The following is a 40,447-nucleotide window of genomic DNA, read 5'->3' as shown; positions in this document are numbered from 1 at the left end:
TTAGGGGTTGGGGGAAAAAATAGGTTTTCTTGGGTGGTGATCCGGGCTGGGTGGAGAGTTTTCGTCACGTCAATCGCTCCACATCCACGAGTAAAATCGTTATGCCTAGGAACCTGGCGGTATCTTACAATATTATAGAAGAAACGCGAGACATAAGAACCACCAAGTGAAATACATATAAGACTTGGTACACTTCAATGTGATGACAAAGGTGTTGGTGTAGAGCTAGGTAAAAAATATCATATCATTGCTTATCCAACCTTAATGTTTTTAAATGGAGATGGGGAAATGGTGCATGTTCTTGTTGGTGGACCAGAGGCTAATGGATTGATTGAGGCAGGTAAGCTGGCTTTGAATCCTGATAAGAACTTGCTTTCTGTCATTAAAGAATGGAATACTGGGAAAAGAGATCACGACTTTGTGGTCAAGTATTTTAAGACTCTGAAAGAAGCCTATCTTAACGATCAAGCCAGCGCTGATTTTTTAAGTTTCTTCAACAAAGAAAATGATAAAGATAAAACGAGCAAAAGTACTTTTGAGCTGATTAAAATAGTAGGTGCTGCGCCTTTTTCCCCATTGTTAGATTATGTGGAGGCAAGTCGTAGCAAATATTACAAATCTGTAGGGAAGCAAGAGATCGATAGTTTTATTTCAAAAATATACCTGACTTATCTTGAGTCTTTAAGTATTTATGGCGCTCGGAAGGAATTTGATGCCGCAATGAAGAAATTCAAATTGAAGAAATATCCTTATACGGATGAGTATGAAATGTATTGTAACGTGTATTTCGCGTATACAGCTAAAAATGATATTAAAGCTTACATGGAGCGTGGAACAGAATTCCTGGCTAAATATGGTCGAAATAACGATGCTTATACACTTGGATTGACTTCACTTTTAGGTAATTATACCGGTCGGCCTAATGAAGGTGCTGCGGGTATTGTGTGGATGGAGAATTTGTTAAAGCGGAATCCAGACCCGAGCTACCTGGATTTTTATTTTTATATTCTTTGGAGAAACTATCAAGTGGATAAAGCGCTTGCAGTAGGAAATCAAATCAGGGAAAATGACATTAAAAATGACCGCCCAACCAAATCTATTGACGAACAGATTGAAATGGTTAAAGGTATAAAAGCCAAAGCAAGTGCTTCACAGAAAAGTAAATCATAAATAAGCATCCAGATACCTACACCGGGCCTTAAACCCGGTGAATCTAAATCCGTGGGTAGTCTACTGATTTAGATTAGACCTGGAGGGTGTATATCTGATCATTGATTGTGAAATAAAGAAATATTTTTATTCTCCTACTAGAGACTGCGGTATAATTGGTAAATTGTTTTCTTAAAAGTTCAGTTATGCCGAGTCTAGATCAAATCGCCTGTTTTTTTAACATACAACCTAATCCTGGCATTATATTAAAATATGAAGCTCCAAAATTCATTATAGTTCACGTTAACCCTGCTTTTGCGAAGGCAATGAATGTAGTACCGGCGGAACTTTTGGGCGGAGATTTTTTTGAAAAAATTCCAATAGGTTCTGGTGATAGTGTGATTAGTGCTAAAGCGGTAAGGGAAGCACTTGGATATGTGTTGAATTTTAAAGGACCGCATCAATTTACCATACCTAAAGATGATAGGGTTTATAAAATAGATACATATCCTTTACTTGATGATCATGAGGAAGTAGAATACATTGTACAAAATTCAGAAGAAATTCTTGTTAAGGGTATTGAAGAGATCCCTACACTTGCCCGGAAATACCATTCTGCAAGTGCTGATTATAGCTCGGTACCTGGAATTTTGATAGGTCAGGAGTTTTTAGAGAGGAAAGTGTTGGCCTTAAATTCAACAGCAGGTGTTTTAATTGATGAGGTATTGTCTAATTATGTGGAAGGAATTGAACGGCTTTTTCCTGATATGCATTGCTCCATTATGAAGGTGAAAAACCAGCATATCTACAACTGGATTTCATCTTCTCTGCCCGAGGCTTATCTGACGCAGATAGACGGGATTGAGATTGGTGATAAGGTCGGATCTTGTGGTACTGCTGCATTTCTTAAACAAAGGATTATAGTTAGTGATATTCGAAGTGATTTAAGATGGGAAGGTTATAAGAACTATGCACTGGCTTCGAACTTACTGGCTTGTTGGTCACATCCCATTCTCAATTCATCTGATGAGGTTATTGCTACTTTTGCTATCTATTATAGCGAGACTAGGGAACCTAATAACGACGAGTTAATGGTTATAGAGCGGGCAAGTTCTATTCTGAATATTATTTTGGAAAGCAGGCAGCGTGAGGAGGATTTAAGTGATGCGGCTATACTAATGGCTCAGGGACAGGAGTTGGCGGGCTTTGGTACCTGGTGCTGGGATATTTCAAGTAATACGGTTACCTGGTCTGATTCTCTGTTTAAAATTTATGGGCTGGAGAAGACTTCTTTTAAAGCTACTTTTGAAGCTTATCTAGATTTGCTTCATCCGGAAGATAAAGATATCGTATACGATAATATTCAAACTGTTCTCAAAGAGCGCTGCAGTATTGCGTTTGAAGAGCGGATCATCAGGCCTAATGGCGAGGTCAGATTTTTGAAATCATGGGGCAGGTTGAAATGTGAAAATGGGGTGCCGGTTAAAATGATCGGTGCGTGTTTAGATATTTCGGAACGTGTCAATTATATCCGTGTCATTGAACACCATCATCATAAGGCCAGGGATATTGCATGGTCGCAAACTCATTTGCTGAGGGCACCCTTAGCCCGCATATTAGGATTGGTTAAATTGCTCGGCAATACGGATAAAGATGTTGTGGATGAAAGGCAAATCATCTCTTACCTTGAAAATTCTGCGAATGAATTGGATAAGGTTATTAAAGATATTATTGATAAAAGTAAGGATTGAATTACATTAAGGTAACATGTTCTTTGCTACAGAAGCATCAAAGGCCTCAATTACTTCTTTTGGCAATTCGGCTTTTTCTCTCCATTTTCTACTTCCAAACACACCAGGTTCACTTAGCTTGAAAGGTTTAAAACCTATTTTCCGAAGCACGGATTTCTCCTTAAATCTAAAATCACCGTTTTTAGGGTCAATTAAACCGGGGTCTTGAAGTATACTATGGGCATCCCTGCCGCTTTTTTGCTGCCACTGAACGAAATTTAATGTATCTATTGGTTTGCCTCCATAGTTCTTGGTTGATAGCATCAAAATACATTTCTCATTATTCATATTCCAATAACAATTACTATCCAAATTCACATTTCCATGCATCCATGCCCCCTGTAATAAAGCTCCTCTGTCTGAAATAATAATATTGTTCTTAAAATCGAAACTATGATGTGCCTCAATGAGAGAAAATTGTGCCTGAAATTTCATATTTAAAGCGAAAATATTGTTTTTAATCAGATTGTTCTTCCCGTAATGCTGATGAAATCCTCCTGTTTTGGTCTTGTATACCAAATTATTCTCAATCTTGATATTACTGGATCCTTCATCTGTATATATTCCCCAGCCACCATAGTCATAAGAATAGACATCATGTATGATGTTGTTGCTCACTTCAGTGCCATCAGAAATACCTAAGGTATAAATAGCTGCCATATCACTTAAAACTCCCCAACCAATATGATGAATATGATTGTACAAAATTTTGTTATTGATGGAGGGGCTAAAAGCGTATCCCCAAATCCATCCTACAGAGATACCTGTATATCGAAAATCGCCAATATCGTTATGTGCTATAGTATTATTGGCTGAATGTGCTATAAATACACCTTCGCCAGAAGGAAAATTCAATCCACCGGTATGAATAATGCAATTTTCAACTTTATTTCCAAAAGTCCACTGCGCTTTATTTTTACGGATAAGGGTTTCTCCAATCTTTATTCCGCCAGCGCCAAGGTCGTGAAGGTAGCAACTTTCAATTTTAACGTTTTTTACGCCCTCCCTTAACCAGATTCCATATTGTCCGGTATGAGCCACTTCGCAATTCGTAAAAACAATCCCATCTGCATTGTCAATCACAATAGCTGCGTCTATGATTTGAGCTGCCTGAGAAAAATCATATCCCTTGAACTTAACATTGCAATATTTGAACGCAATGCCGTCAAATGCAATATTACGAACTGATAAGGTTGAATCGCCCTTAATGACCAGTAACTTTTCCAGAACAGGGACAACTCCTTCCAAACTTCCATTTTCCTGGACTGGAATGTATTTTATGGTGTCCCGATCCAGGTACCATTCGTTTGGGGAATCTAATGCCTTAAGGTAATTTTCAACATAAAATGTACTTGGATTCTGAACTATTGACCTTGCTGTTGTGGAAAAAAAGGAGTTCTTTTCTGGGTTTAAAGAATCTATCGTATGTATTGAATTGTCCCATTTAAAATAAATATTAGACCATACTTTCTGTAAATCCCTTTTAGAGAGTGCTGCCAATTCATTAAACAATGTTGTTGGGATTTCATATTGCTGTATAACCTTTGACTTTTGCTGGGAATCTACTTTGGTTACTATCTTACCTGTGTTGAAGTAATGATCAATATTCGGGGTTCTCGCTCTGATAGCCCTATTGCCATTGACATACAAATCATAAGGCTGATTTATAGTCATATTTGGAACAATAGCTTTTAGGAGCTTATTGCCTGTCATTGTTACTTTTTTTCCTCCACTAATTATAGGATTGGCATTTTTGGTAGCTTTGAAAATTATTTCCAAATCTTTTGTTCCACTATTTTCAGGGGTGATGTAAATGGGTTGACTTAGTTCATATTCGCCATCTTGTAGGATAATGGTAATTTTTCCCTTCGGATGAGTTTTCTTTAAGTCTGGAAGCATTGCCACTGCTTTTTGTAAACTTGTTGGAGTATGACGGCTTCCGCTACCATTCCCATCGGGCGATACATAAATAGTTACATCTGCTGCGTGTACATTGATCAGAATGATGGATAGAATAAGGCTGAAAAATAGTTTCATTTTTATTTATTTCCGGAGTGAATATAATAGTATCAGGTTGATTACATTTTTGGCCGTAAGAAATTGTTTAAGTGATTTAAGTGCCTTTACCATTTGATTATTTACAGTGCCCTCGGTGATTCCAAGATTATCGGCCGTTTGTTTATAGCTTAAGCCATGAATTTTACAGCTTAAAAAGACCTTTTGCATTTGAGTTGGCAAATGATTAATTGCTTCATTAAAGATGGCGCTACTCTCTTTAAAGTCCATTTCCATGTCAGTGCAACTCCCAATAGGGATTGTGTTTCTTTTAATTTCCTCTAAAATTGCTGATTCATGTTGTGCACGTTTTAAAAGGTTAAGCATATGCCGTTTGGCAATAGTATAGAGATAGGCCTTGGTACACTGATTAGGATTTAATACTAGTCGGTTTTCCCATATTTTTATAAATGCCTCATGGACTATATCTTGTGTTAAGGCATGAGATTTAGCGCCGCGTAAAATAAAGTAATGTAATTGCTTTATATGACGATCATATAAAGCTCTTAAAGCTCGTTCATCTCCTTGCTGAAGAAGAATAGCAAGTTCTTGATCAGAAAGTTCATCGTATTTAACCACTTATTTAAAGTTTTTGTATAAAAATGTGTTCTTCTCGATGTGGGTATGGAGGTATAAACCTCTCCATATTATTTGGTTAGTGCTTCTCTAAGGTAATAGCCCTTGCTTGCTTTGTAAATGGATTAATCCTTTATTTTAATGGATTATTCGATTGCCATTCATCAGTGTAATCTATAAAAACCAATCGTTTAATCCATCTTTTTAACTTAATACTCTATTCTTTTTTATGCCTTTGTTTTATCGGAATCTCCCAATTGAACAGGTAGGGATTTCTGTCCTGATAATCCCATACTTGTCTCAGCTGCGGTTACTTTTCCAAAGGGTATAAACTAAAGCCTAATTCAATTTTAAAGGGAGGACTTCAAGGTCTGCACGACGGGAAGCTGGCACCACTTTGTTAATTGTAACTTTACCATTTTTGACCACTCCTTCTACTGTGGTTTGGTATGGTGCATTTAGTTTGAAATTACAGTCCCATTTGGCTGGCCATGCCGCACCAATGAGAATGCGTTTGCCATCGCACTGCATTAACATTTCCTGCAAGCCGATCATACCACTACCACCATGATCTGTGTCTGGCGCATGGCAGAACCCCGGATTAGTCCAGAAGGCCGGAAACCGGAGACTTGGATGGAGGAACTTTTGCATGATATACTTTTGGGCTTCTCCAGTGCGTCCCATGCGTGCAAGATTAATGGCACTTTGATACCAACACTGTGACTGCTTTTGAACCTTAGGGCGAATGGCACCAAAATCCCAGGTGTTTTTGGCAAGTTGGATGCCGTTGTCACCTCTTCCCAAAAAGTAGTAATTAAAGGGAAAACATACATACATATTTGGGAAATCCATGTTGCCGTTGTAAAATACCCATTCATAACTTTTGGCAGGAGCAACTACCTGGTGGCCATCAACTTCAGATATGGTAATTGGCGGAATCCGCTTTTGAAAATTTTCATAAAATAAACGTTTTTGAGGTGTTAGGTATTTAGAAGGCAATTCCAGTAAGCCTTTACTTAGCGCCCAAAGACCAGCTATTACATCGGTATTATTTGTGCAACCGTGGAAAGGCTCGCAAGCATCACTTGGATAGATCACCAATTGCCCATTTTCATCTAAGGGTTTGCCCGATTTCTTGATTTGTTCTTTTTGATAAAACCGGTCATAGTAATTGATTATACCTTCTACAGCAGGTAGATAGGCTTTTATATCTTGTCCTGTAAAACGACCTGTTTCAAGCATCATCAAGGCAAATTCCATACCTGAAGTATAGTGGTATTTTAAATGTTCTGTCGAATTTCTCCCATCTTTATCTGTACCAATAGCATCCAGTCCAAAAATACTATAAGGTTCGGGGTAAGCTACACCATCTATACCCCAGAATTTCCTGGTATGAAGCCTATTGATTTCAGTGCGATCTTTATAGAAATCAAGCCCTACTTTCAGCAAATCAAAATCGCCCGATTTAAGCAGAGGCCAGTAAACCAATCTCTGGTTTTGTCCCATGAATTGGCAACCATCCCACATGCGTTGATCCGGGTTTCCCGTACAAGTAAATACCCCTCCATTGAAGAGTGTCATAGCGCGGCCATCGCGATTAGCAGCCAGCTGATACCGGAAAAGCTGATAATTTCGGCCAACCTGCCAGGCAGAATCTGTTGGTGCTGCATTTGGGTTTATGGAAATATAACTGCGGTTCCAGAAATCTTGCCACCAGATCAATGCTCTTTTACGATCGTTCTTGCTTTGTTTAGCTGAAATTACAGCAGCCTTGCTTAATTGATGCTCCCAAGCATTCAACGTTGAATCCTGCTCCATACGTAGAGTAATACAAAGGTCAAGTTTTTTTAGAGGTTTACGTGTTTTAAGGCTGGAGGTTTTGGTAGGCAAGTTGTTAAACTTGCCTACCTCTGTACCTGCGGGTTCCATGTCTGATCCCACCATAATTCCCCCCATTGTCAATTTTGAGAGCGGATCAGGAACATCTTTAGTGAATTGTTCCATCCCCTGTGTTTTAATATCGCTCAGTCGTCTGGCATTTGCATCTGCCAGGCGATGAACCCATTGTAATCTTTCCTGAACAAATTTAGAATCGTATTTTGACCATGTCTCGTAAGATGCAGTCACTTCGACAGGCTTACCCGATTCCATTTCAACATGAATTACTGGCTTATCAACCGCACACCAGAGTTTTAACTTAACAGGCGCTCCAGAGGTACATTTACCTGAGATAACCATTTCGCTTCTTAATAAATTAAGTTCCTGCCGAAATTCCTTTTCAAAAACCGTTGGAGAAAAATGTAAACGTACCAGGCCTAATTTTACCTGCATACCATTCTCATCCATACAATTTGGACTACCCATAAGAAACAGCAGATCGTTATTTTCTACCCAAACATTCAGCCCAAGCACTCCTCCGGCAAGAGGCATGGATTCACTGGAGTTCTTGCCTGGTGTTGTCCAACTGTAATTATAGGATGCTAATTCGGAAGTCCAGCTCTGATTTTTGGTCTGTGCCTCTACACAAGGAGAGGCCAGACTTAAAAAGAGTGCATATAAAAGCGAATTTAAAAGAGTAATTCTCACGTTTTCTTGAATTTATGGTATTATAGGATTAAATGTACCATTATCCCAGCCAATATTTTGTATAAGGTTTTTGTCCTTCTGTATATAGTTCGTACTAATAGGCCAAAAATAATAGGTGTCAGGTATCATTATGGAGTTGTCGGTAGACCTGGTAATGACCTCTTCTTTATATAGTGTTGCGGCTCTAAGTATGCTATCCTTAGATACACCTTTAGGTGGGTTAAGCACTAATGAAGTCAGGAAGCTGTTTATAGCAGAATAATCATGTAATTTCTTTCCTGTTGTATCAGCGGCAGTTCCCCTGGTATCGGCAAGGTAAGGGCCGTAAGCATGCCAGGTATTTTGTGAATTCAAAACAGAGAACAATCTTCTCCTTCGTAAATCCCAGAAACGTTTCCCTTCAAACGCCAGTTCAATTTGACGCTCCTTCATAAGTGCATTAAGGGTTGCCTGATAATCAGATCCAACGCCTAACGCCAATCCATAGTTTCCACCACCATCATCAACTATCCCAGCTCTTTTTCTAATTAAAATTAGATTATCCTTTGCAATACGTCCATTCCCAGTTTCATTGGCACATTCTGCCAGGTCCAGTAAAACTTCTGCATATCTGATTACAGGCCAGTCAAAAGCCTGTTTAGAAAGATCTGCGGTTGCAAAAGTGGTATCTATCTCTTTTCTGGTATAAAAACCACTTCGTTGATATGGGCCCAAATAGCCATCATCTGGGGCTCCTGGGAACATCCACTGAATACGACTCGTATTTGTTGCAAAACCATAATTTGCCCCATTGTAAACGATGGTTTGAGAGAATCTCGGGTCTCTGTTTTTCCAAAAGTAAGCTTTGCTATATCCAGATCCAGGTTCATCAATGTTTTTTCCGTTGATCATAGGATATGCTTTTACCATTTCCCAGGTTGGCTGGCATGCACCCGCACTTCCCGCAGAAACAGACAGCGGTCTCTGTCCAGCCTGAAATCCATTGTTTTTGGTAGGGTCGGCATATCTTACATAAAGGACCATTTCATTTGTAGCTCCGCTTTTATCATACCACATGTTTTGGTAAGCCTTATTTCCACCCTTTGTATATAAACCAAAACCATTAGAGTTTAGTTCAGTTAGGGCGTCATTATAGGCATTATAAGCCTCTGTCCAAAATTCAGGGTGATTCTGTTTGGGACAAAATAACGGGCTGGCTTTTAACATCAGGGTTTGGCCTTTAACTACCATTGCAGCACCTTTACTCACTCTACCCAGATCACTGGCCCCCCAGGTATGTGGTAAGAGCGTGATTGCCGAATCCAGATTTTTTGCGATGTAATTGAAACAGTCTAGAGTGGTGTTCCTTGCCACCATAGTCGATGTGTTATCAATAGGACTTTGTACATCGGTAATGATAGGAACGCCACCGTAAAGCTTAACCATTGAATAATATTGATAGGCCCTGAAAAAATAAACCTGGCCCATTAATGCATCTTTTCTGGCCTTATCCATACCTGGAACCTTGTTGATGTTTTGAAAAAAAGTATTGATTGCTCTAATCCTTGAATAGGCTGTATTCCAGTCGATATTATCTGGAAAGGCACTCGAACTTTGTTGTTTCGCATTCAAAAAGGAATTGATGGTACCTGCCTCTTCCGAATAAACTTCATTCCGGTTCCAGGCAGGCAAGATGCTGTAAAATTGGTTTACATATAACGCAACATTATCTGGATTATTCCAAACTTCATCTGTTGTTATTGCCCCAATATGAGGTTGATCAAAAACTTTTTTGCAGCCGATAAGTGATACTATAAGTACAATCACAAAGAAAACGCTCTTTGTTAATTCGAATATTGACTTAAATTTCATAATTAAATATTTTATAATTAAAATTTCACATTCAGGCCCAGCGAGACCGATTTCATTAGTGGATAAGCCAATTGAGTTCCGAGTTCAGGATCATATACGCCAACATGGTCCCAAAGAAATAAGTTCTCGCAACTTACATAGGCATTTACTCCTTTTAATAAAAATTTTTGGAGGTATTTTTTGGGAACTGTATAGCTCAAGGTTACATTTTTTAAACGCAGAAAAGCACCATTGCGCATCCAAAATGTGGAAGCGGGAAACAAACCTAAAGTTGAATAATAGGGGCTCGGGTAAGCCGCATTGGTATTGGTCGGGGTCCAGCTATCGTTCCAAACGGTTAAATTAGTTTGGTAAATAGCAGCTGACCTAGCTCCATTGTAGCCGTCTGCTAACATGACATCATATTTTGCGAAACCTGAGAAAATAGTCGAAAGTCCAAATCCTTTCCAGGATACATTTGCATTAAAACCATAGGATATTCTTGGCGAGCCATTTGTACTCAGTAAGGTCGCATCATCTCCATCAATTTTGCCATCCGGAGTATCTTTTCCAAGTGGCCCGCGTATGTCTTCATACATAATCATTCCGGGCGCTGGCTTGTATCCGAAAATGGTAAAAGCTGATCCTTTTTCTGCAATAATTTTATCGGCATCTGCCTGTGTTCTTATGATACCGGTTGCTTTATACCCAGTTATCCATCCATCAATCGGCTTTCCTATCTGGTTATAAAAATCACGCACAGTTGCTGCCTGATCTTTTTGTAGATACTTATTGGTTGAAAATGCCCAGTTGGCTCCAACTTGATAATGGAATTCTCCAATGGAATTTTCATGGCCTAAGGTAATTTCAATACCATGAGCAACAGCCTTTCCATAATTAACTGCAGGTAAAACAGCACCAACTGTAATAGGGGTAGAGGCAATTTTAGTATCCAATATGTCCACTGTTTTCTTTTGCCACCAATCCACTGTAAGGTTTACCAATCTATTTGGAAAGGAATAATCTAAGCCAAGATTGATATTGTAGTTCTTTTCCCAGGTAACATCTGGATTTGGATAGGTGCCTAGAGTAATTGAAGATGGAATGGAGGAGCCTAAAAGAGAGCCTGAGCTGGTATTAAAGTTATAGGTTTGTTGCCATAACCAATAAGCAATATTACCATTTGAGCCTGTTATTCCGTAAGAGGCTCTGAGTTTCAGACTTTCAGCATACGATTTAAGACCCTTAAAAAAATCTTCATTAGCTATATTCCAACCTGCAGAAACCGCTGGGAAATTACCCCATCGTTTATCTTCGGCAAACCTTAAATCACCATCTCTTCTAAATGTAAATCCCAATAGATATTTCTGGTCATAGTTGTAATCCAACCGGCCAAAATAAGATGCCTGGCCATAATAGTTTGAAGTTCCCGAATTTCCCCAGTTTTTATTGTCAGATGAGCCTCCATTAATTTCCTGATAATTTAAGTTGTCATAATTTTTTCTTGATGCACTAAGTGAATTGTTATTGCTTTCTGATGGCTCATATCCAGCTATTGCATTGAAACTGTGTTTTCCAAAACTCTTATCATAAGTAAGCATCAAATCCAATTGATAAGCAGAAGACTTCCCGTATCCACTGGTTAGGTACTGGTTTGAACCAAATGCTCCAGCAACAATATCATTAAATTGGGCAGGTCCACCTGGCCTGCTGGTATCCAGCTCTGAGGTTAAATAGTGCCCATGAGAGCCGCCGGGTTTAAAAAAATATTCTTTATAAGCAGCATTAAAATATTTATAAAAAGAATATTGATTATTATAGCCAATTTTTCCCTGGGCAGCCAAACCGCTTATTCCGGGGATTTTGTATTTAAGCTCAAAATTTCCGTTTAATGCCGTGCCTTGATCAATACGGTAATTTGTTTTCATCACCGCCGGGTCTACAAAACTAGTACCTGAGCCTGCTCTGGGCAGGCCATTAATCTGACCAGGTTGATACGGTAATGCATAATAAAGGTAATACCAGAAATAGCCCATGTTCTGATCCGTTCCATAAGGGAAATTTGGCCGTTTATTATTGGTGTTAGCCCCATCAATATTCAGTGAAAAGGTCATCCCCTTGGTTATTTCTCCATCTAGTTTGGCTAAAACAGTGTATTTGTCAAATGATTGCTGTAAACCGCCACCTTGTTTCAAATAACTTCCAGACACAAAATAGTGGATGTCTTTAGAGCCACCCCGAATAGATAAGTTATGATTGGTTCCCCATGGATTTTTCCATGCATCATCAAAAGGACTATATGAATTGGTTTTAAAATGCTCCAGCTCATCATCAGCGTACCAGTTGGCGTTACTAGAATTATACCCCTGGCCCGCATATATGGCATTTACTAAAGTGGCCTGTTCAAAGGCATTCATCAGCTTTGGCAATCGGGTAGGGGAGTTAAAGGTATAATTGGCATTATAGGATATTTCTTTATTGGCTTCCGTTCCAGATTTTGTGGTCACTAAGATCACCCCATTACCAGCCCTCATTCCATAAATAGCAGCAGAGGCTGCATCCTTTAAAATGCTTATATTATCAATGTCACTTGGATTTAGGTTGTCAAAAGTTGCTTTGTCGCGGGTAAATCCATCGATTACGAATAATGGATCAGTACCACCTTTCCAGGTTGCATAATTCCGGACTTGAATGGTGGAAGTTGAGCCTGGGTAACCGCCCTGTCCTGATGCGGAAACCGCCACACCTGCAGTTACCCCTTGTAATAAATTGGAAGGTGTTGCTGTTGGCCTGTTCTCAAAAGTTTTTGATTTAATAGTGGCTACTGCGCCTGTTAAATTCTCTTTCTTTTGTGTGCCATAACCCACCACAACAACCTCATTTAATTTACTTTGATCCTGTTCCAAACTAACTGTCATTTCACCATCAGACGAAACAGGCAGTTCTTTAGTTATAAAACCAATGAATGAAAAAATAAGGATGGCATCCTGATCTGGAACATCTATTCTAAATCTACCATCATTATCCGTTATTGCACCAGTCTTTCCATTTTTGACTTTTACCGTTACCCCTGGCAGAGGTAAGTTTTTGTTGTCGGTTACCCTACCTTTTATAGGAATTATAGCCACAGCTAATGTTGGAACTTTAGCCAGAGCAATCTTTTCTTTTACTTCTTCCGTAACAGCTTTTTCCTTGAGGTCTAGTATTATAGTTTTGCTTTTAATCTCAAAAGTAAAGGGCTGGTTCTTGAGTAATCTTTCTAAAGCCTCCGGAACCGTAGCATTTTTGATGTCTATTGTAACTAAATCGGCCTTTTTCAAAAGTGCTACATCGTAAAGGAAATTGTAACCAGACTGGTCATGGATTGCTCTGAGTACTTTTTCTAATGTTGCAGCCTTTTGATTCAACGTTATTCGCTGCGCAAGCGTAGTTGCGCTTACTTGCATCAGGCAGGCTGTCATTATAATTATGACTAATTTCATAATTAATAAAATTTTAGGAGGTATCCCCTTAAAGGGCATAACAAGGTTATAAGTATATTTTTGCATACTTTTGTTTTTGTTTGGGTTAATGCATAAATGATTGATACCGTTTTTTTCCCGGTTTACCGGGTAGGTTAACTCAGATATTTGGTCGGATCGTGTTTCCCGCACTTTCCGACTTTTTTTCTAGTCACCTTTCCTCTGTTAACTCTGATGTCGTAGCTTATTCTTCATCTGATTTGGTTTGTTGGTTTAATTAATTTGGTTGATTGGTTTGTGTGTTGGTATTATCGTTTATAAGGCATTATAACTACTCTTTTTCCTTCTAATTTATAGTTTATAGCCTTAGTGGCTTTTAGCAGCTCTAAAACCGGGCTAATGTTCTCGTACCTGGAAATCATCCCACCGATTTCCTTTTCAGCAACATCACCTTCAAATACGACTTCTACATTATACCATCGGGATACTTTCCGCATGATGCTTTTAATGTTTTCATTGTCAAATACAAAATAGCCGTTTTTCCATGCAATGCCTTCTTCTGTATTGACTTCTTTAATGCTAATCTTATCATCTGTAAGGGCCGATTGTTCTCCTGGTTTCAGTGTTTTTACCTTAGATGAGGAGGAGATTTGCACCGAACCTTCAAGAAGGGTAGTTTTAGTGGCTGGTTCGTCCGGATAGGCATTGATGTTAAAATGGGTTCCTAAAACTTTTACAGTTTGTTTATTGGTGGTTACCAGAAAGGGCTGTGCTTTATTTTTAGCAACCTCGAAATAGGCCTCCCCATTTAACTCTACTTTACGTTCTTTGTTCCCATTAAAAGAAACCGGATATTTCAAAGAAGAGGCTGCATTGAGCCAGACTAAAGATCCATCAGGCAAACGTATTCGATATTGTTCTCCTTTTGTTGTAGATAGAGTATTGTATTTTAGTTTGTCAGCAGTCTTGTTGTCCTTAATCTCATAAATGAGCTCTCCCTTCGCCGTCTTAGAAATATTTACACCCGATTGCTCTGCCAGTTTTCCATTGGCTGCAGCAGAAAGGATTACTTTCCTGCCGTCTGCTAAAGTTAAGGTAGCTGAATTTATACCTGGCGAAACATCATTTGTTTGAGCCAACTGTTGTGTATCAGATCTATGCTGCTTAAAATAAAAAAAGGAACCAAAGCCAAAGACAATCAAAATTGCAGCAATCTTACCATATTTTATCCATAAGGATACTTTTCTTTCAGGCGTCAGAAGTGGCGTTTCTTCGTCTTCATTGAGGTTTCTGAGATCGCGTTCAATGCGCTGGTATAGACTGTTTTCTTCTGATTTACTAAGTGCGCTTTGTTTGTCGCTGCACATCATTTGTTCAGCATCTTTGGAGAGAACAGCATCCCACTCGGCCTGGTACTTCCCATTTTTTAAATAAAATAACACTTCATTTAGCTCATCTGGAGTGCATTCTTCATTAAGGTATTTTATAAAGAGATGTATGATTCTTGTATCCACTATTTCGCTTTTTTGTAACCAATACAAATGGCAGCAGGTTTACATATACGTCAATAAAGAAGAAATGTTTGTTTTTTATTTAAGTGTCTTATTATCAGTTGAATATTTTTTTCCGCCGGAAATGTAATCCATCTAATATCTACTGTGGTTTGGAAGATAAACTGATTTTATGTATTTGAAAGTTAGTTTGTTATAATTTATTTTAACTTTTTGATGCCCTCTGTATATATGTAAACTCCTTCCCATTTGTATTAGTGACGTATAAGAGTGCCCTTAGACACCAAACCCAATTATGAAGGAATTAAAACTAATTTTCTTACTGTTGATTAACGTGGCTGCATTTGGACAAAATATGCGGCCCAACCAAGCTATATTCACTGCTCCGCCTACAAAAATACCTTCCAATTGTTCCACAGACGCGCCGTTGTTAGGCAATGGCGATCTGCTGGCCGCGATGGGAGGTTCGGCAGAACGGCTTCAATTCTATCTGGGCAAGGCAGATTTATGGGAGCTGAAGCCAAACGGTGGACCGTGTGCACTTGGCAGGTTAGACATCAACCTTGAGGGCATGCAAGGGGCCAGTTACCTGGTCACTCAAGATTTGAAGCAGGCCATCACTCATGGAGAGTTTCACAAGAATGGCCTGACACTCAAGGTAGAAACCGCAGTAGCCGCAACAGAAAATCTGATGTGGGTAAAATTGGAGACCACTGGTGGTGAGATCCATGGTGATGCGCGGCTGGCTGCAATTAGCACTACGGTGGTGGCCGATCCGCAATTAATTGAACGCCATTATGAGAAGGGGCGCAATGGTGTGTTACGCAGCACTGGTGCTGCATGTGCGCTGCGTGTGTTTGGTGGTGATGCTGCGGGCTTCACAATTGCACCAGGCAAACCAGTGGTTCTTGTAATCACGGCCTCTGGTCTGGCAAATATTGCAGACTATCAGGCAGATGCCGTGCATCGCACATTACAGACCAGCATGGCGAGCTTAAATTTGCTGAAGAAGGCCCACAATGCATGGTGGGCGCATTTCTGGAGTCGCTCGTTTGTCGAAATTCCCGACAAGGCTTTAGAGCAACGCTATTATCTGTCGCACTACTGCATGGCGAGTGTAAGCCGCCTTTCACATTTCCCACCCGGATTGTTTGGCTGGACGCTCTCCGAGCAAACGCCACAATGGGGTGGCGCATATTTCAACAACTATAACTTCTTCGCGCCCTTCTACGGCCTCTATGCGGCCAACCACATCGAACAGGCGATGCCATGCAACGATGCGGTTATTGACGCCATAGAACTCGGTCGAGACTGCGCCCGCAACGAGGGGAAGTATGAAACAATGTGCTCTAACAGTGAGTTACTCCAAATGAAGGACGGAGTGCTTTTCCCCGTTTCCATTCTCCCTTATGGAGTTGCCGGTGCGCCGACCACTTGGGGCCAGCGTTCGAATGCTTCGTACGCCTGTCTGCCATTGGCCTCTACCTGGTACGCTACATAGGATAGAGAATTCGCCAGGCGCGCCTATCCGTTTGTACGCGAAGTTGCAAAGTTTTGGGAGCATTTTCTCGTGTTAGAAAACGGTAGGTATGTGGACCGCAATGACGCCGCGCTTGAGAATTCTGGAAAGGATGTAAACCCCATTGTCTCGCTGGCTTTGATCCGGCAGGTGATGGATCTGGCGCTCGACCTCAGTAACGAACTCGGGGAGGACCGTGGCAGGCAGGCAAAATGGCGAGACATTCTTGCCCGGCTCGGCGACTATCCGCAGTGTAATCTCGGCGAGCTCCCGATAGGTTCTCAGACCGCGTTATCTATTCCCGAAAACCGTACGTTGCCGATTTTTCGCTATAGTGAGATCGGCTGTGCCTGGCAAAATGGCAATGCTGTAGGTATTCAACATTGTACCATCCAGGAAATGTTATTTCAGAGTTACGACGGCGTTTTGCGCCTATTTCCGAACTGGCCAAAAAATCAGGATGCCAGGTTCGGCACGCTGCGGGCACGTGGTGCCTTTCTAGTCTCTGCCCGGCAGAAGGGAGGCATTATTTCCGGTGTGAAAGTTTTCAGCGAAAAGGGCCGCGATTGCACTGTCGCCAATCCATGGCGCGGGCACAAGGTACGCGTTAGCCGCAAAGGCAAGATTACAGAAACCGTTAGTGGCGAATGCTTCATGCTAAAGACTTCGCCGCAGGAAACGCTTGTGCTTAATCCGCTCTAATTGCAGCCTTTCTTTGGAGAAAGGAAATACACAATACTGAAGCTGATCAATCAGATAAAGAATTAAATGATCATGTGGATTGGGAATTAAAGTAGATATTGGTACCGCGTTGTGGTATGTCACTCTCCAAATATTTTCTGTATTGAAGTGGGGTCAGCTTTTTGGCTTTAAGGAATTGTTTGTGAAAATTAGCTACGGTATTGTAGCCGCTTTCAAAACAGATATCCGTAACGTTTTTCTTTGTTTCTGTAAGCAGATGGCAAGCGTAGCCCACCCTAATTTCATTTAAAAAATCAATATAGGTTTTCTTTGTGCTTCGTTTAAAATAGTTACAGAAGGCGGGTACGCTCATACAGGCGATGGCTGCTGCTTGCGAAAGAGAAATTGGCTCTTTAAATGAATCTATAGTGAATTGGAAAACTTTATCTATTCGTTCCTTATCTTTCTGGTTTTCCTGCTGCATCCCATAGGCAGTTACTTGTTGGTAATCTCTTGCCGAAGTAATGATTTCAAGGCATTCTCCCAGAATAAGTATACGTCTGAAATTTTCAGCAAATTCAAGGTTTGTAATGAGAGGCTGTAATTGCTGTTTGGTATTGCCTGTTATTTTTAAACCATATCGTGATATTTCCAACACCTGTTTAATAAGTCTGCATTCGGGAGCATTGATAAAATCATTTCCCAAAAAATCTTCACGGAACTGCACCACGACTGCACTGGTTATAGATTCGGGTTCTCTTTTCTGAAATGTGTGTGGTATGTTGGAGCCTAAGAAATAAACATCACCTTTCTCAAATTCTCCTATATGATTGCCAATAAAACTCAGTCCTGAGCCTTGGGTAAACAAGATGAGTTCATACTCAATATGCTGGTGCCAGCCAACTTCAAAATATGGTGTCCGGAAGGTTTTGGCAATAAATGAATTATGATCACCAAGTGGTAATTTTTGGACGTGTGACTTCATAATTTTAAAATATTTGGTTCTGCAAATATATTATTGTTTGTGTTTGATTAATATAGTTTAGTTTTTTAATAATTTATAAGCATTTGTATCACATAGATGCTTATAAATTAGTAGAAATTTGACCCTTTGCCATATATGCCAGCTGTGCCCTATACGCGCCAGCCGATAAGCAGCCAGTGGGATATTGATGTTCATATAATAGAATTATTAAGAAAGCAGTATAACGCTAAAGAAATGTATTTATGAAGCAACCCGAAGTTACCTTAAATCAATCTTACATTGTGCTGGTCAGTATGATTTCAGCATTAGCCGGTTTATTATTTGGGTTTGATACCGCCATTATTTCAGGTACGATTTCCTATATACAGCCTTATTTTGAATTGAATGAGTTTTCGTTAGGCTGGGCGGTAAGTTCAATTTTACTGGGATGTGCCTTAGGGGCTTTCATAGCAGGCAAGCTGAGTGATGTGTGTGGCCGAAAAACCACCTTGATGTTTTGCGCATTTTTATTTGCGGCAACCGGTATCGGAACTGGACTTGCGGAGTCATTGCAGGTATTTGTTGGATTTAGGATATTGAGTGGTCTGGCAGTTGGTACAGCAGCAATGGTAGGTCCTATGTATATCGCAGAAACGGTTCCCGCTTCATTACGTGGTCGAATGGTTTCTTTGTATCAATTGGCCATTGTGAGTGGCATTTTAATGGCTTATCTGTCTAATTATTTATTGTCAGATATAGGAGAAAATAACTGGCGATGGATGTTTGCTTCGCAGGCCTTTCCCTCAGCTTTATTTTTTGTGTCCTTATTTTTTGTGCCAGAATCGCCGCGGTGGCTGGTACAAAAAGACCGTAGCCAGGAAGCTAAAAAAATTCTGGAAAAAGTAGGGGGTATTGAATACTGTCGTATAGAGGTCGCTGCGATTGAAGAAAGTTTTCAGCATGAAACCAAGGAAAAACTTTCAGCATTATGGCTCCCTTCATTTCGTTCAGTGTTGTGGATTGGAATCGTGATCGCTGTATTTCAACAAATAACTGGAATCAACGCTATTATATATTATGCGCCAGAAATTTTTAAATATACTGGCGTTAGTAATGAAAATGCATTGCTGCAAACCATTGGTATAGGAATAATGATGTTTTTGTTTACCCTGGTAGCGATTTGGTTAGTAGATAAAGCGGGCCGGAGAATGTTATTGCTGGCCGGTTGCGCGGTAATGGGCTTATCGCTCATTGGTGTTGCTGCTTGTTTTCATTTCAGTTATTTTGATCATTATCTGGTGCTGATTTTCCTGATGTTGTACATCGCGGGCTTTTCAGCCAGCCTTGGTGCAGTAACCTGGGTATTGCTTTCCGAAATTTTTCCGAACCGGATTAGAGCGCTTGCTTTGTCCTTAAGCACCTTAGTTTTATGGGTAGCAGATTTTGCAGCAAGTTTTTCCTTCCCTGTGTTAAATGAAAAACTGGGTGTAGCGGCAACGCTTATGATATTCGCTGGCCTGTGTGTGATCTATTTTTTCTATATCAAATGGAAAGTTCCAGAAACCAAGGGACAAACATTGGAAGCATTGGAAAAACTACTAACCAAATAGTCTGATTGTTTATTAATAATATTAAAGTTTATGAATAACCCAAATCAATTCATTGTCGATAAACTGGTAAGCCCTGACAATGTGAGGTTTTACCATGACTATGGTTACCTGATTGCTCCCGGACTTATTTCTGCTGAAGAAATCCTTGCCTTAAAGAAAGACACCACCAAGATTTTTTGTGGTAAATACGGAACGATAGAAGGTATGTTGCCGATATTGGAAAATGAAACTGATGATGATGTTTTAAAAAAATATGTAGCCATACATTTTCCGCATAAAATTTCACCTGTTATTAAAGATTTTCTTTCGCAAAAGAATATTGTAGAGGTATTAAGTAAAACCGTTAGCCCTAATGTAAAATGCATGCAAAGCATGTTGTTTGTAAAGGGGCCGGGAAAAGCCGGACAGGCATGGCATCAGGATGAGTATTACATTCCCACCAGGGATAAGTCGCTGGTAGGGGTGTGGATTGCTATTGATGATGCTTCCGTAGAAAATGGTTGTTTGTGGATTGTTCCAGGCAGCCATAAACCGGGGTATATTATGCCGCGTGTACCGGGCAGCAGTGAGGAATATGCGGATGTAGATACCATTGATGTGAGCAGTTACAGTAACGAAGAAATTATCTCAGTTCCAGTAAAAAGCGGCGGTGTTGTTTTTTTTAATGGTTACTTGCTGCACAGTTCGTTGCGTAATAAAACAACTCATAATTTCCGGACTGCATTGGTTAATCACTACATGAGTGCAGAAAGTATGTTGCCATGGGATCAGGATGGAAAGTTACCTGCTACTGAAGATTTGCGGGATATTGTACTTGTTGCAGGAAAAGATCCTTATGCATACAAATCTATTGTAGATTTAAATGAGCCTTATTTAAGGCCAGAAATATTAAAGATAAAAACAGACTTGTAAATCTGAAGAAATGTCTGCAAATCTAAATCGAATAAAAATGAGAACTCTTTTTCTGGGATTACTTGTGTTAACTAATTTCTGCACTATTGCCCAAACAAAATCATTAAGTAAAAATAAAAAGCCTGCAAACGAATACCACGTATCTGCCAATGGTAACGAGGCGGGTGACGGCTCGGTAACTAAACCATTTAAAACCATTACTGCAGCAGCTAACAAAGCCATGCCAGGGGATGTAATTACGGTTCATGCCGGTATTTACCGCGAGTCGGTTGTGCCACCCCGTGGTGGTAACTCAGATACAGAAAGGATTACTTATCAAGCAGCAAAAGGCGAGAAAGTAGAAATCAAGGGTTCTGAGATCATCAAAGGATGGGAAAAAACCGAAAATGATACCTGGGTGGTGAAAATTCCCAATAGTTTTTTTGGAAAATTTAATCCCTATACTGATTTAATTCGTGGCGATTGGTATTCGCCTCCTAAAGGCAGTACTTTTCATACCGGAGCGGTATACCTTAATGGCGATTGGTTGATGGAAGCATTAAAGAAAGAGGATATGTCGAAAGCTTTCAACGAAAAAAATCCATTATGGTGGTCGGAAGTAGATGCAACAACCACAACAATTTGGGCACAGTTTAAAAACGTAGACCCGAATAAGGAAGATGTTGAAATAAATGTGCGCCAAAAAGTTTTTTATCCAGAAAAACCATTTACAAATTATATAACTGTACGCGGGTTTACGATGCAACATGCAGCCACTAATTGGGCACCACCAACTGCCGAGCAAATGGGCTTAATTGGTACCAATTGGAGTAAAGGTTGGATTATCGAAAATAATATTGTTCAATATTCTAAATGTGTTGGTATCGCCTTAGGTAAGCATGGCGATGCCTTCGATAATAAAAATACAGAATCGGCCGAAGGCTATGTGGGTACCATTAACAGGGCTATGAACTTTGGATGGAACAAAGGAACCATTGGAGGGCATTTGGTGCGTAACAATACCATTGCCTATTGCGAACAAACGGGTATAGTGGGTAGTATGGGCTGTGCATTTAGTATTGTAGAAGGTAATACCATTCACGATATCCATGTTAGAGGATTATTTAATGGTGCTGAGATGGCGGGTATTAAATTTCATGGGGCAGTAGATGTGCAGATCCGTAACAATCATATTTATAAAGCTAATATGGGGGTTTGGCTCGATTGGATGGCTCAAGGTGTACAAGTGAAAAATAATTTGATGCACGAAAATGGCTTGGATATCTTTTTAGAAGTAGATCATGGTCCGATGTTGGTAAGCAATAATGTACTGCTTTCTAAAACAAGCTTACTTATGAACTCAAGCGGTGCAGCCTTTGTCCATAATATTTTTGGTGGTAAAATGGATGTTGTTTCTTACGATGCTCGTTTAACTCCGTATCACTTGCCTCATTCTACTTTTGTTAAGGCTTTGCATGATAACCCTGGTGGCGATATTCAGTTTGTTAATAATTTATTTGTGAATGGTGGAAATGCCAGTGAATATAAAAAGAGCATTTTACCTGTTGTTTTTGATGGAAATGTTTATACAAAAGGAGCAATAAGGGCAGTTTTAGGTAATAAACAAAGAAGCTTTGGTGAAATAAGTGCCGAAGCAAAAGAAAAGATTAAAAATGTAGCAGATAAAGAGGCGGTAGAAAAGAATTTTATTGCAGATGAAAATTTCGACGCAGAAACAAAGTTATCGGAAGAAGGCGGCAAGATGTTTTTAGAAATTACATTGGACAAAAATTGGCTAACTAAACAAAAAAGAACACTAGTAACTACTGGTTCTTTAACTAAAGCAATCATTCCTAATCTGCCTTTCGAAAATGTAGATGGTTCATTCCTTAAAATTGATAATGATTATTTTGGTAATAAACGTAATATAGTCAATCCTTCGCCCGGACCTTTCGAAATTAAACAAAGTGGTAAACAAAGAATAAAAGTGTTTTAAACCTGCATACCATGAACTTTAAAATCGCTATCTGGAAATTGCAAAAGATCCATTTATGGGGGCTATCCAATCTTTTTTGTTCAAAATATCGCAACGATAGATAATGAACAAGCAGTGCCTGTGTATTAGGTAATTTAGATTTATAGGTTCTAATAAAAAAGATTAATTTATAATAAATGAGGAATATTATTAAAGTGATGTCCGTGATAATCGTATTTATTGCTTGGGTATTTGCAATTTCCTGTGTTAATAATGGATCACATTCAAAAGATGATGTGAAATGGAAAGAGACAGTCAGCAAGAATATAGATACTACAGTTAAAGTTTATGGCCATTATGCTGCCGTAAAGCTGCCGATAGATAGCGGAGTGAGCTTATGGAATCCAACGGCAGTTACCTTAGGTCCAAAAGGAGTGATGTATGCGGCCAATTATACCGGGGAAATTTATTCCTTACATGATACTGACGGAGATGGACTGGAAGATTACGCTAAACTCTTTTGTAATGTAAAACAAGACAGCCTTAGGTATCCTACCAGTATCGTGTTTAAGGGAAATCAACTTTATGTTGGAACAACGCAGGAAATAAGGGTGTATGAAGATACAAATGGAGATGAAGTTGCGGATAAAAGTTACACCTTTTTTAAGGATTTCCCTCATACACTTCATTACTTTGATTGGACCTTTGGACTTACTTTTGGACCTGACGGAGATCTATTTGCTATATTGTGCACAGATGCCTTAAATGATCGTCCGGCTCCGGATCCTCATGGCCTGCGCGGTTCTATATTGAAAATTGCGCCTGATGGCAAGTCTTATGAAAGATTTGCTGCCGGATTGAGGTTTGCCTATGGCATGGCCTTCAATAAGCAAGGTGATTTGTTTTTTACAGACAATAGAGGTAATGAGAATAAATATGAAGAATTAAATTTTGCTCAAAAAGGACATTTTTACGGAAATAATCCATCTAAGTACCCTAATGAAAAGAAAACAACTGAGCCTTTATTGAAATTGAAATACGGCTTTGCACCCGTTGGAATTAGGTTTAATCCAAGTGACAATGCTTTTGGTAAGGCTCAGGATCTATTGATCTCCTTTTTTGGTCCAGATGGCCAGTGGGGTGACGGTTCAATATCGAGGGTACAATTAACAAAAGATGCCAAAGGTGGGTATCAGGCTCAGGAGTTTCCTGTTGCTGATAAAATTGCAAAACTTGCAGATTTGGCAATCGGAAAACAGGGAGATTTATATGTAGCTCAGTTTGGTAATGATGGTCCTATGCATCTTCCCTGGAAAACACCAATGGGGGCAATTTATAGAATGATTCAGGCGGATTGGGTTAAACCAGCTGACCCAAAGAAAAGCACCGCTCTTGTTGAAGGAAATATACACAATGGGCAAGCTATATTTAGCCAGAGAATGTGTGTTACTTGTCATTCGATAGATGGGAATGGAACCCTTCTAGGGCCTGATCTTGCGGGAATAGGGAAACTTTTAAGTAAGAGTGCACTATTGGAATCAATTAAGAATCCTGGTAAAAACATTAAAACAGGTTTTGATCAGATGGTAATTGAACTGAAAAATGGTACGACCGTCAATGGTAGGATGGTGACGACGAATAAGGATGAGATTTCAATAATCAGCTTCGGAAATAAAGAAAGTACCATAAAACAAAAGGATATAAAATCCAGTAAAATGATCACTGCATCTTTAATGCCTTCTGGTTTACTTGATGGGCTTACTGATGGCGAAGTCAATGATTTATTGGGGTATTTGGAAAGCTTGGAAGCAGCTAAGTAGTTTTCGGATATATCTATTAATTGAATTAAAATAAAAAAATGGCTATTAAAATTGGATGTTTTGCATTGGTAAATCCGTTTCAAACTTTAGATAAACAATTGGATCAAATTAAAGATTGGGGTTTTAAATATGCAGATATTACTGATAATGCAGACGGGGCTTGCCTTGGTTCACATTTCGGATTTAATGCAGTAGCAAGTTTAGATGCCAATGCGTTTGATTTAAATAGAATGTTTGAATCAAGAGGAATAACAATTACAAGTGTATGTGCACATGCTACGTTGTTGGATCCTGCAGCTCCATGGAGGTATGGAACTTCACAAATCGTAAAAGCAATAAGAATGGCGGCTTCCATTGGTGTTGAACATGTAATCACTACAGAGGGGGATGCACATACTGAGTTTGGCGAAAATCTTACAGATGCAGAAGCGATTTTCTCCATCAAAGAGAAATTGCACGAGGCCTTAGCTATGGCTAAAGATTATGGGGTTAAACTATTGCTGGAACCACATGGGAAATATACAGGTTCAGTGCAGCATATGGAACGGATCATTGATGCATGTAATTCTGATGCATTAGCAGTAAATCTGGATACCGGGAATTTATGGTTAGCGGGTGTTGAACCTATAGAAATGATCGCAAAATTAGGGGAAAAGATTGAACATGTACACTGGAAGGATTTGCCTGCCGAATATATTGAAAAACGTGGTAAGATGTTTGGTTGTGGAATGTCGCAAATTCCATTGGGAACAGGGGTTGTAGGTATTGAGAAAATATATGATGAGTTGGTTAAAATAGGCTTTGATGGATATAGTACCTTAGAGGTAGCAGGTGAACATGCGGTAAAAGAAAGTTATGACTTTTTGAATAAATTAGCATTAAAATAGAATTATTGCTATGAAGGGGCGGGATAAGGATTTTGATAAAATATATAAACCGGATCGATGTGATCCGCTCATCGAGGCTGCAAATACCGGTCAGCTTAATGTGAAGGGGCTAAGCCGGTACAATTATCCGGGACAGGAATTGCCTGATTCCGTTTTACCTGGAATATACAGTATAGGGTATTGGGATGCCAAAACTGATCAAAACTGGGGTTTGGACTGGCACAGAAATGAAGGTATTGAATTTACCTTTTTAGAATCAGGAAGTTTATACTTCTCTACTCAGAAAGAACAATTCAATCTTGATCCCGGAAGCTTTACTATCACCAGGCCATGGCAGCTGCATAGAGTAGGAGCGCCCAATGTTACCATTGGGAAATTGTATTGGTTAATTATCGATGTTGGTGTGAAACAACCTCACCAGTCCTGGGAATGGCCCAGCTGGATTATTCTGGCAAAAGAAGATTTAGATTATTTGACTAAAATTCTGCGACAAAATGATGTTCGCGTATGGAAAACGGATAAGAAATTAAATCAGTGTTTTATGGAGTTAGGCAAATGTTTGGATAATTCTATAAGTGAGATCCCGCAATCGAAGCTATGCATTTTAATCAATGACTTATTGCTGGAAATGTTGTGCCTCTTTAAAAAAGGCCACATGGAACTGGATGAATCACTGATTCAAAACTTAAAAACCGTAGAGGTTTTTTTGGAGTTTTTACGAAGTGATTTTGAAAAACTTTGGACATTGGAAGAGATGGCTGAACATTGTGGGCTTGGGAAAACCAGCTTATTAAAATACTGTAAACAGTTGACCAATATGTCCCCTGTTAATTATTTAGTTAATGTTAGATTGGATGCAGCTGTTAAACTATTGAGTCGTAAAGATTTGACAAATGTAACCAGTGTTTGTTATGAATGTGGCTTCTCCAGTTCCCAATATTTTGCGACTACTTTTAAAAAACGATATCACTGCACCCCAAGTGAATATAGAGAACGATTAATAAAAAAAACCGAATTGAGCTACGTACATTAATGAATAGAAGATGAGATTTAAATTGACAATTCTAAGTTTTCTAATGGCTGCAATAGCATTTGGCAGCACAAAAAAAAATAATGATAGATTGCAGTTGCTCATACTTACAGGAAGCAGCAACCATGATTGGGAAGCAACCACTTTGCAGTTGAAGAAAAATTATACTGAAAATAATCGATTTGAAGTTTTCGTTACTAAATCTCCCGATACTTTGAATTTCCAGGATTTTAAGAAATTTGATGTTGTCGTTAGTAATTGGAATGCATGGCCAGAAAATCATGACAAATGGACAATGTCTGCTAAAGCTGGATTAATGCGCTATATAGAGCAAGGCGGCGGTTTTGTTTTGATTCATTCGGCAAATGCAGTCTTTTATGATTGGGATGAATTTCATGAATTAATAGGAGCTACCTGGGGTGATCAAACTACCCATGGAAAAATAACTAAACATAAGATTATAATTAAAGATAAGCATCATCCCATTACCAAAGGTATGCATGACTTTTGGATTACTGACGAGCTATGGGTAAATGCAAAAGTCCAGCCGAAGTTGAATGTTTTAGCCGAAGCTTATTCTGATCCCAAGAATAAAGGAAGAGGTCTTATGGAACCGGTATTTTTATGGAATGAAAAAGGTAAAGGAAGATGTTTTAGCAGTATTCTTGGACACGATGTTACTGCGATGGAAAATAAAGAATGGAAAAGATTAGTATTAAGGGGAACGGAGTGGGCTGCAACGGGAAAAGTGACTATTTGCTGAATTTTAGCATTTGTAAGAACTACTATATTCCTTTACAATATGTTGATCATGAAGTTTCCTATTTAATCTAAAAATTTATCCAAATATTAAACTATCTTTTATGTCTGAAAGTGATAATCTTTATAAAGAGGCCACAGAATTGGTCGGAATTTCTAACATAATAAATAGCACTTGTTATATGTATGAACATTTGGACAAAGTGCCCTCTTGGATCATTATGGTAAGGCCTCCTACACACTCTAACAATAAATAGTTTTTAAAATGGAACGACGTAAATTTATTATGAATTCACTGTTAGCATCGGCTGGCTTAATGGCCCCATCAATGGGAAACAGTTTACTGGCGGCAACTGAAGATTCTCCTTTTTTATCGGTACGGCCGTTGATGGGGGGCAGGTTCGTAACCCTTTGCATTATGATCCGTACTACACCATGGGAAGTTTCAAGGGATGTTAAGTTGCTCCCAGATGACGAATCAGCTTTTCACACATTGGAAGTTGTCCGTAGTATACGCGAAGCCTTCGCGAAGAACAATCCTGATGGCCGCCTTACCTGGGGGTTTACCCTTAATGCGTTGGAAGATAAACGTGTTAATTATGTAGATATTAGAAAATATGTGGTTGAGTGTCAAGAGAGATATGGTGATGAAGTTACCTATTTCCCGGGCTATTTCCCAGGAATGTACCTTCCGAGGAAGCGGGTTAACCGAGAAATAACGGAAGCCTTACAGCTTATTACCAATTTTGTTGGTCATAAATATCGTCCAAAATGCATAATAGGAGGATTTATGTCAGCTGAAAGTCTACGCTATCTTGCTGAAGTAGAAAAAATACATGTCGCGCATGGAGTAATCTGGAGCCAACACGCAGTAGATGGTGGAGGGGCGGATGGTTCTCCTTCTTATCCTTATTACCCATCAAAGGAACACTATTGCAAACCAGCCCAAAGCAAAGCGGATTTTATTGATTGTGTCAACTTAGATGGCTGGAGTGTGGATTTTCTGTGTGCCAAGGTAAGTGGTGGTATCCCGGGCACTACACCTTTTAATGGAACTTCCAGCAGACGTGGGGTAGGCCCCATAGAAACCTATTGTGAATTTGGGCTGGAAATAGGTCATTACTCTGTTATGCATACCCAATCTCTCCATTTTGACCGTGGGTTTGAATTGAATGGTTTCGGCTGGATACCAAATATTTGGGAAGCCCAACTCGTTAAAGCTCCAGAACGAAAAGACTGGGGAGATAAATTCATCTTACAAGCTATGGAAAAATGGGTTGGCGACACAAAAAAAAGATGGCCAGATGTTCAGTTCATCACATTCGGGGAGTATGGTGAAATTTGGCGGAAGCAATACCGGAACAATGACAATTGGAATTATCGCTTTGAGGAGAAAGGGCTGGGCATCGGAAACTCGTATGGCAACGAAGAAATACGTTGGTTTATGAATAAAAGCTTCAGGCTGGCATTATTGCGAAACTGGCATAAAAATACACCGGAAAAGGTGATTGACTTTACACGATATGACCTTCCGGCTAGAGAACCTGCAGATCCAAGTCCTGACCATCCGATAAAAGATTGGAGTTTGATGAACCGGATAAATCAGAAGGGATTGCGCCCACAGGATGTTCCTGTATCCCTGAAAGAATTAAGTGCGGAAGATCAACAGCTTATCGCAAAATATTATCCCGAGTTGTTCTAGATTGAAAGCAAGTGAAGGAAATTGATTCATCTCCATATATTCAGGAGTGTGAATTCGATATGGTTTGTTATCTCATTCATTGATGACTAATTGAAAATTGGAGGCAAGGAGAGCTGTTGTTCATTTCCATAGTTTAGGAGAAATATCGATAATAGGCTAAACTTCATTGTCAGATTTTTTTATTCTTTTTAGGGGTTAGATCTTTTCAATTAGACGTATCTATATGAACCTCTCAATAACAGATCTAGAATCTAGCGCATTTACAACAAAATGCCAGAAAAGAATCGCAATTGAAGATGTAAGAAAAACTTTTAATGAAGCTTTTTTTTTACATCTTCAATACAGCAAATACAATCTTTTACATCATGTAAAAGGTTCCTCCTAAAGAAAAACAACACTTCACACAGCAACAATAAATGAAAAAAGATATTTTTATGGACTTTATAATCATAGGAATGGTTATAATTGGAGTAGGATTGGTTTTCTATTTACCCAACCCAAAGACTAAGATGTCTCTTTCAATTACATCTGCCAATCTACTGATTGTGTTACTGAAAGGCAGGGTTTCAAATCGTATTTTAAATCCTATAAGTGTTCTCCTTTTATTGGTCCTTCTCTACGTAATTTTTATTTTTAAGGGATGAAAGATAGTTAAACCATCTATTGGAGTAGTTTAGTGTGCAATCAGTTCCTGTGCAAAACCACCGGGGTGATCCAGCTTCTTTCCTTTATCACCGGCCGGGAATACTTCAATCTCATCGGCACTATCGTGTATCAGCTTATTTTTCGAATCAAACAAACCAACCCTTACAGTAATGGCCTGGCGTTGCTGCACTGTAGGCATGGGGAATTTTAAATAGCCTTTAAAATCCGCGTTGCTGGCCCGCACTTCAACCGGTTTACTACCCGAATATAATACATTCTTTCCTTGTAGCACCTGATAACGCAAACGGCTCCCTCTTATCGGGTCGGCTTTATCGTTACACACGAAAACAGCAATATTGCACCTATCCCCCGAAAACCCATAAAAGGCATCAGGACGTAAATTGACTGCAATTGGGCGTAATGCATTCAAATAGGCGAAATAACCAGGTTTTGCCTGCCGATCAGCATCCATCAACGATTTCAACCAGCCGGCAGGCCATGCATCAATTAGCAAATGCACAGAAAATGAATTGAGATAATTATTTCGACGAAGTGCCTCGGTAGCCAAACGGATGGCCCAGTATTGAAATTGACGACTGCCTTTTACCCAATCCTGCACACTATTGTCCTTTAAATGCATCCATTTCAAGCCGATAGTTGGTGTTTGGCAGCCCGGAATATTGCGTGGGTCCCATTGGTCATCAACTTTCAACTGAAGCCATGCCGAAGGGTAATATTTTTTCATAAACGCAATATTATCCAGCCCTTCGGCGCCAAACTCGCCACAGCCATACATCCAGCCGGCACGGGTATCGTGCCATGCCCCGATATAATTATTTCTCATACCGTCGCCATACCAGATATCATAATCATGGTGGTCAGAAAACCGGGGTGCCAAATTCACATAATCACCCTCCACCCATTTACACACCTGCCCCGGGTTTATTACTCGCGCTGTGGAATCAAATCCATAAAATAATTGCTGATGTTGTTCACGGGTCATCATCATCGGTTTAGTGAAATCAGGTTCATTCAGATAGCTGACCAATGCATTGCTCGGATGGTTGCGCACCAATCGCAGCAGTTCCAGAAACTGCGCCTGCGCTTCGGACACAACATCTTTACGGTAACCATTAAATGCAGGCATATCGGTTTGAGCCAGTAGCCCAAGCTTATCAAAATAATCATACACCTCTGCCTGGCAAGGTTGCTGGGTCATGCGCCAAAAATTCATCCCTGCAATTTTGGCAAGCAGGATATCGTCAATTAACTGCCGGTAATCTTTACGCATCACACACTGCATGAGGTTACCCATCATATTTGCACCACGCAATTTTATTTCTTTTCCGTTCAGGTAAAAACGACCTTTCGGCACACTATTTTGCGATTGCACAAATGAGCGCATTCCGAACTGGCTGCTTGTGGCATCTACCAATTTACCCTGCTGTAGCAGTCTGATCTGTAACTGATACAACCAGGGTGTTTCGGGCGACCAGACACGAAGCCGACCAGCAGGAATGTTAATCTTAAACTTTAACGTTACAAATCGGTCCGTTCCGGGCTGTGTACTAATAGCCGCATGCCCTACTAATTTTTTATTAACCAGCGTTGCTTTGAAATTCTGGCCATATAATGAATAAACAACGTCAATATTTTTTGCCGCAGCAGGTACTTCAATTGACACCTCTGCCTTAGCTTGTTCTAGCAGGGGGTGCACAAACAAATCGTTAATATAGGCACTGTTCCTGCTTTCTAAAAAGCAGTCCTGCCAAATACCAAAGCCAGGAGGGCTGGACTTCCACCCGAGGCCAAAATCAGATTTATCCCAACCGGGGCCACCGCAAGCTGCAATTTTCTTTCCAAACTTTCTATTAGGACCGAGAAACCAATTATCGCCCATCATAATGGCATCATTGTACACCCTTATTTCTAACTGGTTTTTACCCTCATGCACAAACGGTTTGATGTCAAACTCAAATGCGCCGAATAAACCGGTATGTTCGCCCACTAATTTTCCGTTTACAAACACGCGGGCGATATAGTCAACCGCATTGAAATGTAGGAACAGTGAGGGGGCTGCCATTTGCTCCTTACCGATCAGCAAATCCCTTTTATATATCGCTTCTGCCTTATTGATTGGTCCTTCGTAATGGGGGATTTTCACCTTCCGCCAAACGGTGGAGTCTGCTACGTTTCGCACTGCGGCTAACGGATACAGACTACCCCTGGCATCAATAGCCATTTCGGTCGCGAGCAATTTCCACTGAAAAGTGTCCAGCATTACCCGTTTATGAAAATCAGGCAATTCCGGAGCAAAATTAGCAAGGAAGGATGCATAATGCTTGCGCATTTTCCGGAGCTCGATATCTAAACGTTGTTGTGTTTGAATGGCATCTCCGGCAACAAATGCTGCACCCGGAGTGGCAGTCAACGGCAACAACAAATGCGGCAGTACCGGTGCCAAATTCTTTTGCAGCCCCGGCACTTTTTCATGCTGCATATGTGCAAAATTTGCAAATATATCCTGCTCATTTTGGGCAGATGCAAAAAATATTGTGCCAAATATTGTAATAAACAATAACACTGTTCGTCGGCATATCCGACTTATAGAATCAATTTTTTTATTGACCATTTAGAGCCTGTTTAAATTGTGTTCAGTAATAATTTTATAACGGGAATGCTGCTAACAAATGTAATTTAACCCGCTGCAATAACAAACACTTTCATTTTATTATTGCAAATGAACAGAGGAAGATCATTCGTATAGCAGGTTAAGGTAATCCGTTTAAGTACACTGGATTCCATTTGTGAGGTACCTTTTCGATTCGCCATTGTGCTGGGCATTAGTATTTTTTAATCCTGAATTGGCAATTGTGACATCGCTGCTAACAATAGTATAAGGTGGGGCTTTCGGGAAATGGCACTTCGCTGAGTGCTTTTAACCTGGTTGGAAACATAAGGTTTGCCGGGGTTTGCATATCGGCGCCCTTATATTTAAGTTGGTATTGTCTTTGAAATTCTCTTGGAGATACGCCAACCAGTTCTTTAAACTGTTTATTAAAATTAGAACAATTATTATAGCCACAGAGAAAGCTTGTTTCGGATATATTATATTGGCCGTGCAGCAATAGCTTTGTTGCATGGCCAATTCTCACTTCTTTTATAAATTCTAATAAAGTCCGTGTGGTTTTCTTCTTGAAGAAACGACAAAAGGCTGCGGGAGTCATGGGCAAGATTTCAGCAATCATCGGCAAGGACATATCTTTTCTGAAATTCTGGAATATGTAATCATATACTTTGCTGATCTTTTGTCCTTCATCGGTACTTTCAACACTGTTGAAATAAGAGGAAGACAATACCTGGTTTGTATTTGACTGGGATAGTATGCCTAGTAATTGTAACATGAGTCCCATCCTTGTCATCCCTTTGGCCAAGCACATTTTCTGAATCACATTTTTTGCCAATGCAACCGTTATGCCTGAAAATGAAATCCCTTTGGATGCTTTATGAAGGAGATCATTCAGTTGTTTTGCCTCCGGTTTTTCCAATAGTTCTTTTCCCAAAAAATCAGGAAAGAAATGAATGGTAATTACCTGTGATGGAGCCGTTGGATCCAGCTTTTTTTTGTATTTCGAGCAATGGGGCAAATAGCTTCCAAGGAGCAGGAGCTGTGTTCCCTCAAAGTCCATAACATTGTCTCCAATAAAATGTTTGCCGCAGTAGTTTTCGAGTAAGGCAATTTCAAAATACTTGTGGGACCTTAAGGAATCACAATTTTTGTTTTCCAATTTCTCCAGCTGAATGGTAAAGCGCTGGTCTGGTGGAAACAGGAAGTTTTCGTAAATGCACTGCATAAATGAATGTGTATTTAAAGAAGTTAGCCTGATATTCATCAGGCTAACTTCTGGTTCCTATAATTATTATTCGAAGGGATTAAAGGTTCCTCCCCAGTTGTTATTTTGTGTAAATAATGAATTCCGATCTAAAATGGCTTTAGGAATACCATAAATATAGTATTGATCTTTGATGGCTATGTCAACGGCGTCTGTAGCAATCACCGTGGAGGTAAATTTGTTCCAGACGGTATTTATATCTGACATAGGACTTACATCCGATTGCCCTGGTTTAAGTAATACGGCTATACCATGGCGTTGAGGTAAAGCTCTTAGATAGTCAAACATTTTCCAGCGTCTTAAATCATTCATGCGCTTACCTTCAAAACAAAACTCAACAAACCGCTCTTTTTGATAGGCTTTACGAATATCTGATTGCTGCAGCGCAGTAATACCATAGTTACCGGTAGCACCTGGCAATACACCTGCACGGCTCCTGATTTGTTTTAATATGGCTAATGCCACTGAGGTGTTTCCTGTTTCATTGGCGCATTCTCCATAATTCATTAATACTTCCGCATACCGAATCTCTACCCAATCAACACCAGCATTATAAACACTGCCTTTATCAATAGTTTTATCGATGGCTTTTATGCGGTAAAAACTGGAGTTAGACCATAGGACGTCTTGTGTTACTGCGTTATGTACGCCTTCAAGACCTGTAGCACCGCTATAATTTGTGATGCTGGTAAAATAGGTCCACAGATAGGTTTTATCATCACGCATCCCTTTTAAATATTGGTTAGGGGATCCGTTGTAATAAATATTGGCATAAAACCGGTCGTCTCTGTTAAAGGATAGGGTATCGTAGCTTCTTGTTTTCGATTCCCAGGTGGAGCCGTCCTTCATAGGGAAAGCATTAACCAATTCTAATGACGGACGGTCGTAACCTACATCATCTTTAGACCAATCCAGGGGTATTAATCCGCCCTGAAAATAAACAGCTTGAGGATAGTTGTACCGGCGAACCATGACCACTTCTTTGTTTAACTCATCGTCCCAGATTTTGCTGTAAGGACTATACAATCCCTTGCCCCGGCCATCTAAAAATTCCTTGGCCGCTTTATTGACATCGTATGCCTTTTGCCATGAAGCAATACCTCCTAAACCATTAAACAAAGGGCTGGCATAAAATAACAATACCCTTCCTTTAAAGGCCAGCGCCACCCCTTTATCAATCCTGCCCAAATCATTATCTGTGAAAGCATCTGGCAATAAGGCCATAGCGTCATCCAGATCTTTTAAAATCTGAGTTACGCATTCTGATGTTTTATTACGGGGTTTCTGCAGTGTTGTTAAATCTGTAGAGGGCGGTTGGGCCTCCAATAGGAGTGGTACGCCACCATAATTACTCACCAACCTATGATAAGCCCAGGCTCTCCAGAATAAGGCCTGTCCCTTAATTTTGTCTTTATCCACTTGACTGAAAGTGGCCTTATCTACATTGGCTAACAAAATATTAATGGTTCGGATATTATTGTACACCTTAAAATCATTTTGTGAATCAAAGGTCGCAGTGCCTCTGAACCAATCATTGGTCTGTTTTTGATAAGGCACCCCCTCATCTGTGTTGTTCCCGGTTCCATAGGGATTACCAGGCATCAGATCTGAATAGATCTGATTTAAATAGGCGGTTGCCATATTTGCATCAGACCATACCTGATCAGGACCTACAGCAGAAAGATTTGTTTTATCGAGTACTTTACTACAACTCATCAGTAAAAAAAGAGCGGGAAGGATGAGTATTGCTATATTTAATTTATTCTTCATTTTTCTTTGTTTTAAATTTAAACACGCTTTCTAAAGCCTTACATCAATTCCTACGGTAAAAGTTTTCATGGTAGGGTAGCTCATGAATTGAGACACCTCAGGATCATACAACTTAAATTTGGTGATATTGAACAGATTTGATCCTGACACAAAAATCCGGGTGTCTTTAACAGATAATTTATTCAATATATTACTTGGGAGTTTGTAATTAATGTTCAGGTATTTCATCCGTAAAAATCCTCCATTATATACGTTGAAGGTAGAGGTCCATTGATAACCAGCGGAGTGAGGATCTCCCCATGGGTATATTTTGGGTGTAGAACCATTAGGATTTTCGGGACTCCAGGAATCTGCGTGGTATTCAGGCACCTTTCCGCCACCGCCGAAATTCCTGCCCCAGGCATCATTATAGGCTATTTTATACCCTGTGAGGCCGGAAAATAAGGCTTCTACCGTGAAGTTCTTATACGACATTGAAATATTCAGTCCATAAGAAACAGGGGCATTGTCTGCGCCGAAATAGTTACCCAGCACCACCTGATCATAACTATCTACTTTACCGTCTGGTTTGCCACCCGGACCACTAAGGTCTGCCAGTAACATATCGCCCAAGGCTGGTGCCACGCCATTGACGGTATAACCAGCTGGTAATTTATTCAGATCATCCTGCGTGCGCAAGATGCCCTCGGCCTGGTAACCATAACCATATGCCAGGGGTTTACCAATTGGGTTATTGTAGTCTTGAGTATTGGCCGCAACATCTTTCTTGACCACCTTATTTGTAGCATAGGTGAACATCCCTTTTACGTTATAGGTAAAGTCTTTGCCAATGTTGCTGGCATAACCGAGTTCAATTTCAATACCATGGGAATTCACTTTCCCATAATTTTCTGGTGGTAAAGACGCACCAAATTCATTTGGAATGGCCAGTATCCGGCTGCCTAATATGTCATAAGACTGACGTTTCCAGTAATCGAAGCTGAATCGTACATTTTTAAAAACTGTTGCATCTATCCCAATACCTGTTGATTTTGATTTTTCCCAGGTTAAATTGCTGTTGGGAAGACCTCCATAGGCTAAGCGTGGGGCAGGAGTGCCTGTGGCACCCAGATAATAACTGCCGTCCTGGATGATATATTGTTCCATCCATCTCCATCTGCTGTTGGGGTCATCTTTGTCCAGAATATCGTTACCTGTGGTGGCATAGGAAGCCCTCACCTTCAAGAAATCAACCGCACGGCCAAGCGCTGATGACTGGAAAAAATCTTCTTTGGAAATCACCCAACCGCCCGACACGGAAGGAAACCAGCCCCATCTTTTATCAGGAGCAAAGTTAGTTGAGCCATCTCTTCGAATAGATGCTGTAAAAAGATATTTAGCATCATAGTCATAATTAATCCTTCCTATATAGGATAACCGTCCAATTTGACCTTCATTACCTTTTGTTGACCAATCAGCATTGTTTGCACTGGTATATAAAAACTGATCTGTTGCAATGAGGGGGAAGTTATAACGATACATGTTAAAGAAATTCGTGTAGCCCTCATACTGCTCATAAACAGCCATCGCACCAATCGTATGTTTGCCAAATGTCCGGTCGTAATTGATCTGTGTATTCAGCTGATAAGTATTTGATTTATTGTATTCATTACCTAAATACTGTGTACCCGGATCTCCGCTCAAAACGGAACCCACCAATTCATCTGTGTAAATCAATCCATTGGGCCCTGTTTTCTTGAAATTATATAAGGTCTGTTTTTTAGCGAAGGTTTTGATATAGCTGTTGTCAAAGTTCTTGCTATAGGTAGCTTTCAAGCTCAGCCCTTCCACCTCCGGTATTTTGTACTCCGCAGTAAGTAAGGCATCTATCTGTTGATTGGTGTTACGCCAATATCCACCGTTTTTCATCATCTCTACAGGGTTCCCTAACCAGCCCGGATTATTCGGTTTACCATCGATATAGGGGGAAGCAAATACATCCCAATACAACAATTTACCCCAGAGATTATTCAGATCGTCGGAGCCATAGTCATAGGTAAAGTTGAAACGGTTACGGGTACCATAACTGGTCGCCATGTTCAGGCCAAGCGTTAGGTTTTTTACCAGGTTGGCTTGTACATTAGCTCGCAGATTGTATTTCTGATAGGATACTTGTGGTAAGAAACCATCTTCTTTAACATAAGATCCACCTATATAGCCCTTGATTTTTTCATTGCCGCCGGAAGCGCTTAATGAATAGCGCTGACTGGAAGGATTAGAATAAGCTGCTTTGTAATAATTATCGCCATTGGGATTATTTTTCAGCACCCAATTGATTTCTTCATCGCTCAGACCACCATTTACCGCTTTACTTAAATTCAGGCCGTCTTTTACTGGCATGTACTCCGGCAAGGTCCCCACCCGTTGTGTATTGTAGGTGGCGTTAAAATTGATCACAGCTGCGCCGCTCTTACCTGTTTTTGTGGTCACCAAAATGGCACCATTGGAAGAACGGGAGCCGTATATGGCTGCAGAAGAAGCATCTTTCAATACGGTAATGTCTTCTACTTCATTGGGATCTAAGGCGTCGAAACTTGTTTTGTCTCTGACTACGCCGTCAATTACATATAAAGGTTCAACGGCACTATTACTAAATGAAGAGCGGGCGCGTACTTTAACTGACGAGCCAATACCGGGTGTTCCGGTTGATGAACTGATGAAAATACCGGATAAACGTCCGGCAAGTACATTTGACAGATTGGTTGCAGGAATCAGCTGTATATCTTTTGCATTCATGGTAGAAACAGCTGAAGTCATTTTTGCTCGCTTCTGCACGCCGTAACCCACAGAGATGACCACATTCTCCAGTTCATTTTGTTGTGGAGACAGCGTGATCAGCATAGGCGCTGAAGTTACTTTAAGCTCCTTAGTGGCATATCCCAGAAAGGAGATGACCAGTTCGGCATTCTCATTAACCCCCAGTATTGTAAATGCTCCGTTCCCATCCGAAACAGTTGTTTTTGAACTGCCTTTAATTTTTATGGTTGCGCCTGATAAGGGTTTTCCATTTTCGTCTATAATTTTACCATTAATATTTATGGCATTCATAAAGGATATAAAATTATCGGTAACAGGTGCTTGCTTATTGATGACAATCATTTTGCCTTTAATGGTATAGCTTAAAGGCTGATCTTTTAAAGCAATTTGAAGTACTTCTTCTACAAGCGCGTCTTGAAAGTCTGCTTTTATGCTCCTCGTGTTCTTTACATTTTTTTCAGACCATATGATGTCATATCCCGTCTGTTTATTGATTTCGTTAAACAACTGTTTTAAAGATGTACTTTTCTTTATATAGGTTAGCCTTTGCGCAAAGCCTGCTGCAGAAACCTGCATCATACCCGCAATTAGAAAAATAACAATTAGTTTCATTGTTGCCAGAAATTTAAGTATGTAGCCTCGTGGCATACAAAAATCTTTAGTATATTTTTTATACATTTGGTTGTTTGGTTTAGTGCAAAAAGAGTGCGCTGTCCAAGGCTTAAACACGCTTTTTGAATAATCAGGAAATAATTGTTTCAATTGTTTTCGGTTTTACCAAATTCTATTCAGGGGTGTTTCTGCACCTCTGAATATATTTCAAACCTTTCAATTCTGATCGTTAAGAGTCTGGTCTGTATCTGTTCATGGTGTAATTTGGTTTTATGGTTTGTTTATAATTGATTACAAAAGTTAATTTTTATTTTTAACAATGATCTTTTTTCCCTTGAGGTCAAAGGATACCTCTCCTGTAAGTTCAAGCATTTCCAAAACTTTAGATACTTTTGTATATTTCGTCATAACACCTCCAAATTCGGTGTTTTTAAGCGATGGGTCTTCAAATACCACATCAACATCATACCATCTCGAAACTTTTCTCATGATGCTTTCCAGGGATTCATCACTAAATCGGAAATAACCATCTTTCCATGCAATGACATTTTCAGCATCAACAGGGATTACTTTGAGTTCGTCTTTTCCAAGTACCGCTTGCTGGTTTGGTTTTAATAAAGTACCATTTATATCTACACTTCCCTCCAGCAAAGTCGTCTTGCTTTCCGGTTCATCCTGATATCCGTTAATGTTAAAATGTGTTCCATGAACGGTAACTTGCTGTCCCTCAGAAATTACACGAAAAGGTCTCTGTTGATCTTTGGAAACCTCGAAATAAACTTCACCAGTTATAAATACTTTCCGTTCCTTCAGCCCGGCAAAACTCACCGGGAATTTAACCGAAGACCCTGAATTTAGCCATATATGAGAACCATCAGGTAAAATGAGCTGGTATTGTTGCCCTCTTGATGTGGTTAGCGTATTGTAAATTAAATGATCTGTATGCTGATGGTCGATCTGCTTATAAATAAGTTGGCCATTTTCGGCCTTTTGAACCTCAACTCCTGTTTCTTTTAACAGTTTCTCATCAATGGTATTGGAGAGTACAAGTTTTCTTCCGCCTGAGAGCGTAAGGGTGGCCATATTTTTACCAGGCATAGTTCCATCCTGCATAATTTTGGCAGTGCTTTTGGGGCTGATTTGCTGGTGTTTAAGGAATAACAGCCCAATTCCTATAGTCAAAATGATGACCATGGCAGCTGCAATATTCCTCCACATCTTTAAGGTTCTGGGGCGGCTGGTCTCTACTTCTTTTTTAATTCTTTTGAGAATGGCCTTTCTATGGGCATCTTCTTGTTTTGCATACAATGGGGATACTTCAATAGGCTCAACAGGGATTTGATTAAACCAATGGTCAAACTCCATCTTATCTTCCTGGCTAAGTTTGCCTTGAAGATATTTATGAGCAATCTCCTGAAGTCTTACTTTATCTTTTGTTCCCATCATCTTTTTGTATGACCATTTATTAACAAGTATCATAACTCAGACAAATGACACAAAAAAAAATAAAAAAATAAATGATCAGGAATTTACAGTAGAAAACCCGAAAGGAAAATATGAAGTTTTGCCCGAAATATCCTTTTTGTTCTCACCAAACTGGCATTTACAGCCTTCTCGGTCATGCTCATTTCATTCGCAATTTCTCTGTGGCTCATTCCTTGCTCCTTACTCATACGATAGATCAGCGCGGTTTTCTCCGGAAGTTGTGCAATCATGTCTTCCAGAAGGGAATACAACTCTTCAAACTCTAAATATTGCTGAGTAGAATCATCCAGGATATCATAATTTAGAGCATTTTTTTCTTCTACTAATCTTTTTGTCCTTTCCCGGCTTAAAAAATTCAGTACCCGGTATTTTATAGAAACGATCAGGTAGTTTTTAAAATCTGAACTGATCTGCAACTGGTCTTTTCGCTTCCATAGCGAAACAAAGACG

Annotated in this window: 24 protein-coding genes and 1 pseudogene (1 of these 25 running past the window's edge); 12 read left to right on the top strand and 13 right to left on the bottom strand. The window is 39.8% G+C overall.

What is annotated here, in order from left to right:
* Positions 1-264: 264 nt before the first annotated feature.
* Positions 265-1,170 carry a hypothetical protein gene (locus R2S08_RS27505; protein ID WP_316838111.1) on the top strand — a complete coding sequence of 302 codons (906 nt, stop codon included), beginning with the start codon at positions 265-267 and terminating at the stop codon, positions 1,168-1,170.
* Positions 1,171-1,355: 185 nt separating this feature from the next.
* On the top strand, positions 1,356-2,900 hold the full coding sequence (locus tag R2S08_RS27500; RefSeq protein ID WP_316838110.1) for a PAS domain-containing protein: 1,545 nt from the start codon (positions 1,356-1,358) through the stop codon (positions 2,898-2,900).
* 6 nt (positions 2,901-2,906) lie between these two features.
* Here R2S08_RS27500 and R2S08_RS27495 read toward each other — a convergent pair whose 3' ends face one another.
* The 6 genes from R2S08_RS27495 to R2S08_RS27470 all read right to left on the bottom strand — a co-directional run bounded on the left by R2S08_RS27495 (position 2,907) and on the right by R2S08_RS27470 (position 14,961).
* A complete protein-coding gene (locus R2S08_RS27495) occupies positions 2,907-4,976 on the bottom strand; it encodes a right-handed parallel beta-helix repeat-containing protein (RefSeq protein ID WP_316838109.1) in 2,070 nt (689 codons plus the stop codon).
* A 6-nt stretch (positions 4,977-4,982) separates the two neighbouring features.
* On the bottom strand, positions 4,983-5,573 hold the full coding sequence (locus R2S08_RS27490) for an RNA polymerase sigma factor (protein ID WP_316838108.1): 591 nt from the start codon (positions 5,571-5,573) through the stop codon (positions 4,983-4,985).
* Positions 5,574-5,909: 336 nt separating this feature from the next.
* Positions 5,910-8,156, bottom strand: coding sequence for a DUF5703 domain-containing protein (locus tag R2S08_RS27485; RefSeq protein ID WP_316838107.1), 2,247 nt, complete (start codon positions 8,154-8,156; stop codon positions 5,910-5,912).
* A 12-nt stretch (positions 8,157-8,168) separates the two neighbouring features.
* Complete coding sequence (locus tag R2S08_RS27480) at positions 8,169-10,007, bottom strand: RagB/SusD family nutrient uptake outer membrane protein (protein ID WP_316838106.1); 1,839 nt, start codon at positions 10,005-10,007, stop codon at positions 8,169-8,171.
* Between the two features lie 17 nt (positions 10,008-10,024).
* Positions 10,025-13,468: a TonB-dependent receptor gene (locus tag R2S08_RS27475; RefSeq protein ID WP_316838105.1), complete on the bottom strand. Its 3,444-nt coding sequence runs from the start codon at positions 13,466-13,468 to the stop codon at positions 10,025-10,027.
* A 287-nt stretch (positions 13,469-13,755) separates the two neighbouring features.
* Positions 13,756-14,961, bottom strand: a complete 1,206-nt coding sequence (locus R2S08_RS27470; protein ID WP_316838104.1) for a FecR family protein — start codon at positions 14,959-14,961, stop codon at positions 13,756-13,758.
* Between the two features lie 292 nt (positions 14,962-15,253).
* Between R2S08_RS27470 and R2S08_RS27465 the strand changes: the two genes are divergently transcribed.
* Positions 15,254-16,459 carry a hypothetical protein gene (locus tag R2S08_RS27465; protein WP_316838103.1) on the top strand — a complete coding sequence of 402 codons (1,206 nt, stop codon included), beginning with the start codon at positions 15,254-15,256 and terminating at the stop codon, positions 16,457-16,459.
* Between the two features lie 12 nt (positions 16,460-16,471).
* Positions 16,472-17,179, top strand: a pseudogene (locus R2S08_RS27460) (hypothetical protein); the annotation flags it as partial.
* A gap of 70 nt (positions 17,180-17,249) precedes the next feature.
* On the opposite strand, the gene R2S08_RS27455 reads toward R2S08_RS27460, so the two are convergent.
* Positions 17,250-18,143: an AraC family transcriptional regulator gene (locus R2S08_RS27455; protein ID WP_316838101.1), complete on the bottom strand. Its 894-nt coding sequence runs from the start codon at positions 18,141-18,143 to the stop codon at positions 17,250-17,252.
* 242 nt (positions 18,144-18,385) lie between these two features.
* On the opposite strand from R2S08_RS27455, the gene R2S08_RS27450 reads away from it, so the two are divergent.
* From R2S08_RS27450 to R2S08_RS27415, 8 genes are all read left to right on the top strand, one after another.
* Positions 18,386-19,732 (top strand): sugar porter family MFS transporter, encoded by a 1,347-nt coding sequence (locus tag R2S08_RS27450; RefSeq protein ID WP_316838100.1) that lies wholly within the window; start codon positions 18,386-18,388, stop codon positions 19,730-19,732.
* 30 nt (positions 19,733-19,762) lie between these two features.
* Complete coding sequence (locus R2S08_RS27445) at positions 19,763-20,644, top strand: phytanoyl-CoA dioxygenase family protein (protein WP_316838099.1); 882 nt, start codon at positions 19,763-19,765, stop codon at positions 20,642-20,644.
* 37 nt (positions 20,645-20,681) lie between these two features.
* Entirely contained in the window at positions 20,682-22,619 is a 1,938-nt protein-coding gene (locus R2S08_RS27440; RefSeq protein WP_316838098.1) for a DUF1565 domain-containing protein, read from the top strand.
* Positions 22,620-22,795: 176 nt separating this feature from the next.
* Positions 22,796-24,418, top strand: a complete 1,623-nt coding sequence (locus R2S08_RS27435; protein ID WP_133777965.1) for a c-type cytochrome — start codon at positions 22,796-22,798, stop codon at positions 24,416-24,418.
* Between the two features lie 38 nt (positions 24,419-24,456).
* Positions 24,457-25,305: a sugar phosphate isomerase/epimerase family protein gene (locus R2S08_RS27430; RefSeq protein WP_316838097.1), complete on the top strand. Its 849-nt coding sequence runs from the start codon at positions 24,457-24,459 to the stop codon at positions 25,303-25,305.
* Between the two features lie 10 nt (positions 25,306-25,315).
* Positions 25,316-26,338: a helix-turn-helix transcriptional regulator gene (locus R2S08_RS27425; RefSeq protein ID WP_316838096.1), complete on the top strand. Its 1,023-nt coding sequence runs from the start codon at positions 25,316-25,318 to the stop codon at positions 26,336-26,338.
* A gap of 43 nt (positions 26,339-26,381) precedes the next feature.
* Positions 26,382-27,098, top strand: coding sequence for a ThuA domain-containing protein (locus R2S08_RS27420; protein WP_316838095.1), 717 nt, complete (start codon positions 26,382-26,384; stop codon positions 27,096-27,098).
* Positions 27,099-27,380: 282 nt separating this feature from the next.
* On the top strand, positions 27,381-28,796 hold the full coding sequence (locus tag R2S08_RS27415) for a DUF3863 domain-containing protein (protein WP_316838094.1): 1,416 nt from the start codon (positions 27,381-27,383) through the stop codon (positions 28,794-28,796).
* A gap of 673 nt (positions 28,797-29,469) precedes the next feature.
* Here R2S08_RS27415 and R2S08_RS27410 read toward each other — a convergent pair.
* The 6 genes from R2S08_RS27410 to R2S08_RS27385 form a co-directional block, all read right to left on the bottom strand.
* A complete protein-coding gene (locus tag R2S08_RS27410) occupies positions 29,470-31,941 on the bottom strand; it encodes a glycoside hydrolase family 2 protein (RefSeq protein WP_316838093.1) in 2,472 nt (823 codons plus the stop codon).
* Positions 31,942-32,326: 385 nt separating this feature from the next.
* Positions 32,327-33,334 (bottom strand): AraC family transcriptional regulator, encoded by a 1,008-nt coding sequence (locus R2S08_RS27405; protein WP_316838092.1) that lies wholly within the window; start codon positions 33,332-33,334, stop codon positions 32,327-32,329.
* A gap of 27 nt (positions 33,335-33,361) precedes the next feature.
* A complete protein-coding gene (locus tag R2S08_RS27400) occupies positions 33,362-35,104 on the bottom strand; it encodes a RagB/SusD family nutrient uptake outer membrane protein (RefSeq protein ID WP_316838091.1) in 1,743 nt (580 codons plus the stop codon).
* Positions 35,105-35,134: 30 nt separating this feature from the next.
* Positions 35,135-38,512 (bottom strand): TonB-dependent receptor, encoded by a 3,378-nt coding sequence (locus R2S08_RS27395; RefSeq protein ID WP_316838090.1) that lies wholly within the window; start codon positions 38,510-38,512, stop codon positions 35,135-35,137.
* 300 nt (positions 38,513-38,812) lie between these two features.
* Positions 38,813-39,958 carry a FecR family protein gene (locus R2S08_RS27390; protein WP_316838089.1) on the bottom strand — a complete coding sequence of 382 codons (1,146 nt, stop codon included), beginning with the start codon at positions 39,956-39,958 and terminating at the stop codon, positions 38,813-38,815.
* An 83-nt stretch (positions 39,959-40,041) separates the two neighbouring features.
* On the bottom strand, positions 40,042-40,447 hold the 3' portion of the coding sequence (locus R2S08_RS27385) for an RNA polymerase sigma-70 factor (RefSeq protein ID WP_316838088.1). 182 nt of this gene lie beyond the right edge of the window; 406 of the gene's 588 nt are visible here — the last part of the coding sequence; its start codon lies off the right edge, out of view; it ends in the stop codon at positions 40,042-40,044.

This window comes from Pedobacter nutrimenti (assembly GCF_032678445.1).
GTDB lineage: Bacteria > Bacteroidota > Bacteroidia > Sphingobacteriales > Sphingobacteriaceae > Pedobacter > Pedobacter nutrimenti_A.
The sequence above is the reverse complement of the archived record's forward strand: the minus strand, read 5'-3'. Positions and strand labels throughout refer to the sequence as shown.

Coding starts and splice junctions, on each gene's coding strand:
- R2S08_RS27500 (WP_316838110.1), top strand. CDS start 1,356: ATGCCGAGTCTAGATCAAATCGCCTGTTTTTTTAACATACAACCTAAT.
- R2S08_RS27415 (WP_316838094.1), top strand. CDS start 27,381: ATGAATTCACTGTTAGCATCGGCTGGCTTAATGGCCCCATCAATGGGA.
- R2S08_RS27405 (WP_316838092.1), bottom strand. CDS start 33,334: ATGAATATCAGGCTAACTTCTTTAAATACACATTCATTTATGCAGTGC.
- R2S08_RS27430 (WP_316838097.1), top strand. CDS start 24,457: ATGGCTATTAAAATTGGATGTTTTGCATTGGTAAATCCGTTTCAAACT.
- R2S08_RS27455 (WP_316838101.1), bottom strand. CDS start 18,143: ATGAAGTCACACGTCCAAAAATTACCACTTGGTGATCATAATTCATTT.
- R2S08_RS27465 (WP_316838103.1), top strand. CDS start 15,254: ATGAAGGAATTAAAACTAATTTTCTTACTGTTGATTAACGTGGCTGCA.
- R2S08_RS27480 (WP_316838106.1), bottom strand. CDS start 10,007: ATGAAATTTAAGTCAATATTCGAATTAACAAAGAGCGTTTTCTTTGTG.
- R2S08_RS27495 (WP_316838109.1), bottom strand. CDS start 4,976: ATGAAACTATTTTTCAGCCTTATTCTATCCATCATTCTGATCAATGTA.
- R2S08_RS27475 (WP_316838105.1), bottom strand. CDS start 13,468: ATGAAATTAGTCATAATTATAATGACAGCCTGCCTGATGCAAGTAAGC.
- R2S08_RS27410 (WP_316838093.1), bottom strand. CDS start 31,941: ATGCAGCATGAAAAAGTGCCGGGGCTGCAAAAGAATTTGGCACCGGTA.
- R2S08_RS27450 (WP_316838100.1), top strand. CDS start 18,386: ATGAAGCAACCCGAAGTTACCTTAAATCAATCTTACATTGTGCTGGTC.
- R2S08_RS27445 (WP_316838099.1), top strand. CDS start 19,763: ATGAATAACCCAAATCAATTCATTGTCGATAAACTGGTAAGCCCTGAC.
- R2S08_RS27395 (WP_316838090.1), bottom strand. CDS start 38,512: ATGAAACTAATTGTTATTTTTCTAATTGCGGGTATGATGCAGGTTTCT.
- R2S08_RS27420 (WP_316838095.1), top strand. CDS start 26,382: ATGGCTGCAATAGCATTTGGCAGCACAAAAAAAAATAATGATAGATTG.
- R2S08_RS27390 (WP_316838089.1), bottom strand. CDS start 39,958: ATGATGGGAACAAAAGATAAAGTAAGACTTCAGGAGATTGCTCATAAA.
- R2S08_RS27505 (WP_316838111.1), top strand. CDS start 265: ATGTTTTTAAATGGAGATGGGGAAATGGTGCATGTTCTTGTTGGTGGA.
- R2S08_RS27425 (WP_316838096.1), top strand. CDS start 25,316: ATGAAGGGGCGGGATAAGGATTTTGATAAAATATATAAACCGGATCGA.
- R2S08_RS27400 (WP_316838091.1), bottom strand. CDS start 35,104: ATGAAGAATAAATTAAATATAGCAATACTCATCCTTCCCGCTCTTTTT.
- R2S08_RS27440 (WP_316838098.1), top strand. CDS start 20,682: ATGAGAACTCTTTTTCTGGGATTACTTGTGTTAACTAATTTCTGCACT.
- R2S08_RS27435 (WP_133777965.1), top strand. CDS start 22,796: ATGAGGAATATTATTAAAGTGATGTCCGTGATAATCGTATTTATTGCT.